This window comes from Vibrio sp. SCSIO 43153 (genome assembly GCF_023716625.1).
Lineage (GTDB): Bacteria > Pseudomonadota > Gammaproteobacteria > Enterobacterales > Vibrionaceae > Vibrio > Vibrio rotiferianus.
This window is the reverse complement of record NZ_CP071855.1, coordinates 863,342-921,012: the sequence shown is the minus strand read 5'-3', so window position 1 is coordinate 921,012 and position 57,671 is coordinate 863,342. Positions and strand designations below refer to the sequence as shown.

51 protein-coding genes and 1 tRNA gene (1 of these 52 cut by a window edge) are annotated in these 57,671 nt (G+C 43.5%); 19 read left to right on the top strand and 33 right to left on the bottom strand.

All coding sequences use genetic code 11. The features are described from left to right. Nucleotides 1-1,338, bottom strand: partial view of a type VI secretion system protein TssA gene (locus tag J4N37_RS04295; protein WP_252041737.1) — the 5' portion only. Its footprint begins 54 nt before the window's first position; only the first 1,338 of its 1,392 coding nucleotides appear in the window; the start codon lies at nt 1,336-1,338; the stop codon falls past the left edge of the window. A 686-nt stretch (nt 1,339-2,024) separates the two neighbouring features. Between J4N37_RS04295 and J4N37_RS04290 the strand changes: the two genes are divergently transcribed. From J4N37_RS04290 to J4N37_RS04280, 3 genes are read left to right on the top strand one after another with little or no spacing between them, the layout of a single operon-like run. Continuing rightward, a complete protein-coding gene (locus tag J4N37_RS04290) occupies nt 2,025-4,016 on the top strand; it encodes a type VI secretion system Vgr family protein (RefSeq protein ID WP_252041736.1) in 1,992 nt (663 codons plus the stop codon). Next, nucleotides 4,016-4,579, top strand: a complete 564-nt coding sequence (locus J4N37_RS04285) for a DUF6931 family protein (RefSeq protein ID WP_252041735.1) — start codon at nt 4,016-4,018, stop codon at nt 4,577-4,579. Before J4N37_RS04290 ends, J4N37_RS04285 begins: the two co-directional genes overlap by 1 nt. Nucleotides 4,580-4,588: 9 nt before the next feature. Then, on the top strand, nt 4,589-4,885 hold the full coding sequence (locus J4N37_RS04280) for a PAAR domain-containing protein (RefSeq protein WP_010446907.1): 297 nt from the start codon (nt 4,589-4,591) through the stop codon (nt 4,883-4,885). A gap of 68 nt (nt 4,886-4,953) precedes the next feature. Here the strand turns inward: J4N37_RS04280 and J4N37_RS04275 are convergent, their stop codons facing one another. From J4N37_RS04275 to J4N37_RS04245, 7 genes are all read right to left on the bottom strand, one after another. Next, nucleotides 4,954-6,042 carry a hypothetical protein gene (locus J4N37_RS04275; RefSeq protein ID WP_252041734.1) on the bottom strand — a complete coding sequence of 363 codons (1,089 nt, stop codon included), beginning with the start codon at nt 6,040-6,042 and terminating at the stop codon, nt 4,954-4,956. A 113-nt stretch (nt 6,043-6,155) separates the two neighbouring features. Beyond that, entirely contained in the window at nt 6,156-6,521 is a 366-nt protein-coding gene (locus J4N37_RS04270) for a hypothetical protein (protein ID WP_252041732.1), read from the bottom strand. 44 nt (nt 6,522-6,565) lie between these two features. Beyond that, nucleotides 6,566-7,183, bottom strand: a complete 618-nt coding sequence (locus J4N37_RS04265; RefSeq protein WP_252041731.1) for a hypothetical protein — start codon at nt 7,181-7,183, stop codon at nt 6,566-6,568. Nucleotides 7,184-7,335: 152 nt separating this feature from the next. Next, nucleotides 7,336-8,082 carry a hypothetical protein gene (locus tag J4N37_RS04260; protein WP_045392904.1) on the bottom strand — a complete coding sequence of 249 codons (747 nt, stop codon included), beginning with the start codon at nt 8,080-8,082 and terminating at the stop codon, nt 7,336-7,338. A 129-nt stretch (nt 8,083-8,211) separates the two neighbouring features. Then, entirely contained in the window at nt 8,212-9,000 is a 789-nt protein-coding gene (locus J4N37_RS04255) for a YeeE/YedE thiosulfate transporter family protein (protein ID WP_252042102.1), read from the bottom strand. Nucleotides 9,001-9,296: 296 nt separating this feature from the next. Beyond that, the gene (locus J4N37_RS04250) at nt 9,297-9,713 is read right to left on the bottom strand and encodes a DUF5991 domain-containing protein (protein ID WP_252041730.1); all 417 of its coding nucleotides are present in this window, start codon (nt 9,711-9,713) and stop codon (nt 9,297-9,299) included. A gap of 3 nt (nt 9,714-9,716) precedes the next feature. Continuing rightward, a complete protein-coding gene (locus J4N37_RS04245; RefSeq protein WP_252041729.1) occupies nt 9,717-10,562 on the bottom strand; it encodes a lysozyme family protein in 846 nt (281 codons plus the stop codon). A gap of 155 nt (nt 10,563-10,717) precedes the next feature. Here J4N37_RS04245 and J4N37_RS04240 point away from each other — a divergent pair, with 155 nt between their 5' ends. Further along, on the top strand, nt 10,718-11,242 hold the full coding sequence (locus tag J4N37_RS04240; protein WP_240304615.1) for a hypothetical protein: 525 nt from the start codon (nt 10,718-10,720) through the stop codon (nt 11,240-11,242). A 27-nt stretch (nt 11,243-11,269) separates the two neighbouring features. Continuing rightward, nucleotides 11,270-13,312 carry a DNA phosphorothioation-associated putative methyltransferase gene (locus tag J4N37_RS04235; RefSeq protein ID WP_252041728.1) on the top strand — a complete coding sequence of 681 codons (2,043 nt, stop codon included), beginning with the start codon at nt 11,270-11,272 and terminating at the stop codon, nt 13,310-13,312. On the opposite strand, the gene J4N37_RS04230 is transcribed toward J4N37_RS04235, so the two are convergent. Both J4N37_RS04230 and dndA read right to left on the bottom strand, forming a co-directional pair. Continuing rightward, on the bottom strand, nt 13,299-14,105 hold the full coding sequence (locus J4N37_RS04230) for a restriction endonuclease (protein ID WP_252041726.1): 807 nt from the start codon (nt 14,103-14,105) through the stop codon (nt 13,299-13,301). The genes J4N37_RS04235 and J4N37_RS04230 overlap by 14 nt on opposite strands. A gap of 6 nt (nt 14,106-14,111) precedes the next feature. After that, nucleotides 14,112-15,236: a cysteine desulfurase DndA gene (dndA, locus tag J4N37_RS04225; protein WP_252041725.1), complete on the bottom strand. Its 1,125-nt coding sequence runs from the start codon at nt 15,234-15,236 to the stop codon at nt 14,112-14,114. A 112-nt stretch (nt 15,237-15,348) separates the two neighbouring features. On the opposite strand from dndA, the gene dndB reads away from it, so the two are divergent. The 4 genes from dndB to dndE are packed head-to-tail and all read left to right on the top strand — an operon-like array spanning nt 15,349 to nt 20,774. Beyond that, the gene (gene dndB / locus J4N37_RS04220) at nt 15,349-16,443 is read left to right on the top strand and encodes a DNA sulfur modification protein DndB (protein ID WP_252041724.1); all 1,095 of its coding nucleotides are present in this window, start codon (nt 15,349-15,351) and stop codon (nt 16,441-16,443) included. Between the two features lie 19 nt (nt 16,444-16,462). Further along, nucleotides 16,463-18,424, top strand: coding sequence for a DNA phosphorothioation system sulfurtransferase DndC (gene dndC, locus J4N37_RS04215; RefSeq protein WP_252041723.1), 1,962 nt, complete (start codon nt 16,463-16,465; stop codon nt 18,422-18,424). Further along, the gene (dndD, locus tag J4N37_RS04210) at nt 18,424-20,394 is read left to right on the top strand and encodes a DNA sulfur modification protein DndD (protein WP_252041722.1); all 1,971 of its coding nucleotides are present in this window, start codon (nt 18,424-18,426) and stop codon (nt 20,392-20,394) included. Before dndC ends, dndD begins: the two co-directional genes overlap by 1 nt. Continuing rightward, the gene (gene dndE / locus J4N37_RS04205; RefSeq protein ID WP_252041720.1) at nt 20,391-20,774 is read left to right on the top strand and encodes a DNA sulfur modification protein DndE; all 384 of its coding nucleotides are present in this window, start codon (nt 20,391-20,393) and stop codon (nt 20,772-20,774) included. Before dndD ends, dndE begins: the two co-directional genes overlap by 4 nt. Here the strand turns inward: dndE and J4N37_RS04200 are convergent. Genes J4N37_RS04200 through dptF form a run of 5 tightly spaced genes read right to left on the bottom strand, consistent with a single transcriptional unit; the run spans nt 20,767 to nt 31,520 of the window. Next, nucleotides 20,767-21,726, bottom strand: a complete 960-nt coding sequence (locus J4N37_RS04200) for an HNH endonuclease (RefSeq protein ID WP_252041719.1) — start codon at nt 21,724-21,726, stop codon at nt 20,767-20,769. The genes dndE and J4N37_RS04200 overlap by 8 nt on opposite strands. Before the next feature lies 1 nt (nt 21,727). Next, entirely contained in the window at nt 21,728-23,398 is a 1,671-nt protein-coding gene (locus J4N37_RS04195) for a ParB N-terminal domain-containing protein (protein WP_252041718.1), read from the bottom strand. Nucleotides 23,399-23,457: 59 nt separating this feature from the next. Continuing rightward, complete coding sequence (gene dptH / locus J4N37_RS04190) at nt 23,458-28,599, bottom strand: DNA phosphorothioation-dependent restriction protein DptH (protein WP_252041717.1); 5,142 nt, start codon at nt 28,597-28,599, stop codon at nt 23,458-23,460. Beyond that, nucleotides 28,580-29,920: a DNA phosphorothioation-dependent restriction protein DptG gene (dptG, locus tag J4N37_RS04185; protein WP_252041716.1), complete on the bottom strand. Its 1,341-nt coding sequence runs from the start codon at nt 29,918-29,920 to the stop codon at nt 28,580-28,582. The genes dptH and dptG overlap by 20 nt, the downstream gene beginning before the upstream one ends. A gap of 1 nt (nt 29,921) precedes the next feature. Beyond that, complete coding sequence (dptF, locus tag J4N37_RS04180; protein WP_252041715.1) at nt 29,922-31,520, bottom strand: DNA phosphorothioation-dependent restriction protein DptF; 1,599 nt, start codon at nt 31,518-31,520, stop codon at nt 29,922-29,924. A 320-nt stretch (nt 31,521-31,840) separates the two neighbouring features. On the opposite strand from dptF, the gene J4N37_RS04175 reads away from it, so the two are divergent. Continuing rightward, entirely contained in the window at nt 31,841-32,698 is an 858-nt protein-coding gene (locus tag J4N37_RS04175; protein ID WP_252041713.1) for a BrxR family helix-turn-helix transcriptional regulator, read from the top strand. Nucleotides 32,699-32,737: 39 nt separating this feature from the next. On the opposite strand, the gene J4N37_RS04170 is transcribed toward J4N37_RS04175, so the two are convergent. Both J4N37_RS04170 and J4N37_RS04165 read right to left on the bottom strand, forming a co-directional pair. Continuing rightward, nucleotides 32,738-33,043: a hypothetical protein gene (locus J4N37_RS04170; protein ID WP_252041712.1), complete on the bottom strand. Its 306-nt coding sequence runs from the start codon at nt 33,041-33,043 to the stop codon at nt 32,738-32,740. Nucleotides 33,044-33,122: 79 nt separating this feature from the next. Beyond that, a tRNA-Arg gene (locus J4N37_RS04165) sits at nt 33,123-33,199 on the bottom strand. Nucleotides 33,200-33,403: 204 nt separating this feature from the next. Between J4N37_RS04165 and folD the strand changes: the two genes are divergently transcribed. Together folD and J4N37_RS04155 are read left to right on the top strand one after the other, a co-directional pair. Continuing rightward, nucleotides 33,404-34,264: a bifunctional methylenetetrahydrofolate dehydrogenase/methenyltetrahydrofolate cyclohydrolase FolD gene (folD, locus tag J4N37_RS04160; RefSeq protein WP_252041711.1), complete on the top strand. Its 861-nt coding sequence runs from the start codon at nt 33,404-33,406 to the stop codon at nt 34,262-34,264. 856 nt (nt 34,265-35,120) lie between these two features. Continuing rightward, entirely contained in the window at nt 35,121-35,492 is a 372-nt protein-coding gene (locus J4N37_RS04155) for an endonuclease domain-containing protein (protein ID WP_252041710.1), read from the top strand. 257 nt (nt 35,493-35,749) lie between these two features. On the opposite strand, the gene J4N37_RS04150 is transcribed toward J4N37_RS04155, so the two are convergent. From J4N37_RS04150 to J4N37_RS04135, 4 genes are all read right to left on the bottom strand, one after another. Then, entirely contained in the window at nt 35,750-36,949 is a 1,200-nt protein-coding gene (locus tag J4N37_RS04150; RefSeq protein ID WP_071235582.1) for a NupC/NupG family nucleoside CNT transporter, read from the bottom strand. Between the two features lie 235 nt (nt 36,950-37,184). Then, nucleotides 37,185-38,129 carry a LysR family transcriptional regulator gene (locus J4N37_RS04145; protein ID WP_252041709.1) on the bottom strand — a complete coding sequence of 315 codons (945 nt, stop codon included), beginning with the start codon at nt 38,127-38,129 and terminating at the stop codon, nt 37,185-37,187. A gap of 80 nt (nt 38,130-38,209) precedes the next feature. After that, nucleotides 38,210-39,181: a lytic murein transglycosylase gene (locus J4N37_RS04140; RefSeq protein ID WP_252041708.1), complete on the bottom strand. Its 972-nt coding sequence runs from the start codon at nt 39,179-39,181 to the stop codon at nt 38,210-38,212. 44 nt (nt 39,182-39,225) lie between these two features. Then, nucleotides 39,226-39,510 (bottom strand): YcgL domain-containing protein, encoded by a 285-nt coding sequence (locus J4N37_RS04135; RefSeq protein WP_010446889.1) that lies wholly within the window; start codon nt 39,508-39,510, stop codon nt 39,226-39,228. Nucleotides 39,511-39,707: 197 nt separating this feature from the next. On the opposite strand from J4N37_RS04135, the gene minC reads away from it, so the two are divergent. Genes minC through minE form a run of 3 tightly spaced genes read left to right on the top strand, consistent with a single transcriptional unit; the run spans nt 39,708 to nt 41,468 of the window. Further along, entirely contained in the window at nt 39,708-40,370 is a 663-nt protein-coding gene (gene minC / locus J4N37_RS04130; protein WP_038884821.1) for a septum site-determining protein MinC, read from the top strand. Between the two features lie 19 nt (nt 40,371-40,389). Continuing rightward, nucleotides 40,390-41,202, top strand: a complete 813-nt coding sequence (minD, locus tag J4N37_RS04125; RefSeq protein WP_010446885.1) for a septum site-determining protein MinD — start codon at nt 40,390-40,392, stop codon at nt 41,200-41,202. A gap of 2 nt (nt 41,203-41,204) precedes the next feature. Further along, complete coding sequence (gene minE / locus J4N37_RS04120) at nt 41,205-41,468, top strand: cell division topological specificity factor MinE (RefSeq protein WP_010446883.1); 264 nt, start codon at nt 41,205-41,207, stop codon at nt 41,466-41,468. Nucleotides 41,469-41,770: 302 nt separating this feature from the next. Here minE and rnd read toward each other — a convergent pair whose 3' ends face one another. The 8 genes from rnd to J4N37_RS04080 all read right to left on the bottom strand — a co-directional run bounded on the left by rnd (nt 41,771) and on the right by J4N37_RS04080 (nt 49,582). After that, nucleotides 41,771-42,889, bottom strand: a complete 1,119-nt coding sequence (gene rnd / locus J4N37_RS04115) for a ribonuclease D (protein ID WP_252041706.1) — start codon at nt 42,887-42,889, stop codon at nt 41,771-41,773. A gap of 87 nt (nt 42,890-42,976) precedes the next feature. Further along, complete coding sequence (gene fadD / locus J4N37_RS04110; RefSeq protein WP_038884822.1) at nt 42,977-44,668, bottom strand: long-chain-fatty-acid--CoA ligase FadD; 1,692 nt, start codon at nt 44,666-44,668, stop codon at nt 42,977-42,979. Nucleotides 44,669-44,774: 106 nt separating this feature from the next. After that, the gene (locus J4N37_RS04105; RefSeq protein ID WP_252042101.1) at nt 44,775-45,629 is read right to left on the bottom strand and encodes an alpha/beta fold hydrolase; all 855 of its coding nucleotides are present in this window, start codon (nt 45,627-45,629) and stop codon (nt 44,775-44,777) included. 6 nt (nt 45,630-45,635) lie between these two features. Then, nucleotides 45,636-46,193, bottom strand: a complete 558-nt coding sequence (locus tag J4N37_RS04100; protein WP_252041705.1) for a Slp family lipoprotein — start codon at nt 46,191-46,193, stop codon at nt 45,636-45,638. Nucleotides 46,194-46,221: 28 nt separating this feature from the next. Next, complete coding sequence (locus tag J4N37_RS04095) at nt 46,222-46,527, bottom strand: hypothetical protein (protein WP_010446873.1); 306 nt, start codon at nt 46,525-46,527, stop codon at nt 46,222-46,224. Nucleotides 46,528-46,580: 53 nt separating this feature from the next. After that, entirely contained in the window at nt 46,581-47,282 is a 702-nt protein-coding gene (gene tsaB, locus J4N37_RS04090; protein WP_010446871.1) for a tRNA (adenosine(37)-N6)-threonylcarbamoyltransferase complex dimerization subunit type 1 TsaB, read from the bottom strand. Nucleotides 47,283-47,324: 42 nt separating this feature from the next. Next, the gene (yoaA, locus tag J4N37_RS04085; RefSeq protein WP_038884827.1) at nt 47,325-49,250 is read right to left on the bottom strand and encodes a DNA repair helicase YoaA; all 1,926 of its coding nucleotides are present in this window, start codon (nt 49,248-49,250) and stop codon (nt 47,325-47,327) included. A gap of 134 nt (nt 49,251-49,384) precedes the next feature. Then, nucleotides 49,385-49,582, bottom strand: a complete 198-nt coding sequence (locus J4N37_RS04080; protein ID WP_010446866.1) for a hypothetical protein — start codon at nt 49,580-49,582, stop codon at nt 49,385-49,387. 193 nt (nt 49,583-49,775) lie between these two features. On the opposite strand from J4N37_RS04080, the gene purU reads away from it, so the two are divergent. Beyond that, entirely contained in the window at nt 49,776-50,609 is an 834-nt protein-coding gene (purU, locus tag J4N37_RS04075) for a formyltetrahydrofolate deformylase (protein ID WP_038884829.1), read from the top strand. Nucleotides 50,610-50,924: 315 nt separating this feature from the next. On the opposite strand, the gene J4N37_RS04070 is transcribed toward purU, so the two are convergent. Continuing rightward, nucleotides 50,925-51,521 carry a VOC family protein gene (locus J4N37_RS04070; RefSeq protein ID WP_252041704.1) on the bottom strand — a complete coding sequence of 199 codons (597 nt, stop codon included), beginning with the start codon at nt 51,519-51,521 and terminating at the stop codon, nt 50,925-50,927. 220 nt (nt 51,522-51,741) lie between these two features. On the opposite strand from J4N37_RS04070, the gene argS reads away from it, so the two are divergent. The 3 genes from argS (at nt 51,742) to J4N37_RS04055 (ending at nt 54,722) form a co-directional block, all read left to right on the top strand. Beyond that, nucleotides 51,742-53,475, top strand: coding sequence for an arginine--tRNA ligase (argS, locus tag J4N37_RS04065; protein ID WP_010446861.1), 1,734 nt, complete (start codon nt 51,742-51,744; stop codon nt 53,473-53,475). A gap of 146 nt (nt 53,476-53,621) precedes the next feature. After that, on the top strand, nt 53,622-54,050 hold the full coding sequence (locus tag J4N37_RS04060) for an HIT family protein (protein WP_252041703.1): 429 nt from the start codon (nt 53,622-53,624) through the stop codon (nt 54,048-54,050). A 150-nt stretch (nt 54,051-54,200) separates the two neighbouring features. Then, a complete protein-coding gene (locus J4N37_RS04055; RefSeq protein ID WP_252041702.1) occupies nt 54,201-54,722 on the top strand; it encodes a YqhA family protein in 522 nt (173 codons plus the stop codon). 73 nt (nt 54,723-54,795) lie between these two features. On the opposite strand, the gene J4N37_RS04050 is transcribed toward J4N37_RS04055, so the two are convergent. Genes J4N37_RS04050 through J4N37_RS04040 form a run of 3 tightly spaced genes read right to left on the bottom strand, consistent with a single transcriptional unit; the run spans nt 54,796 to nt 57,526 of the window. Continuing rightward, nucleotides 54,796-55,026, bottom strand: coding sequence for a FeoC-like transcriptional regulator (locus J4N37_RS04050; protein WP_010446855.1), 231 nt, complete (start codon nt 55,024-55,026; stop codon nt 54,796-54,798). Continuing rightward, complete coding sequence (gene feoB / locus J4N37_RS04045) at nt 55,023-57,299, bottom strand: Fe(2+) transporter permease subunit FeoB (RefSeq protein ID WP_088881180.1); 2,277 nt, start codon at nt 57,297-57,299, stop codon at nt 55,023-55,025. The genes J4N37_RS04050 and feoB overlap by 4 nt, the downstream gene beginning before the upstream one ends. Beyond that, on the bottom strand, nt 57,299-57,526 hold the full coding sequence (locus tag J4N37_RS04040) for a FeoA family protein (protein ID WP_010446851.1): 228 nt from the start codon (nt 57,524-57,526) through the stop codon (nt 57,299-57,301). The genes feoB and J4N37_RS04040 overlap by 1 nt, the downstream gene beginning before the upstream one ends. Nucleotides 57,527-57,671: the final 145 nt, after the last annotated feature.

Below are 57,671 nucleotides of genomic sequence, written 5' to 3'. Positions count from 1 at the left end.
TTGGGTATCTACAGGGGAAGTCTGAGATACATGCTCTTCGACACTTGGCGGCTCCGAAACGGGAGGCGTCGCTTGAGGTGTCTGGGGGCTTTCAATGTCCACCGTTGGAGTACTCACCTCCGGCAGCAAAACCTGATCGAGATGATTCAATCCGGCGGCATTAAAAATCGTACTAAGAGCGTCACCGTTTTGTTCCGACATCATTTCTTGCAGCAACTCAGGTAAGGATAAATATCCCCATCGAATCGCTTTTTCTAACAAGAATGAAATTGGGCTATGCGGTTCGCTCTGGCGAAAATAATCAGAGACTTCTCTCAGCAAATGGAAAGCTAAGTCTCGGTTCATGTTGTTTAAGTTACCCAGTTCAGAGAGATTTCCTGCGTGTAAGTGTTGGCTTACGGTCTGAGCCTGCTCCGATGCCATAGGTATTGGCTCTATCTGTTTTGCATCCATATCGCTTGGCTGATGACCTTCAGAAACTGAACTTTCGGCAACCTCTTGCTCTACTGCCTTGGCCTCCGCTTTCGGGGCCAACTTAATTCCGCTTAAATGAACCAAAGCGTTTTCAACACGGGTAAGCAGTGACTTCGCAAATCCAAAGTTGGTAGTTTGACTGCCTACAGACTGACAATGAGTGCTCACTAACGCAGACAAACGCTCCAACTGGGAGATACAACGTTTGGCATTTTCCATCTTGAATTGAATCGCGGAACGCTCTTGAGCCACCGTGGTGGTAAGCGTAGATTTCAGTTGGCTAATTTCGCCTTTTCTCTCTGCACTTTGGAAATCAAAAAACGTTACGTCCCCAACTAAGGGCAGTTGCAGCATCGGTGCATAGAGAATCGAGCTTTCCTCGCTATCACCAACTAATTGGAAAAATGCTTTAACTTTCGCATCAGCTTGCTCTCTCTCTTTGCCCTTATCATCATCAGATTTGAGCTTTTCAACTGGCAGTACAGGGTTGAGGTGATCCCAGTACTTCTCACTTAAATCGGCTAACCACTCAAGGCTATTCGCAGCACTTTCTAACGTGGTGTCGAGAAGGAATTGAGCGGCAACAAACCATGAGATGAGCTCGATATCTCTGGTTGTATTTGAAAACTGTTCGAACAAGCTGTCTGAAAGAGTCTTCCAGCTATTTAGACATGCCTCTTGTAACGCGTCTTTCTCGTCAGCACTGGGGTTTTGACTTAGCTTACGCAGCGCTGTTTGCGCGACATTAAATTCATTACGTAATGGGCGAAAAGCACCTTTATCCAGTTTAAGGTAAACGCCACAGATAGAATCATCACTCAGAGGTGTAGAAAGTTGCTCAATTTGATGCTTTGAAAAAGGCATAGGTTCCTGCTCTATTGGGTTAATCAGCCGACTATTCGCTTAAGTGCTAATTAAGTTCAATCGCTATTTTCTGTATTTTTAGATAAGGAAAAACGGTAGAGGCATTGAGTTAGTTCAACCTGCCAAATTCTTATTTGCGCAGCAAAAATAACATTTTACTAATATTGTCTCATACGAAGTGACACATTTATTAATTGCCAAGAGTATATCTTTGAGATGAATTATAGAAAGACCTATTCACGCCATATTTAGGTGATTTTTAGGTCATCCAACCTCTTAAAAATAGCACTACAAAAAGAAATGAAATTCGATAAGTTACTGATTTAATTTAAATTAAAATAAATAAAGCACAATGAGGGTTTATATATTAACAATGTCTTAAATATCCCCTCAAAGATATAGCCATCATAAAAACATGAACGCCCAAGCGCGGCGTCTTAAAAATGAAACAAATTTGAGATTAAAAATAACCGCAAAGTAATCGATTACATCTTATTCAGATAGTAATTAAATAAACAAATTACCTTGAATTAAGGTCTAACTCGAAATAGATTAAATGTACAGAGCATGAAAGTTGATACCAACACATCAAGTAATAATAATATCAATTATTATGTAATAATTTCGAATGTTCATCCAATAAACAGACTTTTAGAACTGTTTATTTAATAGTGAATTAAGTGAATATGAGCAGTAACGAATTAAAGCACCAAACCCGCTCCCTCACCATTAAGCTTTCAGATAACAAAAGTTATATCGTTACCCAATTAATTGGGGAAGAAAGCGTATCCGGCGGTTGTCAGTTTTCCGTTTCCATCGCAGCCAACATGGAGATCGATACCAAAAACCTAGGCAAAGCCGTTTGTGTGTCTTATGAGTTTGATTCTGGAAAGCGCTTTTTTTCAGGCATATGTAGCACTCTGCAATTCACTGGATATAACAAAGATAAGCACCAGTTTTATTACCAAGTAGAGATATTGGATCCGCTTAGCTTGCTGCAATACAAACGCAGTCGTCAGATTTTTCAAAACATGACGACGAAACAGATCATTGAAAAGCTGCTAGAACAAGCTGATCTCAAAAGCTATTTTCACTTTTCCCTTTCCGGAAACGGGAAAAAGCATGAGTATTGTGTTCAACTTGATGAAACCGACCAAGCTTTTATACAGCGCTTGTTAGCAAGCGAAGGGTGGCACTACCACATGCGCCATCAATCTAATAAGTCGACAATCTGCATTGGCGATTCGAATCAACGATTTGAGAAAATATCTGATCCAAAGTTAAGCTATCAAATAGGTGGCAACAATCAGCAACACGTGCTGACAACGTGGAGTCAATCCCATCATGTTGGCAGCGGAAAGGTATCTGTCGCCGATCATACTCAAGATCTGGCTGAATTTTTTGATAGCGGCACCCGAAAAAGCACCGAAAGTTACGCGTCAGCTTCATTGACGCAAGAACTCTTTGCATTTGGTCACGAAAATAAAAATGAAGTCCGTGACGCTGCAAAAATGCATATGGAAGCGTTAGATCTTAAGAAGTCAGCCTCTCACTCATCATCGAATTTAGCGACGCTTGCTTGTGGCTATAAATTTGAACTAACGAACCATCCTCTCGGTTCAATGAACCAAGAGTACATCGTCACTCATCTATCACACCGCATATCCAGAGAAGAGTCGAACAACGATGTCGCTTATCAGAATCAGTTTTCTTGCATCCCTTCGTCACTGGTCTTTCGTCCAGAAATACTAGATAAACCGCGTGTCCATAGCTTGCATACCGCAACCGTGACCGGGCCTAAGGGAGAAGAGATTTACCGAGATAAATTGGGTCGAGTAAAAGTGCAATTTCACTGGGATAGAGGCGGCAAAAATGACGAGAACAGTTCATGTTGGTTGCCAGTTTCGCAAGGGTTCGCCAGTAAGGGGTTCGGTTCTCAGTTCACACCACGCATTGGTGATGAAGTGATCGTTCAGTACATTGATGGTGATCCCAATCGCCCTATCGTGACCGGCTCTTTATACAACAAGAACAGCGCAGCGCCTTACAGCTCGGATACTCAAAATGGCATCAAAACTCGTTCAACGCCTAAGGGCAGCAGCAAGCAAGGAAACGAGCTGCGTTTTGAAGATCAAAAAGACAAAGAACAAGTGTATTTACATGCTGAAAAAGATTGGCTGCTGGACGTAAATAACGACAGCCAGTCAACGATTAAAGGCATGAAAAAGACCCAAGTTGAGAAGAGTGCCACCCTAAACGTTAAAGAAGACATAAAAGTCGAAAGTGAAAAAACGCTTACCGCCAAAAGTAAAGACAACTGGACGGGTGACAGTGATAAAGATCTAAACCTCAGTGCCGCTTCCAACATCAATATTGAGGCTAAATCGACAGTCAGCGTTGATGGCAACCAAGTATCGATCTGCGGTAAATCGAAGATCGAACTCAAAGTGGGCGCGAGTAAAATCGAGATCAGCGCTAGTGGTATTAAGATCGACGCTCCTCAAGTCTCAGTTTCAGGTAAAGCAAAAGCAGAGATGAAAGCCGCAATGATCAATATTGAAGGCCAAGGTAAGGCCGACGTAAAAGCAGCGTTAGTGTCGGTTAACGGCAGTGCCATGACACAAATAAAAGCCGGGGCCATGGTGCAAATTCAAGGCGCAATTACAAAGGTAAATTGATGATGTTGATAAAGGTTCCTCACCAATCCGCGCAAGACATCTTGAGTGTCTACGAGCCAAATGCCGCATTCGCAGAGTTAGCAGACGCGAACACTACGCCTGTTGATTTGATTTCTGTCGCGATGGAAGAAGAGCTGTTTGCCGATGCTGTGACTTTTCTTGCGCATGCTCTCCCAGTTCGTGAATCTATTTGGTGGAGCGTAACCTGCGCCGCATCTCTGCAGCACTGGAAAGAAGACGAAGCCAATGCCATTCGCGCAGCAAAGGCTTGGGTTTATACCCCTGATGAAACGAGCCGCCGATTTGCAGAACAAATGGCAGAAAAAGCAGGATTAGAAACCGGTGCAGGCTGGGCAGCTCAAGCGGCTTTTTGGAGTGGTGGCAGTATGATTAAGCCAGAGGACCCTGCCGTTCCCCCTCCCCCATACTTGTACGCGCAAGCGGTCGCAGGAAGCATTAACCTTTCAGCCGTTTTGCCTGATGGTGAAGAAGCAAAAGAACGCTATCAACAGTTTGTAGAAATGGGTCTAAACATCGCCTCTGGCGGGAACGGTCAACAATAGGGAAAAAACATGCTACCAGCAGCCAGAGCAACAGACATGCACATGTGTCCGATGCAAACACCAGCAGTGGTGCCAATCCCTCACGTGGGTGGGCCATTGCTCCCTCTACCAACAACAGTATTGATCGGCAACCTACCAGCCGCCACTCTAGGGCAGATATGTGTTTGTGTTGGCCCTCCAGATAGCGTAGTTAAAGGAAGTGCAACCGTACTGATTAACAATAAGCCCGCAGCGCGCATGGGCGATCTAACGGCCCATGGCGGAACCATAGTGATGGGGATGCCAACCGTGTTGATTGGTGGATAGTATTATTACTAAAACAGCCTCCAGTTTTGGAGGCTGTTTCAATTCATATCAGACCTTACAAGTCGAGCTTAGAGCCCATAATGCGCTTCACTTTGCTCTTTGATAGACACAAACTTTTCTTGCATCTTCCCACCGATAATCTCTAATCGACGGTCCATTTCATCAAGCCAAGCTTTATCTTCCATCATGGCTTTAGGGAACACTTCGCTACGTTTGTTTTCACTAACATACAAAAAAGCATCGAACAGATCGCCCGTTTTAGCGTTCATCTCCCCCATGTCTGCTAACTTGAAGCGAGATTTAGGCAATAGATCAATGAAGCGAGTCGATGCCAATGGTGTTGTTGATACTGGTAAGATGGATGGCGAAGAAGCACTTGAAAAACGCTCTAGCACAACGGGTTCTGTCATTGGCCAAACCAAATACACTTGCTCTGGAAAATGCGTCTCTAAACGAGTTGCCAAAGGCCACATTGCCTCGCTATTTTCTGTCACGTATTGAGCGGGGGCTTGGACTAAGTGGAATGCACCAAAAATAAGTAACGCTTTATCTCCCTGATTGAGAATCTCCTCTGTCACCTTGTAGAAGTAATCCGTTTTAGATTTAGCCGCTTTCTTCCAAGTCTTTTTACTCTTAACTGTCGTCCAATCAAATGGCGCCTCAGCCAAGTGGACAATAATCTGTTGTTCTAAAGGTAGGGTTTTATTTTGCTCTCTTACTGCTTTAAAAAAGCTCAGATACACTTCAGGAGTCCAGGCCATAAAATAAATAGAGTCACGCACCACTTGTTGCAACTCATAATCCGGCACGTCCTCACCACGAAGGTATTGGTTGAGAAGTTCCTGATGTTTGGCGTTACCAAACTCCACCACAACATGCTGCACTTCTTTAGCGAACTCAGGATCACGGATCAGCTCAATCGCTTGAAAAATAAAAGCATCATTCCAATGATAATCTCCCAACCCAACAACCTGATGCGTCGCAAAAGCTCGCATGATGGCAGAGTTCGCAGGTTGCGCCTTGTCGATCACCTTTTCTATTTGCTCTGGAGTTAAATCAACCTTGGCTGAGTGAGGTAAATATTCGCATCCTTGTAAGACAGCCCCAGCAAGAAAGGTGGTCAAAATTCTGTGAGAGAGTAGTCCATTGAGCTTCATTACTTCATCCTTGAAAAAGGAAAACGATAAACCAAATCATTTTTATTTACAAAAATAATTTCTTCGGTAATTCAAACAATTAAAAGTAATCGGACAGTTGAATATACAATCACCTATTTGGTAAATGCTGACGGACTTTCTCTTAGCTCTATTGCTAACCTCGCTAACAACCTGCATATATCCGATGCGAGTGTTACCGCCGTCCATTTATTGTTTTGAATGACGTCTTCGATCTGCCGACGCATCAATAGCAATCGCCTGATAAATTGCTCTCTTTTCATCGATCGTTTGTTGCTTGGCAGCAATTGAATATCACGAGCTAAATGACTGATAGCGAGCAACTCCAACTGCCACTCCAGTATCAAAACCTGTTCATGTAAGTACTCAGCGTTGTACTTTCCTTGCTCAAACATCGCATTTATATTCTCCAAATGGTGTTTTACTTCTTCTGGAATACCCAATATGTGATTAATGTTCATCGCTTATCTCCACAATAAGCCCCGACTAGCGGGGCTATCGACAATTAGAACAATGGCGCTTTTCTGTTTAAGCCCTTAGTGGCCAAATAGAAGTCCAAATACTGCCAATATGAAAAGGTATCTATCGGTAACTGCGTACCTTCTTCGATATCGAACAGGGACTCATCACCTGTTTCATCAAACTCTTCTTGTGTTTCTTCATCTGCACAGTCATAAGCCTCACAAACTAGCTCATCACGAATCTTTTCCTCGCTGTAGCCATAGAACTTAGCAACTTCATTCACAGATATGCCTAACTTTTGGCACAAGTCTCGTGAGCAAGGAGCAATGCCGCGCTGGAAGTTCTCAGTCACGCTGTACGGTAGCCATTGTCCAACTTCATGCCAGTTATGGACATTTGGCACTGTCAACACCAACCAATATTCAGGGTTAATGGCAACTTCCCACCCCAATAGGTTGAACTCCCTGACTAAATCTGCACGGTTTTCCAACGATAGCGATTGCCCAATCAGCTGTTGGATAGCAGTTTCACGAATTCTGAAACTAGGGCAACACTCCTCTTTGTATTCCGGAGAGATACCTTTAAACAGTAAAATCACCTTGGCTAATTGCTTGAAAGTCAGTTTTTCAGGCGTGATCGTGCGTCGTGTAATAACGGCCATAATTATTTCCTTTATTGAATTTTTGGATCGAAAAAGACCTCACCCGAAATCGAGTGAGGTCTCTGTCTTTTATGAAGGGATGGTGTAGCGAATGCTACGAATATGCCTTATACACGGATCAAATCTAAAAATCTTACGATTTTGACGCAAACTCAAGTCTTCTTAATTTGGTAACCCATTGATTCAAAAAGCTCTTCAGTGACTTCTGTAGGATAACTTGCACCTTGTGCGCGAACCCATACACGTAATGTATCACCTATAGGTTGAGGTTGATTGTTTTTGTCCGTTGCAAAGCCATCTTGGTGCAAATCAAAAGGCATCAACGCAGCTTCTAAACACTGCAGAATTTTCTCTTTTGAGTTGAGCTTTCCTTCATGATGGTAATGCTCAGTAAATTCTTTAAGTATTGCCGTTTCTAGCATCGCGGACTGGAACCAACCGACAGAGTGCTTATACGTCACAATCCAGTTTGGCCCGTTAACCCACTCTACTGAGTTATTGGAACAATCAATTCCATAGCGAGTTGCTTCCGCTATAGAATCTGTTAAACCTGCCATGCAAGAACTCACTATCAAGCCTTTTAACTTCTTCCCTCTTTCGCGAATAAGATCGGTCGTTTTTTTAATTGTTGCATTGGCTACGCGTTTACCATCGCCATGCCCACCAATATATAAGATCTGAATGTCTTCTCTGGTATCCACTAGATGGTTTAGCGCTTGCTCAAGGGATTTATTATCGTAGTAGTTGCAATGATAGATATTAAGTTGTGGCTTATCGGTACCATCATTAACCAACCTTTTCACGCCTTCAAAAAAAGGCAAGCTGCTTGCCTGATCGTGGTTCGATTTAAAAGAAAACCAAGGGGCTTCAGCAACCAGTAATGCGACATTTTTGCTCATAAATAATCTCAAACTCTGAACATAAAACCAAAATCAAAATAAACCCATGATTTATAATGATATAAAGCCAGTGTTATACTTTATTCATGTAATATAATATGCAATTACTGTCACACTTTTGAGTGCCATTTATCTTCCCGCTCTAACCCCAACAAAGATCCCGGCAATAATGCTCAATACCGCAACAATTCCGGCGGGAGAAAGTGCTGGTAATGCAACCAACAGTTGTGAATCATTACCGCCACCAGCCATCACCGCACCCAATCCCATCAAGATCCCAGCAGCCAAGTGGCGCATGTAGCGTTTAATTGCAGAAGGCCTAAATTCAAAAGATTTTTTAGCGATTGCCGCTATCACCATGCCCCCGATTAATGCCGCCATTAACGCAAAACGTTCAAACTGAGGCCACTTCATCTCATTTTGATGCCAAAAAGAAAGACTCATGTCTTTAAGCAGCCCACTCGGTGTCCAGTGAGGCTCATAAACAAACACCAATCCTGCCATCACACCAATTCCAAGCATCGATGCCCACAACACTTTGTCTTCTCGATTTAGTCTCCAAACGAACACAACCAACAAAATAGATAAACCAATTAAAGCGGTATATCGATACAAATGAGGGAGAGTGATCTCTCGGCCAATCACATTAGACGGAAGCAGACTAGAAAAGAACACCCAAGCGATAAACCATCCAAGTATCGTTGAGACCATGACCAACTCGCCACGAGCAAGGCGACTTACTGTTGAAACACCACATCCACTGTTGAATGCCGCCCCTAGACCAAACAAGAAACCGCCAAGGGCAGAGTAAAGCGTAGGTTGAAATGCCGTAAAGTGGCGACCTTCATCGAAGAAATAAGCAAAGCCTACTGCCATCCAACATAAAGTACCGCTTAGTGTAATCGCCAGTAGAAACATTGGCTTACCAGATGAAGCTTCTTTAACCCCTCTCACCATACATAACCCTGTGGTTTGAGCCAAATAGCCTAAGATCGCAATACAAATCAAAGAGAGAAAAAACAACATAACGCCCTCCTTATTGATCATTTTTTAGAGGCGTGTTGGAGAATAATTGATGATTACATTATTAAAACTATAGACACAGTTTTGGAAATCAACGCATTTAGAGAGGGGAATTGGCGTCATAGCTCACGAGTTGATGGCTTGAGAATTTTAACGCCAAGATAAGAGAGTGATTTGAGGATGCTGAACTGTTACTTCTTTTCAAAACACGATTGAGACTTCGGTGCGGGCTCTCCAGGCCAGTACGACAACCAATGCGTTAAGAGCCCTTTTTGTCCCCTCTCCAACGAGAATAGTGTCTCCTTAACCCTGTAAACTTGAACAACAAACTGGTTACTGAGCTCCCCATTGGAGTAGGATTTAAACCGTACATCTAAACGATCGCCTTGAGCTTTCGTCGAACACACAATCGACTCATCCAACTGAAAACCTTTTGCCTCAAGAGAACAAGAATCTTTCGAAATGCTCAGTTCGTATTCCGCCCATGTACTCTGACCTGCTGCATTCTCCCCTAAATCTAACTCACATCGGTAATTGCCATCCCAAGAAGGTGGTAACGAAACCGATGCAGCAAAACTCAACAAAAGCGTACTTAATAATCCGTTCATATCCTAGCCTATATACCCTGCTTTTAATCCCTTGTGGTACTTGCTTGTCACTTTGCTCGAAATTTCACTTAATGTGATGTTGCCATCTTTGTCTTTATCAAAGCCTGAGTTCTGCTTGTAAGCAATAGTGCCTCTTTTGAACAACGCGTGAGAAGTTGATTTACCAATTGCTGCGGGGTAAAGAATGGCCATATACACATCTTCCAACTTATTAATACGCTTTCGATACGGCCAAAAGTACTTCTTAACATAATCAAGCTGTTTAACAGCAGTCATTTTGGCCAATTTTTCGGTCGTTGTCCCAAGCCCTTTGGCTGTTGCTGGCATAAACTGAATAAGACCCGTAGCCCCACTTCCTGCGGCATTCTTTATTTTCGGGCTAAACGTCTCGCCAGTTTCAAACGCCATACAAGCCATTAAAAAGTCAGGGTGAATATCCAACTCCTTACACACCAAAAGAACCTTCTGCTTAAACTCTGGCGAGACTTTCGCCCCCCAAGCAATAGTTTGAATGGACTGAATGCTTGGCTCCGCTTTCTCAACGACTTGCTTGTGTGAAGTAGAAAATAAAGAAGCAAAACTCTTCGCCTGCTCTTTTGGTTTGACAAGAAACAACGACAACGCTTTCCACGTTTTACCTTTCACATCAATTAAAGAGTCTGGCCTTCGAAACTTCAAAACCTCTTTTTGAAACCAGTAAATACGTTGCCGTGTGTTCGCACCACATAATTCATCTACCGACAGCAACCTCAATGGGCCTATGGTTGCTCGATTAAGCGCTTCTTGCACTAACTTAACATCGGCCTTTTTGTTAATGCCTTTTAAGCCGACAGAATGAGAAAGTTTCATCGTCACCCTCCACTGATGATTGATGACGTGAAACTACTAAAAATTCGCTAAACCTTTGGTGCAGAAAACGGAAAATAGAGTCGACTTCAACCTAATCTGCAACTATTTTGTCAGTCAGTAACCTTTCCCTAACAGGCCCTAAGATAAAAGCTGATATGCAAGACGCACTGATCAATTGGTATCGACAAAAACATCACGCATTTGTTGGCGAGAATGCACCATCGAACGCCTCTCAAGAACAGCTGATGTTGCTGCAAGCTCACATATTAGAACCGCTTAGCCAACTTGGGGAGCTCACTATCACCTACGGCTTTACCAACCACAAGCTTCTTCGCTTTTTGTTGAGAAACAGCCCAAGAGACATGGGCCCAGATATAGATCAACATGCTTCCATGGAGCTCAACAGCCAAGGAAATCGAATTTGTAAGCGAGATGGCGCTGCCTGTGACTTCTATGTACAAGGTTATGAGCAGCGAATGGATGAAGTCGCAAAATACATTTGCACGAACCTCGAATTCGACCGTCTCTACTTCTACGGAAAAGACCGCCCTATTCACATCAGTGTCGGCTCTGAAAACACACGCTATGCACTGATTCGAGAAAAACGCAGTGATGGACTTCGCGTAAACAAGAAAAGTGCAAAAGGCAGCGCCACACGGACCTTATTCGATAACTTATAATCGAGGAAACATCATCGAGGACATGGAATGAATGAAGAACAGTTTGCTGAGCTTATTGCGCAGATCAAAGTAGGGAAACAATTGCCGGATGCTATCTACCTTCATAAAGATGCCTTTAGCGCCCTACCGACAGTACTCTCTCAATTCATACCTGCGGTAGCAAAAGCCGTTAGCCTAGATGATGAACACTGGAATCTAGTGAAACTGTTTAAAAAAGAATTCCGTCTATCTTTGCTTCACTACCCTGACTTTTACACTGACTCCTACCCTGCGCTAAGACAGAGCTTAAACGTCGACCTATCTAAGTTAAGCCATAAAATCACAAGCTACTCGGATTCTGACAACCCACCGATCCTTCATCGCAAAGAGACCATGATCTTGCCGGAATGTGAGCACTTTGATCATTTCACTTCACTTACTCAAGAAGGTGAAAACGCGGGGCTGTATGAGAATAGCCGACTGATTGGGTTTAAGCGTTCTTGGGAAAACCTCATTGCGCGCCATGGCTATGAACTGGTCGACGGGCGTTTGTTCCGCAGCTCTGCTATCACTCAAGTCGAAGAAACTGGAATTGATAGACACAAAACGGCACTCGTTCGCCATGAACTGTCTGCACCTATGAAAACACTGGTAAAGCATGGTTTCCTAGAAGGCTCTCATTCCATTTTTGATTATGGCTGCGGACGTGGTGATGACTTGCGAGAACTGGAGGCGCATGGACTAGACGCGCTTGGCTGGGATCCTAACTTTCAGCCTGATAACGACAAAGTGAGTTCAGACATCGTCAACCTTGGCTTTGTTCTAAACGTGATTGAAGACCAAGATGAACGTCTAGATGCTTTGTTAGGCGCTTGGGAGCTGGCGGATAAGCTTCTCGTTGTTTCTGTCATGCTTGCTAACGAGAGCTATATCGCCCAGTTCAAACCCTACAAAGATGGTGTGATTACTTCCCGTAATACCTTTCAAAAGTATTACGCTCAGTCAGAGATAAAAGCTTATATTGAACGCAGTTTGCAAGAGGATGCCATTACCGTTGCACCGGGCATTTTTTACATCTTCAAAGATAAACTCGAAGAGCAGCAGTACTTACAAAGCAAATACAAGCGCCACCATAAATGGCAGCAACTCACCTCTCCAGAGCCTGTCGAAGCAAAAGATAAAGCCAAGCTCCTCATCACCCAAAACCAAGAACTGTTCGACGCATTTTGGAACACATGCTTAACGCTAGGCCGTATACCTGCTAACGAAGAACTTGAGCAATCAGACGAAGTAAGAGCGCTTATTGGCTCGCACAAAAAAGTGTTTGGCCTGTTGCAAGAAATGTTCGACACCGGAGAGTTCGAAAAAGCAGAAAAGCGCCGCAAAGAAGACCTGTTGCTTTACTTTGCGATGGGACTGTTTGAGAAGAGAAAACCTTACACGCAGCAACCAGAGACACTCAAGCGCGATATTAAAGCTCTATTTGATGATTATAAAACCGCACTTAACCTAGCTTCGGAGTTACTGTTCGCGATAGCCGATACAGACCTAATCAACACGCAATGTGAAAAGGCCCACAAGCAATTACCTGCAAGTTTATTGAACGAGGGACACTCACTCATACTACACCGTGACTACATCGATGATTTACCACTCTTACTGCGCACATACGTAGGTGCGGGTTTACAAATGTATGGCGAACTGGATGAAGAAATCGATTTAATCAAAATCCATATCACGTCAGGCAAGATAACCTTAACTGCTTATGACAACTTCGAGCACTCCGTACCATTTCTGGTCGAGCGCATCAAAATAAAAATGGCAGAACAAGATATCGACTTCTTTGATTATGTAGATGAGAAGCGCAGACCGCCACTGCTCAACAAGCATCTTTATGTGCCATCCGAACACGAGAACTACAAAAAACAGCTGAGCTTTGATAAGCGATTAGGGAAGTTAATGGAGTTTGAACCAACTGAAGAGACTCAGATGGTTCGAGCAGAATTTGAGGTACTTTTAGGCAAACACAATAAGGAAATCAGAGGGTTTACAGTCAAGGCTCAACAAAGGAGCTCAATCAGCTATAAATAAGATCAGCGTCAAAATCATAAACTTCTACTTGTTGCTTCTGAATGCCAATGCCTTTATCAATCATAATTTCCGCAAGTTGCTCCCCATCAATCAATATAATAGGTACACAGCCTGGTTTAAAGGAAATCTCCATTGCCTCTTTCGTAAAGCTGCTGGTCGTAATGAAAATACCTTGCTCAAACTCACCAGTAATATCGCCGCGAAACTGCGAAACATCAGGTCTCCCAACCTTGTTGTTTTCCGCATATCGCTTACATTGAGCAGCAACTCCCATGTCGGCAATACCTATTTTCAGTGCTCCTTTGACATCAATCCCGCCATCTCGACTAGTTGATGTAACCGACATATTCTTAAAACCGTAACACGTCAAGAATTGTTCGCTAAACTCTTCAAACTGATAAGGTGTTAAAGATCTGAGATAAGTCAGGATCTCTGCTTTACATTTCTCTTTTTGTTGAGCTGCTAAGTCTAAAATTTTCTCTAGTGCAGAGTCAGCTTGAACAGCTTCAGGAGAAGGTTCTTTTATTTCATAGTTACGCAATTGGTCTATTCGATACTCATCAAGCAACTCATAAGAACCATCAGAGTGTTTATAGAAAAAACGATCTTTGTGCATCTGCGAAATACTTTTATTTGAGCAATGTCGATCTAAAGTAACTCGCAGAGCAGACAAAGGCGTCTTCGAACCAAATATATAGAAGTTATTCTCAACAATAGTTGAGTAGATAACATCTACTTTTGCTGGCTTACCAACAATGTTTAAAGCACTTACAGCAGCTTCATAAATTTTCATGGCGATTTATAAGTATTGCTTAATCTTTTCAATCATTTCCGCCAATGGTAACTCTTTTGTTTGGTAACACCAAGACATGCGTATCGCACTATCGATACGATCTTCATCAAACCCCATTGCTGTCAAAACGTGGCTCGGAGTATAACTTGAAGATGTGCAAGCAGAACCATTTGAAACAGCAGCGATCCCCTTTAAGGCCACCATAGCAGCCTCTGAATTAACTTCTGGGATAGAGAAGTTGAGTACGTGTGGTGCCGTATTTTGGCCATTAACCTTTATGCCAATCTCAGAAAAAGCGCTCAAAGCTTCATTTTTTAGAGATTGGCAGTGCTGAGACCACATTTCTGAGTTTTTATATGCTAAAGAACATGCCTCACCTAAACCTGCAATCAAGGCAACTGGTAATGTACCAGGTCTTAAGCCACGCTCCTGACCACCACCATACATCAACGGTTGCAATGGAACTTTTTTAAACCCTCGACGCCTCACAATAAGGGCACCTACTCCTTTCGGCCCATAAAGCTTATGCCCACTCACACTGATCATATCGATTCGACTATGCTTCAAGCTTTCGCTGTATTTTCCAAAACCTTGTGCAGCATCGACATGAAAGTAAGCATCATGCTCTTCCAAAACAGAAATATATCCGCTGATATCCTGAATTGAGCCGGTCTCGTTATTGACGTGCATGATACTGACAAGACAAGTATCAGGTCTCAGTGCTTCTTCCAATGACTCTTTTGATACCAAACCTGATTCATCACAATCGAGATAAGTAACTTCAAACCCTTCTGACTCTAGCACCTCAACAGGCTCTAAAACCGCTTTATGTTCAATTCGAGTCGTTATGATATGTTTCTTGTTTTGTTCCTGAGCCCACTTCCTAAGCCCTAAAATCGCGATATTATTGCTTTCAGTGGCACCACTAGTAAAAAGAACTTCATTTTTCTCAGCACCAATAACATTGGCAACTTGCTCTCTAGCTAACTCCGTCGCTTGTTTAGCTCTCATTCCAAACTCATGAGTCCTGCTTCCTGAGTTACCAAACTCATCAATCATATATTTACAAACAATCTCAGCGACTTCAGGAGCAATTGGAGTTGTTGCGTTGCAATCTAGGTATGTAGTCATTCAAGAGCCTTAACAAATTGGGAGACATTAACAAGTGACTAGCGTATAGTACACGTCATTGTTCGTACGAACAAAATAAATTGTTCGTAAAAACACCGATATAGATGAAGATATGACTGATGTAATTTCCGGGACCTCATTCCCAGCCATTAAAGGCATACAAGCAGACACTGAATTTTACACGGTGATGTGTCCACTCAAAAGGCTAAAAAGGATATTTACGTTTGATGAAAGTGCTTTACCCGTCAATGAGCGAGCGCAAAGGCTTCTAAACCCAGATCGAATACCTGAGATTAGCAATTACATCTTAGAAAATAGAGATCGCTATGTGTTCTCAGCTTTGACTGCATGTATCGATGGCGAAACTGAGTTCACGCCAATCGGGCAAGGTAAGCATCAACAGAAAATAGGCACCTTAACCATTGATGATGACGCTGAGGTGTATATTACCGATGGTCAGCATCGCAATGCCGCAATCAATGAGGCTCTCAAACAAGATCCATCTCTCGGAGATGAGAATATCTCCGTTGTATTTTTTGTCGGAAAGTCTTTACCAGAAAGACAAAAAATATTTAAAGACCTCAACTTGTACCCAGTCAAAACAGATAGTTCCCTGAGTATTACTTACGATGGCAGCCCCGATGCGCTCCTATCCAAAAATGTCGTCTTTGAGAGCAAAACCCTTTCGAAGCTTATCCATATGGAAAATAGCAACTTAGGTAAACGCTCAAAAAAACTGGTAAGTCATAGCGCATTGAACAAAGCGACTAGAGAACTATTCGATCTCATTAACGAGGACACCTACCAAGCTCAAATTCTAATCGCTAGAGAGTTCTGGGAGCACTTGGTAGAAGTAATCCCAGCTTGGCAGCTAGTATATAGAGAGCAAGTTTCTGGCGGAGAAGTAAGGGAAGACTCAATCCATGCGTATTCAGTTACTTTTCAAGCTCTTGGGATTGTAGGAAATTGGCTCTTAAAAAATGATCCAAACTGGAAAAATACAACATTAGCACTCAAAGAAATAGACTGGTCAAGGACAAATAAAAAAGACTGGGATGGTAGATGTGTTGTCAATGGCGCAATGCGAAACTCTTCCGTTGCTATGAAACTAACAGCTAACAGAATCAAACACTATCTCAGCATACCATTGAGTGTGAAAGAGAAAGACGAAGAAAATAAATTTAAGAAAGCAAAACAAAGCAAATAGCTTTCGGGTTAACCACATTATGACAGTAAACACTCAACAAAAGCGTTACTCTGCATTCAATCAACTTGGATTCAAAGAGACAATTCAACGTTTAGTTACAAAAACAAAAGAACTTTACCTGAAAGACGACATCCCATGGGTAATTGGCTACAGTGGTGGTAAAGATTCTACAGCTATTTTACAAATCATTTGGAATGCTGTCTCTGAACTACAAACTGAAGGTAAAGCAACTAAACCTGTACATGTCATTAGTACCGATACCTTGGTAGAAAACCCGATTGTTGCCCTTTGGGTTGATCGCTCTCTCAAGCAAATGAAAAAAGCAGTGGATGAGCAAGGCTTACCAATTCAGCCCCATCGTTTAACTCCAAAAACCGAAGATAGATTCTGGGTAAACCTAATTGGTAAAGGTTATCCAGCTCCACGCTACAAGTTCCGTTGGTGTACAGACAGACTAAAGATTAGCCCTTCCAATACGTTCATCCAGAATGTCGTGAAAAAGAATGGAGAAGCTATCTTAGTATTGGGGACTCGTAAGCATGAAAGCACTGTTCGAGCGACGAGTATGGAAAATATCGAAAACCGCTCCGACAATACACGTAAAAACGACGGGCTCAACGTTAACACACAACTAGACCGTGTCTGGGTATATACACCAATTGAAGATTGGACTAATGATGATGTCTGGTCCTTTTTAACTCAGCAGAAGAACCCATGGGGTTACAGAAATGCTGACTTACTTGGTATGTATCAAGGTGCTACCGATGGTGGAGAGTGCCCGCTAGTCGTTGACAAATCAACACCAAGCTGTGGTGATAGCCGTTTTGGTTGTTACGTTTGTACTATGGTTGGCGAAGATAAGTCTATGTCAGCAATGATTGCCAATGACGAAGAAAAAGAATGGATGCTACCATTACTAGCTCTTCGCAATGAAATCGATATCAATGATGCAAACCAAGACGCGAAAGCTAATAAGATCGCAAGAGATAAGCATAACCGAGACTTCCGAAGAATGAACGGCAGCCTTACAGTTCATATCAGCATGAAAGAGTTCAGTGAACAAAAAGACTTAGCTGATAGCGAAGATATGTTTGAGCTTTTAGCACAGTATGAAGACAACACTGATTTCAAGTACGAAAACTTACCGGCTGATATTGTTCGCGGGCCATATAAACAGGCGTTCAGGGAATCAATGCTTCGTAAAGTTCTACAAGCACAAATGGAAGTTCGAGAATGCGGTCCCGTAGACGTAGAAAACCTTGAACTTCTGACTCTTGATGACTTAGAGGAAATTCGTCGCATTTGGGTCGACGAAAAAAATGAAGCGGAAGATAACGTCCCTCTAATTTATAAAGAAGTCACTGGCGAAAAATATCAGGGAGCTCCTAGAGCATACAGCCCTGTCGTTAATCACGACATTCTAAGCAAACTAAAAGAGTTTTGTGCAAAACATGACGACCCTGATGAACTTAAATATCAGCAGCTTAGAACTCTACTTTCTATCGAAGATAGATATAAGCACCAACTTCGAAGAGCAAAAATTTCAGACGACCTAGAATCTGCTATCGACAAAGGCGCATTTGAGAGCATCGATCATGCTCGCCGCTTTGCTTTAGATAAAGTAAAAAATGAAGCACTCGTAAAACTACACCGCCTGCAAAGTGTTGGAAGTGATCACGAATTTTTAAAGAACATTGTCTCGAACCTTCAGATCTTAGATGCCAAGAAAGAGCTAAGTAAGGTAAAAAAATACAAAGCTTATTATGCTGAGATAGCTTCAGATACCTATCAACCTGATGGGTCATTTACGCTCGAAGTTAAATTGGTAAAAGGCCTGATTAAATTGTACGAATACTATATTCATCAAATCGATAAGTCTTTCGCCCTATTAGATCGCAAAGCTCAAGAAAATCTAGAAATGAATAAACGCAATAACAAATTACTATCTGCCGACAACTTGATTGCAACGGGAGGCAAATAGTGATTTTTGAACAAGTAAAACTACATAACTTTGGTATCTACCAAGGGGAACATACCGTAGACCTTGATGTAACAGATCACACTAAGCCTGTTGTCTTATTTGGTGGTCTGAACGGAGGAGGTAAAACTACCTTTTTAGACTCCCTACAGCTTGCTCTATACGGAAAAAACGCAAAATGTTCCAATCGTGGTAAGTTGTCCTACAGTGATTATTTAAAACAAGCGATCAATAGATATAGCGAGAATAAATTCGCCTCTGTGGCTCTATCTTTCCGTCACACTCAAAGAACCCAAACAAAGCGATATGAAGTAATTCGCTCATGGGGCGCAAGTTCAAATAAAGAAATTACGGACAAAGTTCAAGTTCTGGTAAACGGAGAGCTTGATAACTTATTAACAGACAATTGGAACGACTTTGTATCCGAATTTATTCCTCAGAGTATGTCTGAGTTATTCTTTTTTGATGGCGAAAAAATTGAAGACTTGGCAGATCCCGTTCGCTCCGCACAGCTCTTAAAAACGGGTGTTGAAGCTTTGCTGGGATTAGAGCTATTTACTCAATTATCTAAAGACTTAAATAGCCAAAAACGTCGCCGTCAAGAACGTAACTTAGATAGCTCTGCGAGTAAAAAAGTTGATGAGCTGAAACAAAGAAAAGAGCTTCTAGATTGCAACCTTCTAAGTATCGAAGAGAACATTCAGAAAGTTCTAGATACTGATAACTCTCTAGCGAATCAGCTAAAAGACATCGAGATACAAATGCAGACCTCTGGCGCAAGTTTGTTAGATGATGTTAATGACATTCAGCTCGAAAGAAAGGCAGTAGTTTCCAAATTAGAGGCGATCGATCACAACCTTATCAAACTGGCAGCTGGTGCAATGCCACTGGCTATTGCGCACAACTTACTGAAAGAAACAAAAGAACAAGCCTCATTAGAAGATGAAATTATTGGCTTTGATAAAGCGCAGAAACATATCAAGGCTAACAATGACGAGCTTATTAAACGTTTAAAAGCTTCAACAACAGATGATGTGGCAGAGCAGGTAAACAAGCTGCTTAATTCAATATGGCAAGAGTCTGAAGATAGTTTAAACCAAGAAAATTATCTAAACGTTGCCCCTGTTATATTTGACTTTGCCGAGAGCGCAATAGAGTCAGATAAAACGGAAAGTACAGAGCTATTAAAGCAGAAAAGCGAACTACAAGAGACACTAGCTCTGTTAGATAAAAAGCTAGATGCAATTCCAGATTCTGAGTCCGTTAAAGACCAAATTGAGGAAAAAGCCAGAATTGAAGCATTGATTGCTCATTCTAAAACAACATTAGATTCTCTAATGGAAGAAATGGCTCAATGTAAAACACAAATTAATGAAAATGAAGCTCGTCTAGATGCCACTTTGATTCAACAAAATGCTGAAGACTTTGAAGGTAAACGTAATCAGCAAGTCGCAGAACACTTAATAGAAATGAGAGCTATTGTTGACGAGTTCAAAGCACAACTTATTAAAGAAAACATTGCAAGACTAGAAAACCGCATCAAAAGCAAGTTTGATTCACTTGAGAGAAAGTCTGAGCTAGTTGCGAAAGTAAAAATTAACCCTGAAACGTTCAATCTAACACTTTGGGGCTTAGATGGTTTAGCTTTGGACACTAAGCGCCTTTCGGCTGGTGAGCGCCAACTATTGTCAGTTGCTATCCTTTGGGCATTAGCGGAAGCTTCCAGAAAAGAAATTCCAACCATTATCGATACACCTATGGGGCGACTGGATGGTAAACACAGAACGAAGCTTGTCGAGAACTATTTCCCAGAGGCTGCAGGGCAAGTCATCCTACTATCAACGGATGAAGAAATTGCTGGACAATATTACAAGAAACTAAAACGTTCTGTAGCCAAGGAATACCATATTAGCTACGACGAACTAGCAAAGACATCAACCATTACTGAAGGCTACTTTGGAGAATCAGCATGAGCATAGAAACGGTTCGCTTATCAGAAAAAGCCAAAGGGCAACTAATCACGGTAAAGAAAAATACAAAAATTGATAATTGGAATGTTCTTTGCCGATGGGCGCTTATGCTTTCTCTAAAAGAAGAGAGTATTCCACCACATGAAGATATTATAACTAATAGTAATGTTGAAATGACGTGGAAGGTATTTGGTGGTGAGTTTTCAGATATCTATATAGCACTACTACGCCAGAGAATAAAAACAGACTTTGGTAAAATCGATGAAGATGAGCTTAGCTATCACTTTAAGCTTCACCTTCATCGTGGTGTTTCTTATTTACTTAAAAAAACAAGTAACATTGACACTTTATTTTCATTGACTCATAAGAGCCAAGTTAAATAATACTAGACCTAGTGTATTTAAGCCTGCTTTTATAATCTGAAGAGGGCACAACTCGGTCCCCAGAGTTAGATCTATGCCTCTTACAAACAACTTTCATGTTTGTAGGAGTCATACTTCCAATGGGGTTTACTTTATCAATATAAAGTCGGGTACTACTTTTTTTTGCAGTACATCCGGGCTCACTGCACCGTTCACTTAGAGCTAACAACCTAATTGACCAATAAGGTTGAGGAATACTCACAACTCCTAGCCTAGGGTGTACATACCCTCTCAAGCTTCTGTTCACGTCATATAAAGAAATGAATTTCCACTTATGCCTATTGCAAAAGCCACAACTAAGCGCAATATTACTCAGATCATCTACATCAGCACCACCGGAGGAAAAAGGCTTTTTATGTTCAACTTCTATTACATAGTCTCTTTCTGTCAGGCCTGATGGAAAATACATGTCGACTGAGTTTGGCAACTGAATATTATGAGGTTTACCCAAGAACTTATTTATTGCTTCGTTACAGAACTTATGCCCACATATCCAACATCTAGGATCGTTATTACAATTTTCTAAAAGATCTAACTTTATAGATTTTGTCACTCTGCTACGATTACGACCTGAAGTATTACAAATATAAGAAAAACACAATCGTGATATTTCTAGCGTAACATCCATATAACTAGAATCATTATTATCAAAACCTAAGTTACTCAATCCTCGACGTACATGATTAAAAACTTGAGCATAACTAATAGACTCGTTAGCCATATTATAATCATATACAGATTCAATAAACCAAGATAGCGAAATAATGGAGCGATCTGCTTTTAGTACAGCGATATTGTTACCTAGTATATTATCTGGCTCCTGAGATATAGCGACAGAACATAAGTCATCTCTATCCCATAAGCTATCGATTATAGGAATAGACTTATTTAAGTAAGCCTTAGTTAGTTCCATTCTACTTCCCAAACTTAGATGCGTAGCTGCTGACACTTGGAAGTCTTTGTGGATTGGTTCTGTAAGTAACCCAAAGTGTTGACCATTGCTCTCGAATCATAGGCGAGTCTTTCTTTTCGCCTTTTAGCAACCAATCTCGATCAAAATAACTTCTGTCTACATCGAGTAGCCAATCATCGATAATTTCTTCTAAATCTTGAATATCTGAAATTGCAATTCCTCGGCCATCAGAAATAAACTTGAAAAAGTCCGCTGCTAATATAGTCAAAGATATTTTATTGTACAAATTTGAACGAGTGTGCCCCCAATAGTTTGAGCGATACTCGTCCTCAAGAGAGCCAAAGTAATCTCTAACTTTTGTCCAAAACGTTACAAATACCTCTTTCCAAACTCCATCTTCATCTCTCCATCTTGCGTATGCAGAATCAAGCGAGTCAGCATCAACGATATCAGACTTAACTAATAGCTTTTTCTTCCATACATCAGCAAAGTCATTTTTATAAGGGCTACCAAAAAACTTAGCTCCCTTAAGTTCTTTGAAAATTGTGACTAAACTTTTCATTACGGTCCAAGGAAGTTTACCTGACTGTTCTCCACTAATACCAGTTTGAACCAGTTGATAAAATGGGCTTCGAGTATTCCTTGTAGCAAAAGAGACAGCCCTAGAATCATCCAAAGGAATATCCGCATTCTTTAACCTTTGGGAAACTCTCTCCAATTCTCCCTCAGATAAAGTAGTGGATACAATTGTGCCTAAAAGGGCATTGTTTATTGGCGTTGCTTTTTGATTTACGACTACGAACTGAAATACATGTTCAGCAGGGTCATCACATAAAACCAAAGACACAGGAAGTCTTCTCTCGTAGTGTTTTTTAACTTCGCTGTCAGCTATATCTGGTTCCGTACCACTAGATATTAGCTCTTCTGTCTTTCGAACAGCTTCTGGGGATGACATCATATCTTCCAAATAGGCTAAAGCACCTTTCAGTCTATGTTGCCCATCTACAATATTGACAGGTTGAAGGTAAGAAGTTATCGACTCTCGGTCAAAGCCCAAGATTGAATCCTCTTCAAAGGATTGATTCTCCTCTAAAATAGCAATTCGGCATGACACTTCTTGCCAGAGATCTTGCATATGCGAAGTTTCTAACCCTAATTCTTCTTTTTGCTCAGAATTGGCATCTGCAACACCTTCACTCTCACTAAATTGGAGCTTTAACTGTTCCAACAAGCTCTGATCTAGAACCAGCTCCCTAAGTTCCGTTACACGGGCTTCTAAAGATGACTTAAACTGTTTGAGCAAATCAGTTAAGGTGTAAGAACTAAAGTCTTCACTAACAACTGTTAACCTTCCAAATCTAGTGTATTCATCTTGAGACTCGGTGGTAAAGAAAACCCCTGGCAGTTCTCTATCCTGAGAATTGCGAGATGCACATAATAGTGGGTTCTGGATAATGTTCTTGCTATCGCTGTAGAAGTTAACAAGGCTTTTCATTCGTTCTTCTTTTACAACTCGTTGAAAACCCGAGGACTCTACAGAGTCGAAGCTTTTCTTTTGGGGTATACCTCCCCACGCATCGATTTCTTCAGCCAAAGCGTTAAAAGAAACTATCCATTCACTACTACTTGATTGCTTGAAAGCTATTGCGTCATATTCATGAGTCTTCATCATTCTTTTTTCTTCTTAGGTTAATTAGATTACATTGTATTGTTGGAACACCTTAATGGTGTCTAGTTAACAAGCTCCCAAAATGCTCTATCTCGCATCTTGACTATCTTCTTAGCACCATCGATGTATAAGCTATAGTGCTTCTCTAGCTTGTTGATGGTCTCCATCAGCTTCTCTTGTTCGGCTTTTTCGTTTACACCAAACATGGCTTTAAGCTCTTGCGGGCGAATCTTGGCAACGCGGTGAATTACCCACGTAAGCACATAGCTTGAGTAGTCGTTCTCACCGGTTTGGAAGTGTGTAATGTCTTGAGTAGACAGAATCACACCAACGCCATACTCACGACCTTCTTTCAGAATCTTGCGCAAACTCGGGAAGTTCTGAGACATAAAGTTGTCGGCTTCGTCCACCAAGATCATCTTAGTGATTTGTCGGAAATCGCCTTGAACTTCTGGCTTACCTTTCTTCTGCATTTGTGAGTAGAACAAATCCAGTGTTAATGCTACAACGAGGTTTTGGATCTCTGACGGATAACCTGCCAATTCAACAACTGTAATGCCATCAACAAGATCGTAAAGGCTCATACAGTTGGTATTATCGTCTTCGAAAATCTCTAGTTCGTACAGGCTTTCAAGTGCCGCGTATAACGAATCTTCGTCTGGGTCAGTTTCAATAAACAAGTCCCACACCTGTGAGATTGTCGGTGCTGGTTTTGTCCAAGTGCTTGGATCCGCTTTGCGAATACCAGCTAACTCATAAGCTTCACCCACCAGCTTACGTAAACGCAGTTGCTGTTTTTGTCCTAAGCCAAAAGCTTTACCCATGGTTTCAGAAAAACCACGTGCGGTGTGCACAGGCAGCATTGGCGTATCACCAAACAAACTCAATGGGTTATATGGCAGTTTATGAAGGTTAAACTTCTTACCCGCTGTCGCTTGTTGGAACTTATCGTCTACATAATCAGATTTGTAGTCGAAAATAAGCATGCCAATTGGCGCACCGTTTACGTTGTCTGCCCGATTACGATAAAGCTGTGTAATCACCGATTTAGTGAACTGAGTTTTACCCGTACCCATGGTGCCTATGATACCGGTGTTGGTATTCATAAACTTGGCGGTATTAGTTGGTTCCCAGTTCAATGGGGCTTGTGTTAGAGCATTATGACCAAAGAGCACATTTAAGTTAGTGCCGGACGGTTGTGACTTGAAGGTATCTACTGCGTCAGCACCTTGCACCGAAACGTCTTTATCTGGAGCTGTTTGTCCTTCTTCGACCTCAGAGCAACACGCTTCAGCTTCGGTGTTTAGCTCAATCCCTGAGTCATCTGTTTCTTGGTGTACGTTATTACTCGTAACATTAACTTGGCTGTCGGCTTCGAGCGCTTCTGCTTGCGTTTTTCCACCTAGGACATATTCGGTCGGTACGTGACATAACTTGACGATATCTAACTCGTTAAGCACTTCTTGCAGTGGCGTTTCGACCAAACGAGGAAGCAAGCCCATCGGAAGGTCGACTTTTAGCACGCCTTCCAACATTTGGTATTCTGGTTGCAAGCAACTTGCGCCCTCAAGATGGCTGACAACAAATCCATCTGGATAATCAGCCACTTTTGCTAGCGAGTAATCGCCTTTCAGCCACTCTTCTTTGTTGTCTAGCAGTACGTCAAAGTAGTTTGGAGCGAACACGTTGTACAAGCGGTACTTGTCTACCTGCATGAGCACTTGACGCATAAACAGGCCGCGGTAAAGTTTGCTTGCAAGATTGTCATTGCCAAGCAGATCGTCGCTCAGGTAACGCAACAACTCTTTTGATTGCTTAACTGCTTTTTTGTAGTCCGGAATTGAACCCGTTTTTACTTCCACTGGAAGCAAGTACATGTCTTGCCCTTTAAAGCCTACGAGCAATACATCATCAGAAATCTCGCCTTTTTTGTAGCCATGAACGTTACGTGAGAATTCACTGTCCGACATTTTCAGGCCAATGTTTCCTGAGACACGGATCATTTCTGCCACAGAAAGCGGAACCCAAGTGATGTCTGAGTTATGCACTAAGCTGGTAACAAACTTATAAGCACCAATGACACCTTTACGCTCTTTGTTGATGGTTGGCGCGCAGGTCATCATCTTCAACAGCCAGTCGCCATTAAAGGCATTGAACTCGTTAATTTGCCCCCCATCACCCTGCTTAATGACTTTTTCGAACAGACCACGCTGCGCAGTAACAGTGATTGCATCGTAGCTAGAAGAGCTGGTGTACTGATCGGAATAGTGAATCAGCACTACATCTTCATTGCTATGGAAGAAATCTAATGTCACTTTTGGATCAATAATGGTTGTCCAAATAGAGCTATCGTATGAGCGCTCTAGCAAACCTTTAAAATCTTCACTCACTGCAAGCGCAACTGCGTTTGCACCGTGATATTGCGTATTCGGCTTTAACGCTGGCTTGAGTAAAGCACCAACGTATTTGGCCATCATCAGGTGTGGATGGTCTTGATAATCCGTTCCCTTCAAACCAAAGCCAGTAAAGTAAGAGCCAGATTTACTCTCAGACGCGTCACCCGTTAATAGACCATCACATGCAATACCAGAAGCCATGTCTTCGATTGCAATGTCTGAGCAATCCACTTTGTCGTTATTACGGAAGAACGAGAGATGTGCGTATGACTGGCCGTCTTTATTCGCCTGCTCATTGGTAAACTTACTGTAGGTTAAACGAGTGCGAAGGATATCAATGATGGTATCCGCCACTTCACGTACTTTACCTTTGTTCAGCTCTAACCACTCTTTCAGTTCGTCGTAATTGGCGGTTTCCGCAAATCGGTCAAACGCATTGAACGTCAGTTTGTCATCATAAAGGTTGATGTGAATCGAAGCTGCTTGCTCTTGATTGCTGCGGATGTAATCCACTAGCCCCATGAACAGTTCTTCAGCGCTGTCTTGATTCACTGCGTTAATGATGATGCTCTTTTCAGAACCTGTGAATAGTTGACTAAATGCGGTCTGGAACTCGTCGATTTTTTCTTTAACGAGTTTACGAACGAACGTCAGTGAGCTCTTCTCCTGAGGGACGCTCTTGATCCAAAATGCGTTTTCTTTCACCTGTTGGTTGTAAGCAAACTCGTGCTGAGGATGATAAACATATGGCAACAACCCTTTTGGTGATAGGCGCTCAAACGTCACATCTGGCAAGCTAGCAAAGCTTTCATCTTCACGAATCACTTTGCGTAGATTTAGGTAGTAAGCCAAGATTAACGGATGGAACGGAGAGTAATATTCTTCGCCTTCAGATTTAACCAAACCAATTTGCAGCGCAGCTTTTTGCTCTTTGGTCAGCATACTGCCCGTTGGAATCGCTTCAAAATACGCAAGACTTGCATCGACTACATTTTGTACAAGCGTCGTAAAATCATCCCCCCAAGAGGCTAGAGATGGTGTACTGCGGCGCTGTTCTAGGTAATCAAAAAGCTCAACATAAGAACCATGAATCGCATCATCAATCGCTTGCAGATCATCGAGCTTAATTGCCCCAGAATCCGCAATAGACACTACTTTGTTGTTGATGAACTCTTCTTCCCAACGCAGTAGTTTTAAACGAACACCTGGAACAACAAACTCACTGTTATCGATGCCTACTTTGCCTTTTTGAGAATAAAACTCACCGTTATATTCATCTTTGAAAAGCTTGTGATAACGACCTCTATTCAGCAGCAAAGGTAAACTCAATGAATCAGTCGCTACTGCACCTTCAACATTAAATTTGAGCTGGTTATCACCTGATTTAACGGCAAAATCTATTTCGTCAGCTTCATTGGCGAGAGCTTCAAAATCCACGAAGGCGTAATCAGCCGCATCAACAACCTGCTTGGCATCAAGCAGTGAACATGCGCTGCCTTCGTTGGCTCTGATTTGCAGTTTGTTCTCTTCCATGTTCAAGGTTAAACGCTGCTTCGCTGGTGCAGGCTCTATCAAGAAGATGTTTTTGAATGGCTCAATATAGAACTCGCCTTTACGAACCACTAAACAACGGAAGTTATAAACCTCAGATTTATTCTCACGTTCGAGTTTTAAATTAAAATACAATGGCTCGTTGTGGTATCTAGCTCTTAACTTAGCATTTGCTCCAAACTTCGTAGGGTCAACTTTTACTTTTTCTTCGCTACGAAGCGCATTTTTAGGAACAATTTTGAATTGATTTTTTGCAAGATCGGGCGCGCCTACAAACAAGAGCTTCAGTTCGAATTCGTCAACGCCCTCGTCTAATTCGATGATTATATGTCGATCACGCATGCCCGCTTTGGTTTCTGCACGGTTGCGCGCAGTAATGGTCATGCCTTCGCTCGCTTGCTCTTCTTCAAGGACAAGTTGCTGCTGCGCATTGCGTTTTTTCTCTTGCAGAAACGCTTCAAACTCGACATCTTTCCACGCATCAGTTTCAGAGAAGTTTTCGTTAATGAATTTTTCACCAAACGACTTCAAACGATCCTGAAGCTGATCACCGAAGTGTTCCACTTCAAAAGAAAGTTCTTCATAGAGTGCACGGTTGTCTTCCAAACGTTTTTTAATTTGTTTTGGGTTACCACTCATCTCTGCAACGAGCGGATCTTCAAACATACCAAGCTCATTGAAGCGCAGATCACCATCTTCCACAGCTTTGTATAGTGATTCGAAACCGAACATGGTCGCGCCATCTTCAAGGATCGCATCAAACTGGTCATCCAAAAGACAATTAGACACATCACGGCCTTTGTCTTGTTGATCAATCAGCCCTTTCATCGCCGCTTTGATCTTGCTTGGGCTCCACACCTGACCAAGCTGAGCCAGATCTTCTGCTGAGTTAATCAAGGTATCCAACAAGCTATTGTGAATGACCACCAGCGCGCAGCCCTTCAAGTAGCCTGACTGGCTTGCAACTTCATCACGTAGGTGAGAGATATAGTTTTCTGTAAAGCCTTGGTACTCAGCAGGATCTTCACTATGAATAACAGGTACGATCTTACAGTTAGACAACTGAATAAATGGCAGCTCGATACCGTTACTCGCACTAATACTACTTTGCGAATGTGCGATCATCGCTTGGTACAAACGCACACTGTTTTCGCTATCTGGTGACTTGAACTGATAACGGAAGCCTGCCTTGATGTGAGCTTCAGCATCAGCTAGAAACTGCTCAACTAGAAAGGTCTCAAATTGTTTTACGGACATAAACTGCGTCTCCACTATCACTCATGCGCTCAACGTTACCAATGCGCTCATAGAATTTAATTAGTTCTTGTTCGGTTTGTTTATCAACGAAAATGCCACGTTGTTTAAATGCGGCAATTAGTTCGTGGAAACGGAGTTTGTCCTTTTCTCCAACAACAAGGTTGGTTAATAAAATGATGTAGTCTTGGTTAAGTACCAACACTCGGCCACTGCGACCTCGGCTTTGAATAAAGTGAGCAGCAAGATACTTTTCTACTTCAGAAACGTATTTTTTGTTGATGTTGAATCGCTCACCGATACTAAACTGTGCCATGGCTAACTTCATGATGTTGCCAAGCCAGTCCAGCGCAGATTCCGATTCATCAAGCGATGTATCAAGTCCACGCTGAGCTTTAAATGCTCGCGCAAAGTTCTCTAAGTCACTCTTTAGGTGTTCATAGCGGGACTCTTGAATCCCCTTTGAAATCGCCCACAATGGTACTTTGGCAGCACTCTTGTCACCCATGCCAGGCTGGAGAAGTTCTAGCATTGTCAACATTGGGAACAAACGAGTCGCCGATTCATTGAAAAGCTTGTAACCGTGATTTTTGATGTGTGTACGTTCATTGCTAGCACGCTCATGATCCATGATGAAGTACAACGGCTTCGCTGTTGGCTCCTCACCAGAGCGCCAATCTGTGAGCGATAGGCTTAACTGAGCGGTGTAAGCGAAACCGTAAAAAGACAAAAACGATTCGATTTCACTTAACAGGTACTTAGGTCGACTTGCCAAAAACTTCAAATCATCACGAAATGCTTTGGATAGGTATGGCAAGTATGGATGCTCACTTGCTTGCATTGATGAATCACTCTTCATCTTGCCACGCAGAGTTGAAAGCATCTCTCGTTCGATAAAGTTGAGTTTTGCATCAAACTCTTCGACACGCATGTTCTGAAGTAAGTTGGTAAACATAGAAGCAACACGAGAATCGCCTGCTGCAAACTCACCTTTTTGCGCACGAAATAGTAAAAGCTCAGGGCTCACAGAGAAGATATCTTTGTTGTCAAAGTACATCTCTCGTAGTACTGCCCAAAACTCTTCTTCGCCTAACTTCTCTTCAAATGCAGACTGACAGTCAGAGACAAAATCCTCGTATTTGTAGCCTTCAATCTTCTTACGTAATAATCCACGCAATACAAGACCAATCACCGCATCGCTATCAAAGTCATTGCCTTTAGTACGAATTGGCAAATAGCTGTTCAAGCTGTTTTTATTGGGTACGTCTTCCGCCGTTTGTGGCAATTTCTGATTAAACGGTTTGATGTATTTATCCATTGTCATCTTAAATACCACTCACTTCGAAATACTCGTCATCTTCATTGACGATCTTGTAGCGCTTATCATTTTTCAGGATAAACAGGGTGTTCTTCTCGTTTGCAACAGCGATGAGCTGTTCAATCACCTCATCCAACAAAAGCACCGCGTTTTTATCGTGCTTGTTAGGTCGATACCCCTGATTAATCTTTTCTAGCAACTCAAGTAAGTTAATACTGATTGGCATTGGAAGCAGAGCGTTATCATCAGCACGGATGTGCGCATTGAAAGAACCAATTTTGCCAACACCTTGAGTTTTGATAGCGGTAAAATCAGGTTTCACCTCAAGCTCTGCTGCGGTTTTAAACCCGTTGTATTCTGAGATAAAAAATTGGTCTTTATCGAGCGTTGGAGAGTTACGATTACAGTAACGATGAATCGCCGAAATTAGGATGTCTTTATAGAACTTGTTTAGCTCTTTTTTCTGTTTACCAGAACCATCAAACTCACGGTGAAGCAGCCAAGTATTCGCGTACTGATTCACTAAAGAGTTATCGAAGTCGACTTTCAGCTCGTTGATATAATTATTTGCAAACTGCTCTTCATCTTTGAGCAAGTAAACCATGCGAAGGTAAGAAGCAGCATTTGATACATCAAATACACCTAGTGGCTTCACTTGTTCTTTCAACTGAGTAAAGCCTTCTTCTTCAATGCCCAAACCAAATTGCAGAACAAACTCATCAATCTTGCGAGTATGAATATTGCTTGGGTCAAAGCTCTGAATATGCTCTAGCAACTCGTTATCCGCACCGGAGAACAAGTTGTCGAACAGGTAACCTTCTTCCATTGCTAAGATCTGGAATACAAAATCCAGTAGAGCACGTGCTGTTAAAAATTGGTCTTTGATCAAACGCGCTTTGAGTAACAGAGCGATAATGTTCTTTTGAACGGACTCCAGACCCAATAAAGCGTAGTTTGCAGTCAGTACGCTGTGACCAGACTTTTTCACTTCACTGTCGTAGAGCGCATAAAACGGGTTATCTAAAGTTGGCTCAGTTAAGCGAGCTAGAAATTGAGCGGCAAAATCGGATGTGCTCACTTCGTGGCCAAGAGTAAATTTCGGATACTGTTCGAAATCTAGAAATGTATGGTTTGCTGGAATGTCGTCCGTTTGATTATCCAGAAAAGCCTTTATCGACGCTTTAACATCGTTATGTTGGTCAGCACCTTCCTCAGCATAGTTACCCAACATACCAATATTAATGCCAACAACGAGTGGCTTGTCATTTCCTTTGAACTGAGTAAAACGCTCATCTAACGCATGAATAGCTGTTTGGCTCGGGTTGAAGCTATGTGTCGCATCAAGATGAAAATCATGCGTTGCTTTATGCTTTTGGCTGTATTGAGTCAAAATCTCCGACTTGCCGTCACCACTACTGCCACACAAAAAGATGATCTCATCTTTTTTTGCAGACAGAAGCGCTTGCTTAAAATCAGCTTCAATGTCGGTTTTGATGTAGATATGACTTTTATATTCAGCCAAAAGGTCTTGATTTTGCTCTCTTTCGGTACTTACCGCATAGGGTGAGGACTTGGAGAGAATGCTGAGGGCTTGTGCTAAATTCAAGGTTCTTTCTCTTCAAAGGTTGATTAAACGGACTTTCTTTGTGGGATTGAATACTACCAAACGAAGAAAACACACGATACCGTATATGAAATGCATCTAGTTTAAATGGGTAATTTATAACCACCATTTATGCAACCAGTTCATATTACTCTTCTCACACAAAAGTTGAATTCTGACCTTAATAAAATTTGAGCCAACTGACATTGCTATGAGTCAGAATTTTCAACTTTCGTATGACGTAAGCACTATACCCCCAAGAAAAATGTACGTATATTCTGTATACATCAACATGTATCATTTTCAGGCATTAAAACAGCACAATGACTATCAAATGGGATCAACTTCTTCGCTTCAAACTGATTGAAGTAGTCGCGTTGTGGGAAGGTCGAGTTACCACTAATCATTTGTGTAACTCATTCAATATAAAGCGACAACAAGCATCTCGAGACATCAAAGCATTCCAAGAGCAGTTTGAGTTCCCCCCTCTTATCCACGATAGAAGTATTAAAGGTTATCGCCCGTCAGAAGACTTCGTCCCTCGCTTTACAAAAGGCACACCAAACGAATACTTGTCACTGCTGCACAAATACAGCAATGAGCACGTCGATGGTTTCGACATACAAAACTTAGGTCATGCCGATTCTATCGTTCTCTCTGTTCCAGATAGGCACGTCGCTCCGATCATTGTTCGCGGCTTGCTGCAGGCTGCTAGAGAAAAGCGTCGAGTGGATATTGAGTACGTTTCAATGGATAGCCCAAAAGGCCGTGGTAGAAACATTGTTCCTCACACTATCGTATTTGACGGCTTTCGCTGGCATGTACGCGCTTACTGCGAAGATAGACAAATGTTCTTAGATTTTGTTTTAAGCCGCTTCCGAGGAGAGCCAGAACTGCTCGACAAGTCGAACATTGGAATGGATGCGGATGAAGACTGGATGATTGAAGAAACCATCCAAATCATTCCAAATCCGCACTTAACACCGGAACAACAAGCCATTGTGAAAGCAGATTACGGAATGGATGAGTCATCTTTTACTATCAGTTGCCGAAGAGCACTGATTAAGTACTTGGTTAAGCGATTAGATATATGCGTAGATCAGAGAAAACTAAAATCCTCTCCGAAAAAATACCAACTAACAGTCGCTAACCCTCACGTGGTTAAACGTTGGCTTTTGTAATTGATTGCCCCTTTACAACATGGGGCATCAGTTTCAATATCAAACAACAGAAATGCGGTATAAAAAGTCATTGATGGAGGTGATTCTGACCTGAGCGCCTTCTTCTAAAGAGTGCTTTTCGAAGAATTGTTTTTGGATCGCTCGCTCTCTGAAAATTCGCTTTGTCCCATCGATGTCTGTTGTCACTGCACCGACGCCAGCAAACTCTATCGTCAGCAATTCGGGAGCAATCAATGAGCGGTTCTTTCCACCAACTGTTGATTTAGGAAACTGGTCCATAAAGCCAGTCAAATACATATGAGAGTTTCGGATATTGCCGCCAGTCAACGTGATGACTTGATTCATATTGCAAGCTCCTGATTTTAATGGTTCCAAAACGACAAAACCCCGATAACTCGAGGAGCTATCGGGGTTTCTAAATAAATGGCACGCCCTATAGGATTCGAACCTATGACCACATCCTTAGAAGGGACGTGCTCTATCCAGCTGAGCTAAGGGCGCGCTACAGGGACAGGATTATACGAGTTCAAACGCTTAAATCAACGGGTTTTCATAACATTCTGATCTGAGTGCCTAAAAAAAGGGCACTGAAATGAGAAATGTTCAAAAACACCACAAAGCAAACGTTTGCGTATGGATGTCTCACAGTTTTTCTGCGACAATGCGCAGCGATTAATTTGCCTTCTCAATTTATTAAGGAAAGTCATGACTGCTCAAAATATTGATGGAACCCTTATCTCCCAAACTGTTCGTTCGGAAGTTGCGGCTCGAGTGAAAGCTCGCAAAGAAGCAGGACTACGTGCGCCAGGGTTGGCAGTGGTTTTAGTTGGCGAAGACCCAGCATCTCAGGTATACGTTGGCAGTAAGCGCCGTGCGTGTGAAGAAGTTGGCTTTGTCTCTAAGTCTTTTGACCTTCCTGCGACAACGTCGGAAGAAGAGTTGTTGGCACTTATCGATGAGTTGAACAACGATGCAGAAATCGACGGCATTCTTGTTCAGTTGCCACTTCCTGCTGGCATCGATGCAACACACGTTCTTGAGCGTATTCACCCAGAAAAAGACGTAGATGGCTTCCACCCTTACAATGTGGGCCGTCTAGCGCAGCGCATTCCTAAGCTTCGCTCTTGTACACCAAAAGGCATCATCACTCTTCTTGACCGTTACAACATTGAGCTACGTGGTAAGCACGCGGTTGTGGTTGGCGCATCGAACATCGTTGGCCGCCCAATGACGCTTGAGCTGCTTCTTGCTGGCTGTACAACAACGACTTGTCACCGCTTCACAAAAGACCTAGAAGGCCACGTTCGCCAAGCTGATCTAGTTGTCGTTGCAGTTGGTAAACCAAACTTCATTCCTGGTGAGTGGATCAAGAAAGGCGCAGTTGTGGTCGATGTGGGCATCAACCGTCTTGAATCTGGCAAGCTAGTGGGTGACGTGGAATACGATAAAGCACGTGAGAATGCGAGCTTTATTACACCAGTACCGGGCGGCGTTGGCCCAATGACGGTAGCAAGCCTAATTGAGAACACGATGCTGGCTTGCGAGCAGTTCCATACGAAGAAATAAAGAATTACCGATACTGAAAGGGCTCCGCAAGGAGCCCTTTTTGTTTGAAGTAATAACCCCCTCTAACTCCCCCTTGAAAATGGGGAGGACCGGACTGAGATCGCTTTTAGTTCGCTGACTTATTCAAATACCGAAACCGGATTTAGTTTGGAGCAGCAACCCCCTCTAGCTCCCCCTTGAAAATGGGGAGGACTGGGCTGAGTTTGCTTTTAGCTCCCTGACTTATTCGAATGCCGACGCTGGATTTAGTTTGGAGCAGCAACCCCCTCTAGCTCCCCCTTGAGAATGGGGAGGACTGGGCTGAGTTTGCTTTTAGCTCCCTGACTAATTCAAATGCCAAAGTTGGATTTAGTTCGGAGTAGCAACCCCCTCTAACTCCCCCTTGAAAATGGGGAGGACTGGGCTGAGTTTGCTTTTGGTTCGCTGACTTATTCAAATACCGAAACCGAATTTGGTTCGGAGCAACAACCCCCTCTAACTCCCCCTTGAAAATGGGGAGGACCGGACTGAGATCGCTTTTAGTTCGCTGACTTATTCAAATACCGAAGCTGAGTTTAGTTCTGAGTAACAACCCCCTCTAGCTCCCCCTGGGAAAGGGGGAGGACTGGGCTGCATTCGCTTTTTGTTTCCTGACTTATTCAAATGCCGAAGCTGGATTTAGTTCGGAGTAGCAATCCCCTCGAACTCCCTCTTAAAAATGGGGAGGATCGGGCTGAGATCGCTTTTACTCATGAAATTACAGCGAACATCATATTAATTGTCGGTTGGTGTTTCACACTAAGCGCGCTCAGGTCTAGTCCCCTCCCCTTTCTAAGGGGAGGGTTAGGGAGGGGTTGAGAACGCAAAGGAAGCACAAGTGCCACAACGAACTTTTAATTTAAAATACCAAAAACCAATCAGAAGTCGATTACGTGTAAATATGCCAAAACCTGAAAAAGTACTTTGGCAAAGAATCAGGCGTAAACAGCTTGGCGTAAAGTTTCGTAGGCAACATGGCATTGGTCGCTATATTGTTGACTTCTATTGTACGGAATTGAACTTGGTTATTGAGATTGATGGCGATAGCCATTTCTCTGATGAGGGAAAAGAGAAAGATGCAATGAGGGATGCATTTCTGGAAGCATTGGGGATTGAGGTTCTGCGATTCACCAACGAAGAAGTGATGAATCAGACCGAGTCCGTTTTGGAAAGGTTATTCAATTTAGTTCGGAGCAGTAACCCCCTCTAACTCCCCCTTAAAAATGGGGAGGACCGGGCTGAGATCGCTTTTGGTCTTCTAACTTATCCAAATACCGAAACCGGATTTAGTTTGGAGCAACAACCCCCTCTAACTCCCCCTTGGAAAGGGGGAGGACCGGAAAGAGAACGATTCAACTAATGCAATCGCCACAGAAGTTGTATTAACTGTCGATTGACGCTTCACAATCAGCGCACTCGGGCCGAGTTCCCTCCCCTTTCGAAGGGGAGGGTTAGGGAGGGGTTCTGTTATAAGCTCAAAATCACGCCAGCGATTGATGCACTCATCAGGTTAGCCATCACACCTGCAATAATTGCTCGGAAACCGTGTTTAGATACGAAAGCGCGCTTCTCAGGAACAAGTGAACCTAGGCCACCAATTAGCATTGCCATGCTTGAGATGTTAGCAAAGCCACACAGAGCAAAAGTCACAATCGCTTGTGAATGGGCACTCAGTTGAGACTTCACATCAGCCAATTGAATGAAAGCGACAAACTCGTTCACTACGATTTTGTTACCGATTAATGAGCCTGCAGTGATGGCCTCATTCCAAGGAATACCAAGCAACCAAGCAACAGGAGCAAACACGTAACCAAGGACTAGTTCAAAACTCAGTTGGACACCAAACCAATCACCAACCCAGCCTAGCACACCGTTAAGCAGTGCAATCACACTGATGAATGCCAGCAAAGTACCACCAACAGAGATAGCAATACTGACACCAGCCATAGCACCATCCGCCAAAGCTTCTACCACGTTAGTTGCACGCGGGATCTCTACTTGGCTGATATCGATATCTGGTGCTTTTACCTCATCTTCTGGCATCAGCATTTTCGCCATCAAAAGACCAGCTGGTGCAGACATAAATGCCGCAGCTATCAAGTAGTTTAAATCCACCCCTAAAGAAGCGTAACCAACCAGAGTACCACCAGCAACAGAAGCCAAACCACCCGTCATTACCGCGAAGAACTGAGAATCCGTCATGTGCTTTAGGTATGGCTTCACCATTAACGGAGCTTCAATCGTGCCAACAAAAATGTTCGCGGTTGCAGAAAGCGATTCCGCACGGCCAATACCCAATAGCTTTTGGATACCACCACCAATGAAGTTAATGACTCTCGGCATTACCCCTAGATGATACAAACCAGAGATTAATGAAGAGAAGAAGACGATGATGCCAAGGACATTAATCGCAAACGTGAATCCGCCAGTAGCAAGATTACCAAAAAGAAATGCGATACCTTCTTGGCCATAGTTGATCAGTTTAGAGACGACGCCACTTACCGAACTTAACGCTTCTCTGCCTGCTGGTACATACAGCACTAGCAGTGCAAACAGCACTTGAAGAGCAAACGCTAAAGATACCGTTCTGAGCTTGATATTTTTTCTGTTTGTAGAAAGCAGCCATGCTACGAATAGAATGGCTACGATACCAATAATTGAGTTCATAAAGTGGTTCCGACAAAAGGGGGATAGGAAAGGCGTCGGATTCTATAGCGAGAAGAAAAAGCTGCAAGTTGGGTATGTTAACAGTGTGAAAAGTCAGCCTGACTACTATTTAATCACAAATGTAAGCAATTGAAATTATTGAGCTTAAACGTTTGCCTCTTTATATTGTTTCCATTTGGAAAAGATGTTTCTGAAACCAGAAAAATTTTGTGACTTAAATCACCTTATGTAGCCACTACTTTGGTAAAGAGATGTATGGTGCTAATTTCTGATCCCAGTGACAAGGCGTGCCAATCCTTTGCTTAATAAAATCGATCACTGCGGAGAGCTTTTTCGGCATGTGTTGACGGCTTGGGTAGACCGCATAAAACGGCATTGATTGACTTGCTTTCCAGTCTGGTAACAGCTGAATCAACTTACCGGTTCGGAACTCATCACCAAGCAGATAAGTGGCTAAGTAGGCAATTCCCCACCCCGATATCGCAGCATCACGAACCGCTTCTGCTAAGTCAACCGAGTAGTTGCCTGATACTTTGACATTAAGCTCTTGCTCACCTTTAGTGAAAGCCCAACTGGTGTAATCGCGCTCCCAACTTCTATATATCAAACAATTGTGTTGAGAGAGCTCATTGGGTTCCGTGGGTGTGGTGTGCTTTAGCAAGTATTCTGGTGAGGCAGCTACAATAAACTGGCAATCTGTTAATCGCTGTGCAATGTAGCCTTCTGGTAGGCGCTCATTGTTGGTGATCCAAAGGTCTAACCCCTCATCTAACATATCCACTTTGTAATCAAATAGGTGAACTTCTACTTGTAGCTGTGGGTACTGCTCTCGCAACTCTTGAATCGCAGGAATAATATGTAAGGTGCCAAATGACTGCGATAGTCCCAATCGGACGAGGCCCGCCACTTCATCTCTTTGGCTTTCCATTTCGAGCGTGGCGCTTTTCACCGCTTGTAAAACTTGCTCACAATGGTGATAAAAAGTTCGTCCAGCCTCCGTCGGGGTGAAACTACGTGTGGTGCGTTGCACAAGCTTAATGCCTAGAGAAGCCTCTAGTTGACTGAGCTGCTTACTGACGTGAGACACGGACACACCTAGGCTCTTAGCCGCGGCGGTAAAGTTCTTATGTTTGATCAACGCAGAGAAGATCACCATTTGTGCAGCACGTTCAGATAACACGCAAACCTCGATAAAATTTGAGAAAACAAAGGGCTCCGAAGAGCCCCTTTCATATTCACTGATTAGTTAGAATTAAGCACTTAGAAAGTGATGCGGTCAGCTAAATGACTTACCGCCAGTGCAAAGTAGTAAGAGCGGTTCCACTTCATCAATACGTTGTAGTTGTTGTACACCAAGTAAGTACGGCCGTTTTCATCATCTGGCATGATTAGCCAAGCTTTGATGTCTTCATCCAGTGTAGGCAGCGGACTACCATCGTACTTAGTAATGCCCAACTTGCTCCACTCTTGTAGGTACTTGCCTTTTTCAGCACCACGACCTTCAAGGTTATGATCAATACCATGCGGCACTTTTACTTGGCGACCCCAAGTATATTTATCGTCCCAACCAGACTCACCTAAGTAGTTAGCGGTTGAGGCAAACACGTCTGCTTCTGATTGCCAGATGTCTTTCTTACCATCGCCATTGCCATCTGCGGCAAAACGCAAAAATGAGCTAGGCATAAACTGACATTGACCCATCGCACCAGCCCACGAGCCTTTAAAGTTTTCTAGCTCGATATGGCCTTGATCAAGAATTTGTAGCGCGGCCATGGTTTCTTTGCGGAAAAACTCTTCACGTCGACCTTCAAATGCCATGGTCGACAACGCATCGATAACACGGAAGTTGCCAGTGAACTTGCCGAAATTACTTTCCACGCCCCAAAGCGCGACAATAAAGCGAGGTTGAACACCAAACTCATCACCAATGCGTTTTAGCTCTGCGTAATGCTCTTTGTATAACTGCTTCGCTTGTTTAACCTTCCACTCAGGTACTGCACGTGGGATATACTCGTCCAACGTCAGCTTTTTTTCTGGCTGGTTTCGGTCCGCTTTCACCGCGCGTGGTTTGTATTCAACATCGGCAAACGCGGCACTGATGACTTGCTCAGAGATACCTTTATCACGAGCTTCTGCTCGCAGTTTATTAAGGTATTCGTCAAATCCTTCGCTACTAGCAAAAGCCGAAGTACAAACCCCTAAGCTAAGCATCGTTGCCAGTATTTTTTTCATATTGCCCTCCTTGAGCAAGGCAGATCACTCAATAGCAAACCGACTTATTGTTCGTCTTTCTGTTGAGCTTTTTGTTCTTTGTATTTTTCTAATAAATTTTCTGGTGGTGGCGGCAACTGAAGGAAAAAGCCTTCGTTTTGTAATGAAGCTTTCACTTTCTCGACATCCACTTGCGCTAAGCTACGACCTTCTAGTTTGATCGTCATAACCGGCATAGGCTTACCGAACATCTGCATAAGTGTGTCAGGCACCTGTGAAAAATCGTCTTTTTTCGGGATGTAGAGGTAAGCGCCTTCTTTCTTGGAACTTTTATAAATAGAACAAAGCATGACAAGCCTTTTGTGCTGATTTCCGCCATTTTGGGGCGGATTTAAATAAAAACGTAAAATTCTCGCAAACTTGATAGCAAAAATGAGATTAAATCACTTATTTGCCTTTAAGATAACTTGCTGCGTCAAGGGATGAAATATAACATGACATACCTAGTTTAAGGCAACGCTCTTTCAACAGAGGCAAGAAGTCCACGATGACCCATTCACCTGACCTTAAAGGTAGCAGTTTTACATTGTCTGTTTTACACCTTTCTGACAATGAGATCGTCAAAACTGTCGAATTTTTGCAAGAAAAGGTTTCTCAAGCTCCTTCTTTTTTTGCGTCCGCCCCATTGGTGATCAATATAGCAAAAGTCGAAGGCGATATTGATTTTAACGCATTGAAGCAAGGTATTGCTGATGCCGGCTTTATTCCGGTTGGCGTAACGGGTTGCAAAGACAAACGCATACAAAACCTTGCCTCTGAAGCGGGCTTCGCCATTATGTCTGCTAGTAAATCTCCTGCAAAAGCACCAGCGAAAATGGCACCAACTAAAGTGGTGCGCACGCCTGTTCGCTCTGGCCAACAGGTATACGCCAAAGATGGCGATTTAGTCGTACTCGCGCATGTTAGCGAAGGGGCTGAAGTCATTGCCGATGGCTCTATTCATATTCACGGAACATTACGTGGCCGTGCAATCGCAGGAGCAAGCGGACAAAGCGAAGCTCGAATTATCTGCCACAATTTACAAGCTGAGCTAATCTCCATAGCGGGTGACTATTGGCTTAGTGATCAAATTGCGAGTGAGTTCTGGAAACAAAAAGTAATGATCAGTAAAGCAGAAGAATCATTACATCTTGAGACTCTCACGATTTAAGTTTTAAAAAGGAAATAAAATGGCACGCATTATTGTTGTAACGTCTGGTAAGGGTGGCGTGGGTAAAACCACTTCTAGCGCAGCCATCGCTTCTGGTCTTGCCCTCAAGGGTAAAAAGACAGCGGTGATCGATTTCGATATCGGCCTGCGTAATCTCGATTTAATCATGGGCTGCGAACGTCGCGTTGTTTATGATTTCGTTAACGTTATTAATGGTGAGGCAACGCTGAACCAAGCGTTGATCAAAGACAAACGTACCGATAACCTGTTTATTCTTCCTGCTTCTCAAACTCGAGATAAAGATGCACTGACTAGAGACGGTGTACAACGTGTGTTCAACGAGATGGGTGAGATGGGTTTCGATTTCATTATCTGTGACTCTCCAGCAGGTATCGAGCAAGGTGCTCTAATGGCGCTTTACTACGCAGATGAAGCGATCGTAACAACCAACCCTGAAGTCTCTTCAGTACGCGATTCAGACCGTATTCTTGGTATTCTTGATTCTAAATCACTTCGCGCTGAGCAAGGTTTAGAGCCAGTGAAGCAGCACCTTCTACTGACTCGCTACAACCCTGGCCGTGTAAACCAAGGTGAAATGCTGAGCGTTCAAGACGTAGAAGAGATCCTACATATTTCCCTACTTGGTGTTATCCCTGAAAGCCAAGCTGTATTGAATGCATCAAACAAAGGTGTTCCTGTTATTTTCGATGAGAATACAGATGCTGGTATGGCGTACTCAGATACCGTTGACCGCCTACTGGGTGAGCAAGTTGAATTTCGTTTCCTTACTGAGGAGAAGAAAGGACTCTTTAAACGACTATTTGGAGGCTAATAATGTCACTATTGGAATTTTTCCGACCTCAGAAGAAAGCATCAGCAAGCCTAGCGAAAGAGCGTTTACAAATCATCGTGGCGGAACGTCGTAGCCAAGATGATCCTGCGCCTTCATACTTACCGCAACTTAAGGAAGACATCCTTAAAGTGATCAGTAAGTACGTGGCTATTGACCCGAACATGGTTGACCTGACGTTTGAGCACAAAGACGATGACATTTCCGTTCTTGAGCTCAACGTGAAGTTGCCAGAAGACGAGAAGTAATTACTTTTCGTCTTTGCCTGAGTGCCCTCCTCTTCGTCATTCTGAACAGCGAGGAACGAGCGTAATTCAGAATCTGTTCCCAACGAGCTCGGATTGTTGAGGTATGGCTTTGGCTTCAAAGCAAGCGAGCTGTGAGTAGACTCCTAGTCTCACTTAGATTCTTACAGTTCGCTAGATTATCTGGAACGACTCGGTAGCTTAGCGTCGTAAGATGAGAACTTCAGGCAAAATACAAATGCGTGTTACAAAAAAAGGTTGGCCTATTTGCCAACCTTTTTCGTTTATCTTGTTTTGAGTAGTGCTTACTTGAGAATCTTATCCATCTTCTCACCGAGCAACTCTAGACGCCAACCTTGCATCACGTCCGGTAGTCTCGCTGGATCACGATCTTTCTTCCAAACCCAACTGATGATTTGGTTAATCTGCTTTTTCGACGCCAAAAACTCGGTCGCTAAGCCAGATTTTTGAGACGCTACTTTCACTACGTCCTTCATGTTCTTGAAGATTTGCTTGTAGCCAGGGTAATCCATCAAACGTTCAATAGTAGCAGGGTACTCATCGGCTGGAGTGAGCTTCGCTTGCTTGACGATAGCCGCTATACGCGCACCATGACGATTGATTGCGCGAATATCAATATCTTCTGCTTCCATCTTCTTGAAACTCGTCAGGCCAAGGCGTGCCACTGTGAGCAAGTCCCCTTCTTTGAAGATGAAGTTCAGCGCAAGATCGCGCTTTAGTGCTTCGCGGTAGCGCCAAGTTGCAAGAGGCTTAAGAACGGCTAACTCTCGAGGCTTTAGCTGCCAAGCGCCTTTAATATCAAGGTAGGCGTTGTCTGGGTTGGTATTACGAATACGTTTAGAAACCAGTAGGTCGCTTTCTTGCTGAACAGCTTCCCACCAGCCTGCTTCCGTCACCTTATCGAACAACTTCTCATAGAGAGGCAGCAAGTAGTGAACATCCGCTGCGGCATAATCAAGCTGCTTTTGTGTTAATGGACGTGCCATCCAATCGGTGCGAGATTCACTCTTATCCAGTTCCACACCAAGGTATTCTTCGACTAGCGTTGCAAAACCGGTTGAAAGTCCGTGGCCAAGAAACGCCGCCATAAGCTGAGTGTCCACCATTGGGAATGGCGTGCAATCAAAGGCATTTTGGAATACTTCTAAATCTTCACCACATGCGTGTAGAACTTTAAGTACTGAGGTGTCTTTAAGTAACTCAACAAATGAACTCATGTCGGTAAGTTCAGTTGGGTCAATTAGGGAAAGTTGCTTGCCATCGAAAAGCTGAATCAAGCCTAGCTGCGGATAGTAAGTCCTTACACGGACAAACTCAGTATCCAACATAACGACATCTGCTTCTCGAGCTAGAGCGCAAACTTGTTCTAGGTCTTTGTTTTTAGTAATAATTTGATAATTCACACGCTTCTCGCTATAAAAAAATGCCAGCAAAACGCTGGCATTCTAACATTAATTATCAATAAATGATTGTTGCACAAAGAAATCCGCTTATGCGCTCTTCTTCGCGAGCTCTGCGTCGTTTTCTTCACGCAATACGCGACGAAGGATCTTACCTACGTTAGTCTTAGGTAGATCTTCACGGAACTCAACCAACTTAGGTACTTTGTAGCCAGTTAGGTGTTGGCGACAATGTGCAATGACTTCGTCTTTAGTTAAGCTTGGATCACGTTTAACCACGTAAATCTTCACTAACTCACCAGAAACTTCGTGAGGCTGACCAATAGCAGCGACCTCAAGCACTTTACCGTGCAGAGCAACCACATCTTCGATTTCGTTCGGGTAAACGTTGAAGCCAGACACAAGAATCATGTCTTTCTTGCGGTCGACGATGTGTAGGAAGCCTTCCTCATCAAACTTAACGATATCACCGGTCGATAACCAACCATCTTCGTTGATCACTTCTTTGGTCGCTTCCGGACGCTGCCAGTAGCCCTGCATAACTTGAGGACCACGAACTTGAAGCTCGCCGGTTTCAGTGTTTGGTAAGCCGTTACCTTCTTCATCAACGATACGTACTTCCGTTGATGGTACAGGCAGACCGATAGAGCCGTTGTATTCCACTAGGTCATGCGGGTAAGCCGCCACGAGCGGAGAACATTCTGTTAGGCCGTAACCTTCAAGTAGGTAACATCCTGTTGTTTTCTGCCAACTCTCTGCAACCGCGCGTTGTACTGCCATACCACCACCTACTGCTAGGCGAAGGTTACTGAAATCTAGCTCATGGAAATCTTCGTTATTTACCAATGCATTAAACAGCGTGTTTACGCCGGTAATAGCGGTGAACTGGTGCTTCTGCAGCTCTTTCACAAAACCTGGAATGTCACGTGGGTTAGTAATCAGTAGGTTGTTGCCACCCATTTCGATGAATAGTAGACAGTTCACCGTCAGTGCGAATACGTGATAAAGCGGCAACGCCGTCACAACCAGTTCACGCCCCGGAGACAGTACTGGACCATAAGCGCCTTTCGCCTGCATTACGTTCGCAATCATATTGCGGTGCGTCAGGATTGCGCCTTTCGCTACGCCCGTTGTACCGCCGGTGTACTGAAGGAACGCAATATCATCGCCAGACATAAATGGCTTCACGTACTGAAGACGACGACCTTTATGCAGCGCTTTACGCATTGAGATTGCACCCGGCAGATCGTACTTAGGTACCATGCCTTTCACGTACTTAACTACGAAATCAACAAGCGTACCTTTCGCACGTGGCAGCATTTGACCAAGGCTGGTCAGAACTACGTGCTTAACAGGCGTGTTTTCAACGATCTGCTCAAGTGTGTTCGCGAAGTTAGAAACGATAACGATCGCCGTTGCGCCAGCATCGTTTAGCTGATGCTCTAGCTCACGGGGAGTGTAAAGTGGGTTCACGTTCACCGCGATACAACCAGCACGCAAAATACCAAATAGCGCGACAGGGTATTGCAGCAGGTTTGGCATCATAAGAGCAACGCGGTCACCCTTTTTCAGCTTTAGTTCGTTTTGTAGGTATGCGGCAAATGCGCGGCTACGCTCTTCCAACTTGCGGAAGGTCATGACCGAGCCCATGTTCATGAATGCCGGTTGGTCTGCGTATTTTTGTACAGACTGCTCGAACATTTCTACCAAAGACTCATATTGCTCTGGATTGATGGTTTCAGGTACGTCACTTGGATAACGTGAAAGCCATGGTTTATCCACGATGTTACTCCTCGTTTATAACTGGCTAAAAAATAGCGTCCTTTTTATTTTGAGCACTATTACAGCACAGCAAACGTGCTTGAGCACGTAACTCTCAAACACTTGTTTAAATTTTGTTAACTACACCAAGAATTCGCTTTGCGACCTCGAGCTTTTGCTCTAAATGACAATGATGCCCACCTGCGACAGAAACCACATTCGGTGGATTTTCTCCCCAATCGACTTGGTTAGACTGTAAATGCTGAAATCCTTTGTCACCTAAAATGATCAGGTGCGGACAGCAGATTTGGCTGGTTATTGCATTCGCGTGATCCTGCGCCATACGATAAAGAGACTCGCATTTTAATTTGGCATCATGTCGCCAAAACCATTGGTTATCACGACATTCAGTTCCGCGCTCTACGATAGGCATCAACTGCTCGGCGGTCAGGTGATTCGCTTGCATGCGTAGCTTTAACGCCAGATCGAAAGAAGCGATGGCTCGCTCCGGTTTGTTACGTTGACGTTGTCGACTGAGGACACCGGTACGCAGACGTTTAACGCTATTTGAAGGGTTTTCAGCGAGTGGGCCTGCCCCTTCAATTTGCACTAATGCTTCGACTTGCTCTGGAAAAGCAGCACTATAGCAACTTGCGATTAATGCGCCTAGTGAATGCCCTACTAACACGAGTCTGTTTGGCGATAATTCATCCAATAGTTGGTGTAAATCAGCAATGTAGTCATGAAAAGGATAGTAATTATCGGAGGATTTATGACTGGAGAGACCATGACCAAATAGGTCAATTGCTAACAAGTGAAGCTCAGGCGCTTTCTGGTTAATAGCATTCATCAGAGCCTTAAAACTGCCCGCATTATCCATCCACCCATGAAGAAAAACGACTGAACAAGCAGTCGTTTTTTCGTTTCCGATCTCTAGGGCAGCCATACTCCCAGATGGGAGTTCAAAACGGCGCTCATTAATCACAGATTACTTAACCTTCTTGATCACCTTGCCGTCTTGCGGAAAATCATTTCGCATCATGCGGCAGTTAATGGAGTAACAAGGGTAGAAGTAAGTTGGCGTATCGTACATGCGTACACGCTCTTCAATCTTCCATAAGCGGTAGCCATCGCCTTTCACTACAGGGAAAATGTAAGGGTGCTCACCGATTTTGCCTTGCTCTTCCCCTGCACTTTTACCAACAACAGTAATCAGCCTGCCTTTGCTAAACGATACTGGTTCTAAATATCCATCCATATATACAACAAAGCGGCCAATAGGTTCTTTATCAATATTTGGTTTACCAGTTTTACTAATTGGGAGGTTCACAACTTCCAAACGGGTTTTATCTTTCAAGTTGTCGACTTGAGCAATAACGCCGCCGAGTCTTACATCTTCCTTAACTTGACCTTGGGATTCTGCGAAGGTTTTATAATCTGTTATGACTTGTTCTGTTGACGCAGTAAGCTCTTCTGGTAGGGAGCTACACGCGGACAAGCCAATCGTAACAAGAAGGGTAAATAAAATTCGTTTGGATAGGTTCATGTTTCCCCTTTAAAGGTTGTGTTGCAGTTTAGATGTAAATATCGACACCAAGCAATTGAGCGAGTTCCTCTTTTTTCGCTTGGTTCATTACACCCATATATTCTTCCATGGCTTTGCGAGCACGTCCTTCAGGCAAATCATATTGAATTTGAGCCCGATGTATTTGTGATTCATCAACCTGTTTGATGGAGTGCGCGACCGCATTCGCCACCTTTGATGGTTGGCCAACGGGTTGCTTTTGCTGACTTTTCTTTACCTGACTTTTTTTGTTGGTTTTCGTCGTTCGATTTGCACCGGGAACCAACGCAGGAGGTAAACCATTTATCGATGCCATAACGCTCCATCTTTATTTAGGGCGAAGTAAACTTCGCCCTAACTCAATAAGGATTATTCGCGACCTGGTAGCTTCTTCCAAGTCACATTGTCGCGCAGATAAACTGGGCTCGACTCTTCTACTGGAACGGTATTGCCTTTCTCCAGCTCTTGTTTCGCCAAAATGACAATGTCTTGCGAATCAGGGTAAAGTACCTCACCAGCAGTTAGATTCAATCGAAGTTGACCTAACTCATCTTGGTATGCATCCCAACCTGTACCTGCGGTTGTCCATGTATTATCGTCAGCTTGTACTTCTTCGGCTAAACGCGCAGGTGGAATCACGCATTCTGCATCCACTCCTGCCCATTCACCATTCTCTTGACGAGTATAACGAGCCCAATAAACTTCACTCATGCGTGCATCAATTGCAACCGCAACATCAGTCGCGCCGTGTCGGCGGTAACTGCCTTGCGCCATGGCTGCGAGTGTTGAAACGCCAATCATTGGTAGATCCGCACCAAATGCTAAGCCTTGTGCAATACCAATACCGATACGAACACCAGTAAAGCTACCCGGGCCACGACCAAATGCAAGCGCATCCAACTCTTGAAGGGTCAAACCGGCTTCTTTCAGAAGTTCATCTACCATTGGTAGCACTTTCTTGGTGTGATCGCGAGGTGCAACTTCACTACGTGAAATCACTTTATCACCCACTAATAATGCAACAGAACAATTTTCTGTTGCAGTATCGATAGCAAGAATTTTTGCGCTCATTTGACTCTCTATAACTCTGTTCTAAATGTAATTAAGGCCACTCTATGACTGGCTATCTTGTTCGGCTTTTAGGAATGTTTTGATTCGTTCTAGATCTCGTGTTCTTGGGATCGGAGGTAAACTTGCTAAAAAGATCCCACCATAATCTCGTGTGACCAAACGGTTGTCACAAATGATTAATGCACCGTGATCTTTCTGATCTCGAATCAAACGCCCTACCCCTTGTTTTAACGTGATAACGGCGTCCGGAATTTGCACTTCTGCAAATGGCTCACCACCACGTAACCGACAATCTTCAATACGTGCCTTAAGCAATGGATCATCAGGGGCTGTAAACGGTAATTTATCGATGATAACACAGCTCAGTGCATCACCTCTAACATCTATCCCTTCCCAAAATGCACCAGTGGCCACCAGCAGTGCATTACCCAGCTCCATAAACTCGGCTAGGGTCTTCTGTTTACTCATTTCGCCTTGCATGAGTACTGGCAAATCCAGCACTTCACGAAAGCGTTCTCCTAGCTCACGCATCATGCTGTGCGAAGTACATAAGAAGAAACAACGTCCGTCATTCTCTTCAATGACAGGCGCGAGCATTCGCACCAGTTTGTCGGCTAAGCCTGGGCTGTTTGGCTCAGGTAAATAACGAGGTACACATAAACGCGCTTGCTGCTCGTAATCAAACGGAGAAGGCAGGGAAAACTGTTGTTTTGGCTTCAGACCCAAGCGTTCAGTAAAGTGCTTGAAGTCACCAGAGACAGCAAGGGTTGCTGAGGTAAAAATCCACGCACCTTGTTTGATTTCGATTTGCTCATGGAATTTATCCGCCACCGAAAGCGGTGTAATGTGCAGGGCGAAATGGCGCGGAGAAGTATCGTACCAGTAGGAATAACCGGTGATGTCTACGTCACACACTCTGTCGATCCGACCTTTGATGAGGTTGGCACGCTCAAACGCGGTATCCAGCAATTGGCTTCTACCCAACGCCAGTTTTAGTACATCGATGGCAAGATCTAGGCTATCAATTAAACGTACCAGTTCACGCTTGATCGATTCCGATTGCAGAGCCTCACGCCAGTTGCCACGAAAACCAGGTTCACCTAATACAATGCGCATGTCCATGGCACTTTGCATCAGTTTATCCCCCACTTTTTGCAGTTGACGCATGTCTTTCGCTTCTGTGCGGTAGGCAATTTCAATGTCTTTGGCAAGCTCTTGGATCTGACGGCTGGAGATCGACTGTCCGAAGTATTCACTGGCGATATCTGGAAGCTGGTGAGCTTCGTCGAAGATGAACACATCTGCCTCAGGGATCAGTTCGCCAAAACCCGTTTCTTTTATCGCAAGATCTGCGAGGAACAGATGGTGGTTTACGACAACGATGTCCGAATCCATCGCACGTTTACGTGCTTTTAAGACGAAACAATCAGTATAGCTCGGACACTCTTTGCCTAAGCAGTTGTCGTTGGTTGAGGTAATGGTTGGGATGATCATGCTGTCTTCAGGCAGATCTTCACAATCTCCTAAATCGCCCGTTTTCGTTTCCGAAGACCAAGAGCGTACCTTAACCAATTGAGTCAGCAGTGTTGGATCTGCTTCGTTGGTGTGGCTTTCGACCATCTGTCGGCTTAAGCGATCTAAACAAAGGTAGTTAGAGCGACCTTTTAACAATGCTACTTGACCATAGAATCCCAACGCATTCACCATCAACGGCAGGTCACGATGATATAGCTGCTCTTGTAAGTTCTTAGACCCGGTACTGATGATGACTTTTTTGCCACTCAATAACGCAGGCACAAGGTAAGCGAAGGTTTTACCTGTTCCCGTCCCTGCTTCAACCACCAGCTGAGTTTGGTCTTTGATCGCACTGCTGACGGCTTCTGCCATATCGATTTGGGGCTGACGAGCTTGAAAACCAGGTATAGCTTTACCTAGCGCACCATCAGAGGAAAAGGTTTTTGCGATCATCCACTTTTTGCCTGAGCGAGAAAAATTGCCGAGAGTATACCAAAGAACGGGAAAGGATCACGAGGTGACAAAAGTGCAGAAAGTGAGCCGGGGCGAGCCAATAATAAGACCCGCCCCGGAAGGTGTTTGTGAAGTTATTTACGATTTAAGTAGCGATTTAGCCAAGCTGGTCCTTGGAATGCATCGTCTGATACCATGGCTTTCGCCGCTTCGGTAGGAGTGGCTTTATTTTCCCACATTTGACTGAGCACCTGCTCATCAATGCCTTGTTCTCCCACTAGTGCACTTACTCGCTCTTGGTACAGTTTGCGTGCTAGTAGTTCTTTATCCATACGCACCACCTTAGCCTTTTAATTTTGTCTTACGTCAACAAACTTGTGACTGTTTAAATTCACCTAGATAATTTGTTGAAACCATTTTGATAATAGATTATTTATGGTGGTCAAATTGCGGCATAGTTCACCCTATTAGGGCTAAACAATTTTTCGTACGCTAAAAAAAATAAAACATGGAAGTATTCTATTTATGGAAAAGAAAACACTACTTACTCATTGTTCAGACGCCCCAGGCCTGATCTCAAAAATCACCAATATTTGTTATAAGCACCAACTGAATATCGTCCACAATAATGAGTTTGTAGATAATGCCAGTGGTCACTTTTTTATGCGTACCGAGCTAGAAGGCTACTTCAATGATCAGACTTTTCTAGCAGATTTAGACCAAGCACTGCCTCAAGGTGCGAAGCGAAAGCTCATCAGTTCCCGCCGTAAGCGTATCGTTATTTTAGTAACCAAAGAAGCGCATTGTTTAGGCGATATTTTAATGAAGAACTACGACGGAAGTTTGGATGTAGAGATCGCAGCCGTTGTCGGTAACTACGACAAGCTACAAGGCCTTACTGAACGCTTCGATATCCCTTATCACCATGTTACTCACGAAGATCTGAGCCGCGAAGAGCATGAGCAAAAGATGCTCGAAGTTATCGCTCAATACGATGCGGACTTTTTAGTTCTGGCGAAGTACATGCGTGTGCTAACCCCAGCTTTTGTAGAGCAGTACCATCACAAGATTATTAATATTCACCACAGTTTCTTGCCCGCTTTCATCGGTGCGAAACCGTACCAACAAGCGTTTGATCGTGGCGTGAAAATCATTGGTGCAACCGCACACTTTGTTACCAATGATCTAGATGAAGGGCCAATCATTAAGCAGGACGTAATTCCTGTCGATCACACGTTCAGCGCACAAGATATGGCGCAAGCGGGTCGTGATGTAGAAAAGAACGTGTTGAGCAAAGCACTGAACAAAGTGCTCAATGACCACGTTTTTGTTTACGGTAATAAGACGGTTATTCTTTAAGTTAGTGACTGACTGCTAACTATTAAAAACGCGTAATTAGAGAAGGTATTGCCTTTTCGTTACGCGTTTTTTGTATCAGTCGTCGGATGTTTTATGGCAGTGCATGTAAGAGATTCCCGACTGCGCTCCTTCGTCGCTTTCGGGAATGACGTAAATGAGGCATGAACATGAAAGCTAATTAGTGCACATCCCTTAACCAAACACAAACGGCTTGAACTTCGTCAGTCCGACGAGCTTAAGCGAGATCAGGAATCTCATATTCGCGCACTGTCAGCTCCAGTTTGCCCACAAAGCTAACAGCGCACGTAAAACAAATTAAGCCTGCTCAGACTCCACAATACGCTTGAGTGAATGCGGATGCAGCTTGATACAAATGCCTTGATACTTAAACGCCACCGTTGGGTTATTCAAGCGTTCGCCTTCCCCTTTCGGGCTCGATAGTTTGATCTTCACACCCAGCTCTTCTAACTCACTAAAGCGTGCGCCAAACGCTGGATAAGTGTGTTTCAAATCAGCAAGAAACTCATCTGCGGTTTCGGCATGAGACGGAATCACGAACTCCACATGTTCCCAGCTTTCAGTTGGGTAGATTTTACCTTCCGCAGGGTATGGCAACTCCAGACACTCAATCTTCCAGCCACGGCTTTCCAACGCTTTATCGAACTCAATAACAATAATTGGGCGACCGTTGATTTTCGCTTGTGAAATCACCTTGCCGTATTGAATCCAAGCCTCATGCGCGGCTTTCGCTGTTTCAGTATCATTAATACGCAGCGCAATATGGTCAGCTTGAGCAAAGCTCAGATCCAGTTTTAACAGGGATGCAAGCTCTTCAATCTTCGCCATAAATGCATCCAGATCTTGGATCATCAATTCAGGCGCTAGGCGTTTTTCAACTAGTTGAGTCGTCATTGTGGCTCTCTTTTGGGGCGATTTATCTCATTACTCTGAGCGCAATAGTAAACGCAAACCAAGCCACATTTCCATTCAATCGAAAAAGTATAAATTTCCCCTAATCCTCTCTGTATGAAAAGCAATAAAGTTGTTATCATTAGCCCCATTTTTGTGAACTCCAACAGAACTCGGCACTTATATCGCCGAGTTCTTCGTCCTTGAATTGAAGGAAACGCGTGTGAATATCCAAGCACTTATTAATGACAAAGTATCTCAGGCTCTAGAAGCCGCTGGCGCACCTGCAGGCAGTCCTGCAGCAGTTCGCCAATCAGCAAAGCCACAATTTGGTGACTACCAAGCAAACGGCGTAATGGGCGTTGCTAAAAAACTGGGTACTAACCCACGAGAATTTGCACAGAAAGTACTGGATGTTCTAGACCTAGACGGTATTGCGAGCAAAACAGAGATCGCTGGCCCTGGTTTCATCAACATTTTCCTAAGCGAAGAGTTCCTAGCGAAGCAAGCGGAAGCAGCACTGGCTGATTCACGCCTTGGCGTTGCTGCAGACGAAGCTCAAACTATCGTTGCTGACTACTCTGCACCAAACGTAGCAAAAGAAATGCACGTTGGTCACCTACGTTCAACCATCATCGGTGATGCGGTAGTACGTACTCTTGAGTTCCTAGGTCACAAAGTGATCCGTGCGAACCACATCGGTGACTGGGGTACTCAGTTCGGTATGCTTATCGCAAACCTTGAGCGTGTACAACAAGAGTCTGGCGAAGTTTCTATGGAACTGGCTGACCTTGAAGGCTTCTACCGTGAGTCTAAGAAACTTTACGACGAAGACGAAGAATTCGCAGTTAAAGCACGTAACTACGTTGTGAAACTGCAAAGCGGCGACGAGTTCTGCGCAGAAATGTGGAAGAAGCTGGTTGACGTAACCATGATCCAAAACCAACGTAACTACGATCGTCTAAACGTATCTCTATCTCGTGATGACGTAATGGGCGAGAGCATGTACAACGACATGCTACCTAAGATCGTAGCAGACCTTAAAGCACAAGGTCTTGCGGTTGAAGATGACGGCGCGCAAGTTGTGTTCCTTGAAGAGTTCAAGAACAAAGACGGCGAAGCGATGGGCGTTATCGTTCAGAAGCGTGACGGCGGCTTCCTATACACAACAACAGATATCGCATGTGCGAAATACCGTTACGAAGAGCTAGGCGCAGATCGTGTGCTTTACTTCATCGACTCTCGTCAGCACCAGCACCTAATGCAAGCTTGGACTATTGTTCGTAAAGCGGGTTACATCCCAGAATCTGTTTCTCTTGAACACCACGCATTCGGCATGATGCTAGGTAAAGATGGTAAACCATTCAAGACTCGTGCAGGTGGTACGGTTCGTCTTGCTGATCTTCTAGATGAAGCAGAAGTTCGTGCAGCACAGCTGATCGAATCTAAGAACCCAGAACTAGCAGAAGACGAGAAGAAAGCGATCGCGAACACAGTTGCAATGGCAGCGGTTAAATACGCAGACCTTTCTAAGCACCGCACCACGGACTACGTGTTCGATTGGGACAACATGCTAGCGTTCGAAGGTAACACTGCACCGTACATGCAATACGCTTACACTCGCGTAGCATCTGTATTCGCTAAAGCTGGCGTTTCTATGGATGATCTACAAGGTGAAATTAAGATCACTGACGAGAAAGAAAAAGCGCTTATCGCAAAACTTATGCAGTTCGAAGAAGCAGTTCAGTCTGTTGCTCGCGAAGGTCAACCACACATCATGTGTAGCTACCTATTCGAACTAGCAGGTCAGTTCTCTAGCTTCTACGAAGCATGCCCTATCCTAGTTGCTGAAGACGAAGCAGTGAAACAAAGCCGTCTGAAACTAGCAGCCCTAACAGCGAAGACCATCAAGCAAGGTCTATCTCTACTAGGTATTGATACTCTAGAGCGTATGTAAGCAAATCGAGAATCGAGAATCGAGAATCGAGAATCGAGAATCGAGAATCGAGAATCGAGACGATTTAGAAAGGTTGGCGTGAAAGCGTCAACCTTTTGTTTTATCTGGCGTATACTGATGTCATTCAATTCAAATCGGATAATATAATGAGTTTTGAACTGCACCCTCAATTGGCAAAAGACACTACCGTTATCGGTCACTTCCCACTGTGTGTGGCGCTTCTGCATAAAGACAATGCCGTGCCATGGGTTATCTTGGTACCAAAACGTGCAAACCTAAAAGAGCTTCACCACTTGCCAATGAAAGAACAGCAACAGTTTTTGCTAGAGTCTCAGGCAGTAAGCCAAGCACTAGAAGCAACATTCCGTCCAGACAAGTTAAACCTAGGCGCACTAGGTAACATGGTGCCTCAGCTACACATTCACCATATTGCTCGCTTCAAAGATGACGTAGCATGGCCGGGACCAGTTTGGGGCAGCACCAAAGGTGAATTCCGTACAGAAGAAGAGCAAAACGAATTGCTTGGCCGTATTAAAAACGTGCTATCACTGAGCTCTATTTTCCAAAAAGCATAAGCGCTGCCAGCGAAAATAATTCGCCTTTGAATATGGCTGAAACAGACAGAGAAAGATTAATACGTATTTGTAATAATCTTTCTCATTTTTCTAGGATTATCACTAAAATAAAACTTGTTTAGACTGCCCGCTCAGTTAGAGAGGGTCATCATGAAACAAGTCTTCAACACATTCCGATACGTCAGCTGGATCGCCATCATCTGTTCTATGGCTGCTTCATTCTTGCTTTTTCTTATGGGCGCAGCAAAAACCTATTCGGCATTTGCGGTCTTCATTCTTAATCAAACACCTCCAAAAGCACTCGCACATTTAGATAAAGCAGACATCGCGATCGCGTATTTGATCAAATCACTGGATACGTTTCTTGTCGCACTAGTTTTGTTCATCTTTGCTCACGGCATCTACACACTGTTTATTTCCAACAAAGCTAAAGCGAAAACACAAGAACCGTCGGTTTTGCATTGGATCAGAACCCCAAACATAGGCCACCTAAAAAACATTTTGGCTGAAGTCATTATTGTGATTTTGTTTGTGAAGTTCTTGGAGCTCGTACTGATTAATTTCGATAGCTTAGACTGGACAATCTTAACCCTACCAATTTCGATTTTAGTTCTAAGCCTTGGATTAAAGTTCTTAGAACTAGGCTCAACCAAGCACTCTGAAGATCACTGATTGAATAGACAAAAAAGAAAAGCCGCATCATTGCTGATGCGGCTTTGTCGTTCTTACTTGAGACTTCTTGCTGCTACATGGTTACTGTTAAAGATAACCCATCTTGCTTAGTTACAGAGTAGCGCACTCGAGTCACGTCATGAGCTTTATTGGTGTCGACTAAGCGGTTAACTTTACCCTTCTTGATCCACACGCTTAACATCGCGTCGGCTCCGTCTTCACTCATCCCAAACTGCTTAGCCAGATCTGACTGGGAGACGGTTCCTTTGTCTGCAATGTATTGATAAAGCTCTTTTAAAATCATGCTACTTGCACCTCTAGTGCACCTTGGTGCTTCTTACCTACTCGCTTGAACACGCGGTATGTACCAAAGAAGATTGCCACAATCACTGCCATCCAAATACCGCTAGTAATAGGGCTATCTGCAAAGTGTGTCAACTGGTTGTAGAACGTCGCACATAGATATGCCAAGCCCATTGTCCACACCGCAATAAAACGCGCGAAGTTATGGCCGAACTCACGTACGTATGCACCCATCGCTGCTACACATGGCGTGTAAAGAAGAATAAAGATTAGGTAAGCAAACGCTGCGTTACCAGAAGCAAATTGAGCTTTGATGTTACCAAAGATAGATGCATCTACTTCTTGCTCTTCTGCTACTGCACTTGAATCAGTAAGGTCACCGACTTCAATGCCCAGTGGATCTGAGTAGCTCAAACCAGCAAGGTTATCAGGGATACTCATTACCGCTTCTTCTAGGCTGCCCATTAGGTCAAATTCCGCTTCTTCGCCATCACTTGGTGTGGTGTACAGGCTGTTAAGCGTACCTACCACAGCTTCTTTAGCGAAGATCCCCGTAATAATACCAACAGTTGCTGGCCAGTTATCTTCTTGAACGCCGATTGGTGCAAACACTGGTGTCACGACTTGTGCTGCTTTAGAAAGTACAGAATTTTCACTGTCTTCGTTACCAAAACTGCCATCTGTACCTAGTGAGTTAAAGAAACTTAGGATTGCCACAACGATTACGATGGTTTTGCCCGCACCCAATACAAAGCGCTTCAGTTTTTGCCACGTTTTGATCACAACGTTTTGTAGTGTTGGAAGCTCGTAATCTGGCATTTCCATAACCAACGTGTCACTGCTACCTGGGTAAAGCGTGTGCTTAAGGAAAAGACCAGTGAAAATCGCAGCCACAATACCAAGTAGGTAAAGTGCAAATACAATGTTCTGACCTGAGCCAGGGAAGAACGCAGCAGCAAATAGCGCGTATACAGGCAAACGAGCACCACATGACATGAATGGCGCCATTGATGCAGCCAGTTTACGTTCACGCTCTTGGTCTAAAGTACGAGTTGCCATGATTGACGGTACGTTACAGCCAAAACCAAGAACAAGCGGAACAAATGCTTTGCCCGGTAGGCCGATCTTCTGCATCACTTTATCTAGTACGAATGCTGCACGAGCCATGTAGCCTGAGCTTTCAAGCACAGCTAGGAAAAGGTACAAACACGCGATAACTGGAATGAAAGTCGCGACTGTTTGGATACCACCACCGATACCATCAGCAAGAACAGTTACCAGCCAAACTGGCAAATGACCATCCAATAAGTGGTGACCGCCATCAACTAGCAACGCACCAACACCGATATCGAAGAAGTCGATGAACGCACTACCAATGTTGATAGAGAACATGAACATTAGGTACATCACAACGAAGAAGAATGGAATGCCCACCCACTTGTTGAGGATGAACTGGTCGAGCTTTTCAGTCACACTACGACTTAGCTTACCTTCGCTACGGCGTACTTTCTTACACTCTTCGTGAAGGTGCGTATATTTAGTGTCGGCAACATGCAGGTCAACATCCAGTTCAAGCTCAGTAATAGTGTTTTCAACGCTATTGCGGTCAGCATCTGACATACTGTTAAGAACAAGTGCATCTTTTTCTAATGCACGAATCGCTAGAGCACGGTTAGAAACGGTTTGATCATTAAAAAGAGCCGAAACGTTATTGATCGCCGCTTCCATTTGCTCGCCGTAGTTCAAAGACATTTCTTTTAGTGCAACACCTTGAACCACAGATTTGTGTAGCTTCTCTTTAAACTCGGCAACTTGTGCTTTGTTTGTCGCAGATAGACTTACTACTGGGCAACCCAGTGTCTTTTCCAGTTCAGCTACATTGATGATTTGGCGTTCGCGCTTAAGCGCATCCATCTTGTTCAAGACAACAATCATTGGACGGCCAAGTTCACGTAGTTGAAGTGTCATATATAGGCTACGTTCAAGACTGGTTGCATCTACTACGTTGATGATCAAATCTGCTGGGTGAGTTAAAACCGCACGGGATGCGATCGACTCATCAATGCTGTTGCTGTCGTTACCACTATCGAGTGAGTAAATACCAGGCAGGTCAGTCAGTGCAAAATCATCACCTGCATGTTTAAACTGACCTGTTTTCTTCTCAACAGTTACACCAGCCCAGTTACCAACCTGCTGTTTAGCACCTGTCAGGCCATTAAAAAGTGTTGTTTTACCGCTGTTTGGGTTACCTACAGTAAGAATTTGATATTGCATTATGCTCGCTCCACTTCAATGTTTTGCGCAATCGCTTCTCGCAATGCAACAGAAACACCACGAACTTCAACTTGCAGAGGGTCGCCCATAGGTGCGCGTCGAATTACTTTTACTAGAGTGTTAGGAAGTAGCCCCATTACCATGAGCTTTTTTCGAACATCTGAGGATAGACCTTCAAGTAATCGAATAGTTACCGTTTCTCCGGGTTTGATCTCTGATAGCTTCATAATGGCCCTTAAGAGTATTGCTAATGATAAATATTATTATTAAGAGTATTCAATGGGGCGATTCTACTCCCCAATACCCTCCTATTCATTGTGTGAAATCAAAGATTCCACGAATCTACCCTGTTTATTAGTCGTCAAGTTCGTT

What these genes read in the sequence shown, in the direction of transcription:
- J4N37_RS04250 (WP_252041730.1), bottom strand. Translation starts at nt 9,713, where the DNA reads ATGAACGGATTATTAAGTACGCTTTTGTTGAGTTTTGCTGCATCGGTT.
- J4N37_RS04255 (WP_252042102.1), bottom strand. Translation starts at nt 9,000, where the DNA reads ATGTTTCTACTGGCGATTACACTAAGCGGTACTTTATGTTGGATGGCA.
- J4N37_RS04150 (WP_071235582.1), bottom strand. Translation starts at nt 36,949, where the DNA reads ATGAACTCAATTATTGGTATCGTAGCCATTCTATTCGTAGCATGGCTG.
- J4N37_RS04070 (WP_252041704.1), bottom strand. Translation starts at nt 51,521, where the DNA reads ATGACGACTCAACTAGTTGAAAAACGCCTAGCGCCTGAATTGATGATC.
- folD (WP_252041711.1), top strand. Translation starts at nt 33,404, where the DNA reads ATGACTGCTCAAAATATTGATGGAACCCTTATCTCCCAAACTGTTCGT.
- dndC (WP_252041723.1), top strand. Translation starts at nt 16,463, where the DNA reads ATGACAGTAAACACTCAACAAAAGCGTTACTCTGCATTCAATCAACTT.
- J4N37_RS04080 (WP_010446866.1), bottom strand. Translation starts at nt 49,582, where the DNA reads ATGGATAAAGAACTACTAGCACGCAAACTGTACCAAGAGCGAGTAAGT.
- J4N37_RS04265 (WP_252041731.1), bottom strand. Translation starts at nt 7,183, where the DNA reads ATGGCCGTTATTACACGACGCACGATCACGCCTGAAAAACTGACTTTC.
- J4N37_RS04170 (WP_252041712.1), bottom strand. Translation starts at nt 33,043, where the DNA reads ATGAATCAAGTCATCACGTTGACTGGCGGCAATATCCGAAACTCTCAT.
- tsaB (WP_010446871.1), bottom strand. Translation starts at nt 47,282, where the DNA reads ATGAGCGCAAAAATTCTTGCTATCGATACTGCAACAGAAAATTGTTCT.
- J4N37_RS04055 (WP_252041702.1), top strand. Translation starts at nt 54,201, where the DNA reads ATGAAACAAGTCTTCAACACATTCCGATACGTCAGCTGGATCGCCATC.
- dptH (WP_252041717.1), bottom strand. Translation starts at nt 28,599, where the DNA reads ATGTCCGTAAAACAATTTGAGACCTTTCTAGTTGAGCAGTTTCTAGCT.
- J4N37_RS04040 (WP_010446851.1), bottom strand. Translation starts at nt 57,526, where the DNA reads ATGAAGCTATCAGAGATCAAACCCGGAGAAACGGTAACTATTCGATTA.
- J4N37_RS04060 (WP_252041703.1), top strand. Translation starts at nt 53,622, where the DNA reads ATGAGTTTTGAACTGCACCCTCAATTGGCAAAAGACACTACCGTTATC.
- J4N37_RS04050 (WP_010446855.1), bottom strand. Translation starts at nt 55,026, where the DNA reads ATGATTTTAAAAGAGCTTTATCAATACATTGCAGACAAAGGAACCGTC.
- dndA (WP_252041725.1), bottom strand. Translation starts at nt 15,236, where the DNA reads ATGACTACATACCTAGATTGCAACGCAACAACTCCAATTGCTCCTGAA.
- J4N37_RS04230 (WP_252041726.1), bottom strand. Translation starts at nt 14,105, where the DNA reads ATGAAAATTTATGAAGCTGCTGTAAGTGCTTTAAACATTGTTGGTAAG.
- feoB (WP_088881180.1), bottom strand. Translation starts at nt 57,299, where the DNA reads ATGCAATATCAAATTCTTACTGTAGGTAACCCAAACAGCGGTAAAACA.
- J4N37_RS04245 (WP_252041729.1), bottom strand. Translation starts at nt 10,562, where the DNA reads ATGAAACTTTCTCATTCTGTCGGCTTAAAAGGCATTAACAAAAAGGCC.
- yoaA (WP_038884827.1), bottom strand. Translation starts at nt 49,250, where the DNA reads ATGATCGCAAAAACCTTTTCCTCTGATGGTGCGCTAGGTAAAGCTATA.
- J4N37_RS04100 (WP_252041705.1), bottom strand. Translation starts at nt 46,193, where the DNA reads ATGAACCTATCCAAACGAATTTTATTTACCCTTCTTGTTACGATTGGC.
- J4N37_RS04275 (WP_252041734.1), bottom strand. Translation starts at nt 6,042, where the DNA reads ATGAAGCTCAATGGACTACTCTCTCACAGAATTTTGACCACCTTTCTT.
- J4N37_RS04260 (WP_045392904.1), bottom strand. Translation starts at nt 8,082, where the DNA reads ATGAGCAAAAATGTCGCATTACTGGTTGCTGAAGCCCCTTGGTTTTCT.
- J4N37_RS04135 (WP_010446889.1), bottom strand. Translation starts at nt 39,510, where the DNA reads ATGCTTTGTTCTATTTATAAAAGTTCCAAGAAAGAAGGCGCTTACCTC.
- dndE (WP_252041720.1), top strand. Translation starts at nt 20,391, where the DNA reads ATGAGCATAGAAACGGTTCGCTTATCAGAAAAAGCCAAAGGGCAACTA.
- minC (WP_038884821.1), top strand. Translation starts at nt 39,708, where the DNA reads ATGACCCATTCACCTGACCTTAAAGGTAGCAGTTTTACATTGTCTGTT.
- J4N37_RS04200 (WP_252041719.1), bottom strand. Translation starts at nt 21,726, where the DNA reads ATGGAACTAACTAAGGCTTACTTAAATAAGTCTATTCCTATAATCGAT.
- J4N37_RS04140 (WP_252041708.1), bottom strand. Translation starts at nt 39,181, where the DNA reads ATGAAAAAAATACTGGCAACGATGCTTAGCTTAGGGGTTTGTACTTCG.
- J4N37_RS04290 (WP_252041736.1), top strand. Translation starts at nt 2,025, where the DNA reads ATGAGCAGTAACGAATTAAAGCACCAAACCCGCTCCCTCACCATTAAG.
- J4N37_RS04195 (WP_252041718.1), bottom strand. Translation starts at nt 23,398, where the DNA reads ATGATGAAGACTCATGAATATGACGCAATAGCTTTCAAGCAATCAAGT.
- minD (WP_010446885.1), top strand. Translation starts at nt 40,390, where the DNA reads ATGGCACGCATTATTGTTGTAACGTCTGGTAAGGGTGGCGTGGGTAAA.
- J4N37_RS04270 (WP_252041732.1), bottom strand. Translation starts at nt 6,521, where the DNA reads ATGAACATTAATCACATATTGGGTATTCCAGAAGAAGTAAAACACCAT.
- J4N37_RS04175 (WP_252041713.1), top strand. Translation starts at nt 31,841, where the DNA reads ATGACTATCAAATGGGATCAACTTCTTCGCTTCAAACTGATTGAAGTA.
- purU (WP_038884829.1), top strand. Translation starts at nt 49,776, where the DNA reads ATGGAAAAGAAAACACTACTTACTCATTGTTCAGACGCCCCAGGCCTG.
- minE (WP_010446883.1), top strand. Translation starts at nt 41,205, where the DNA reads ATGTCACTATTGGAATTTTTCCGACCTCAGAAGAAAGCATCAGCAAGC.
- J4N37_RS04280 (WP_010446907.1), top strand. Translation starts at nt 4,589, where the DNA reads ATGCTACCAGCAGCCAGAGCAACAGACATGCACATGTGTCCGATGCAA.
- J4N37_RS04240 (WP_240304615.1), top strand. Translation starts at nt 10,718, where the DNA reads ATGCAAGACGCACTGATCAATTGGTATCGACAAAAACATCACGCATTT.
- J4N37_RS04285 (WP_252041735.1), top strand. Translation starts at nt 4,016, where the DNA reads ATGATGTTGATAAAGGTTCCTCACCAATCCGCGCAAGACATCTTGAGT.
- J4N37_RS04095 (WP_010446873.1), bottom strand. Translation starts at nt 46,527, where the DNA reads ATGGCATCGATAAATGGTTTACCTCCTGCGTTGGTTCCCGGTGCAAAT.
- dndB (WP_252041724.1), top strand. Translation starts at nt 15,349, where the DNA reads ATGACTGATGTAATTTCCGGGACCTCATTCCCAGCCATTAAAGGCATA.
- J4N37_RS04235 (WP_252041728.1), top strand. Translation starts at nt 11,270, where the DNA reads ATGAATGAAGAACAGTTTGCTGAGCTTATTGCGCAGATCAAAGTAGGG.
- dptG (WP_252041716.1), bottom strand. Translation starts at nt 29,920, where the DNA reads ATGACAATGGATAAATACATCAAACCGTTTAATCAGAAATTGCCACAA.